Origin of the sequence: Corynebacterium sp. MSK073 (genome assembly GCF_030232085.1) — a bacterium.
Classification (GTDB): Bacteria; Actinomycetota; Actinomycetes; order Mycobacteriales; family Mycobacteriaceae; genus Corynebacterium.
In genome coordinates, this window is the sequence record NZ_JASPIY010000011.1 from 1 (window position 1) to 57,671 (window position 57,671).

A 57,671-nucleotide genomic window follows, 5' to 3' on the forward strand; every position below is an offset into this window, starting at 1 on the left:
TGCATCCTGGTCAAATTTTCTTGGCATGTTCCAGATTTTCCCATCTACTCAAACGGAACAAAACCTGGGACACTTCATATCTCCTTTAAGTTACGTAGCCCTTAGCACTGTGGTTGTTGCTTCATGACTAGCCCTATATGTGCATTTTGAGACATATCCATGCTCATTGCCTTGATAATCAGTCTGCTCAACTGGGCCCTCCGGTCTTGTCATCAAGCAGCTACCCTGCAAAAGCGCAGGGATAAATTGGGTGCGATCTACTGTCTAAATGACCACTAAGAGTGCTCTTCCGCGATATCGCGCATGCAATTATTATTATTGAAATTATAACCGTTTCATGTCCTTCACAAGTACTCGCCTCGGACATGGCGGGATCCTCATCTCAAGGAGCACACCATGACCAGTCGTTCACCCGCACCGCCGCGGCACCGGTCCCAGTACGTTCTCTTGGCCGGCTTAGCCGTCTCGGTGGCCTATGCCGTCGTCCATATCGCGTTTTCTGATCCGGCCCTGATCGAAGGCACCGCACCCGCGCGCCTTTCCTTACGCAATTACCTTGGCCCAGTGCTGGGCTCTGGCATGGTGTGGGCATTATTTGCCTACCTCATGGGCAAGGCGTGCGCCCACCGGTGGAGATCGGCCTTTTTCGCAGGAGCCGGCATACTCTTGTTCATGTTGGCAGTGCACTACGCGCTGCTTTTCACCTTTGGTATCTACGACTGGCAGACGGCTTTTTCCTCTAATGCCACGTGGTTCCTCTTCGCCCTTATCGCCGGGCCACTTTTCGGCGTGGCGGGGGCTTTGTCCCACAGGTTCGGCTGGCTAGATTACGTTGCCGTGCTCGGCTTCGTGCTGGAGCCACTGATTACTGGGCTTATCCCAGGCAATAGTATCGAACCGCAGACCACGACCACCCCCGGATATCTTGCCGCGGTAACGCTGTGGATGATCGGTGCGGTTTTCCTCTACTGCGAACGCCGGGCTCCTATTAAGGGGTAGCCACATCCCCAGCGGCCCACCATCCGGGCATGCCATGGACCCCGGCCCCGGGCGCAGTGGAACTCGATGCCATGAATATTCCCGGCGCGAGCCGGTGCGGGTGCGCGGAGAGGCGCGGGCGCAGCACGGTCTGCAGCCCGGTCATGGCGCCACCGGCAATATCGCCACCCAACAGGTTGGGATTCCAGCGCTCCAGGTCAGCTGGGCTCGTCGCGCGGGTGGCCAGGATGGTATCGCGAAAACCGGGTGCGAAACGCTCGATCTGCCGCGCAATGAGGCCGGTCACCTCCCCCGGATAACGCTCCTCATAGCCATGCGGCACGTGCGCATAGGTCCACAGCACCAGCCCGCGCGAGGGGTCGGCCACGTACTGTTGGCACACCATGACCAGGGGATTTTCGGGCATGCGGCGCTTGCCGATATCCCTTTCTGCCCCACCAATCTCCTCCACGCTGCCGCCCACGTGGACGGTGCCCGCTTGGCCCACGCGGGGATCGGCCCACGGCACGGGTTCGCTTAAGTGAAAGTCGACCTTGTACACCGCGCTGCCATAGCGCCACCGCCGCAGGGATCGCTGGGTCCGGGCAGGAAGATCGAGCCCGCCCAGCCTAAGGATCTGGCGCGGGGTGAGGTTGAGGATCAGGGCATCGGCGCGGGGCAGGCTACGCACATCGGTGATGTCGGCGCCGGTGTGGATGCGGGCTTTGTGAGAGCGGAGGAGGGAGACGAGGGCATCGGCAAGCGCCTGCGTACCACCTTCCACCACTGGCCAGCCGCGGGTCATGCCGAGCGCGCCAAAGAGCAGGCCGAATGCGGAGGTAAAAGCCCTGGTAGGCGAGGTAATGGCGTGCACCGCGCTACCGGCGAATAAGGCACGCGCCTGCGGGGAAGTAAATGCCGCCCGCGCGAGCGCGCTCGCCGGGAGCACGCCCGGCGCGCCAAATTGCACCAAGCGGACCGCGTGCTCGGGCCAGCGCACCAGCGGGGTGAGCGCGTTGTTCACGTGTGCGTCGATATTGCGCACCACGTGGCCGTGCAGGCGGGTCCACGCCCGGGCATCGGTGCCGAGCCCCGCGGCGGTCTCCTCGAGGGAGGTGTGAAGAATGCCCGCCGGCGCGCCCTCTAGTGGATGGGCCATGGGATAGCGCGCATGGCGCCAGCGCAGGCCGTGCGATTCCAGATCCAGCGCGCGGAAGGCCGGGCTCGCGATGCCGAAGGGGTGGCCGGCCGCGCCGAGATCGACGATGGTGCCCGGGAAGATCTCCGTCGACGATGCCGCCGCCCCACCGGGCTTGCTGGCGCGCTCATACACATCCACACGCCAGCCGGCCGTGGCGAGGCGGGCCGCAGCGGTAAGCCCATTGGGCCCTGCGCCGACGATCACAGCGTGCGGTTGTTTATCCACAATCCTCCTTGTGCAGGTCAGTGGCCCCAATCTACCTATTCGCCCACACGATGGGTACAAAGTTATCCACAGGCTGTGGAAGAAACCTGTGGAATATTAATTTCACAGACTTATCCCCACCCTGTGGATAAGTGTTTTCACGGGCTTCCACAGGTGATTTTGCGGCCGTCGATACCGCTATAACCTGTGTGATCAGGGAAAACTCCGGAAAAGCGTTCGGTAAATTACAAGAATGTGGTTATCCACAATGTGGATAACTATTGTGGATTTCTTTCGCACACCCATTCCGGTGATCAAATTCCACAGTTATCCCCAAACCCCAGCTCGCAGGGCTAATAACACAATGATGACCGCAGCGGTGAGAGCGACACCCGCCCAGCGCACAGAATTGTTTCGATGGAAGAGGAACAAGCTCAAGATGATGCCGGTGCACAAGCCACCAAGATGCCCCCACAGGGAGACCCCCTCTGCGACGAAGGTATAGCCCACATTGACCAATACGAGGACGATGGGCGCGCGCAGATCCATCCCGCGTTGCCGGAAGACGCCCACCAGCATGCCCATCAGCGCAAAGATCGCCCCGGAGGCACCTACCGTGGGCGTGCCAAAATCGAACCACAGCACCATGGCGGAAGCGCCCAGACAAGAAACCAGATACGCGGCAATGTATAACCCGGTATCGAGGGCGCGCTCTACTTCCCTACCAATGAGCAGGAGCATCACCATATTGACCGCGAGGTGCCCGCCGTCCAAGTGCATGAATTCCGAAGACAGCACCGTAAGTGGCGCATCGGCGTACTGCGGTCCCCACAGGGCCCAGTCTTGGCTCAGCGTGGAGAGAAAGAAGGTCTCGCCCAAAGTTCGAGCTTGTACCGCGGTAATTGACCACGCGATGATGCAGATCGCGGCGATGGCCGAGGTAACGGGGGCGGTTCGCAAATAATTTTTCACCATGGCGTAGAAGCTGACCCTTTGTTGGCATTCGGATAAAACTAAACGAACCCGGCACCACAGCAAGGTGTGTGGTGCCGGGCGCGGAGCGAGGAAAACGCTTAGGCGATATCGATGGACTCGATGACAACGTCCTCGTGCGGACGGTCCATGCGGTCGGTGTCGACCTTGCCAATCTTGGAAACGACTTCCTGCGAAGCCGGGTCCGTAACCTCACCGAAGATGGTGTGGTGGTTGTTCAGGTGCGGGGTCGGCGCCACGGTGATGAAGAACTGGGAGCCGTTGGTGCCTGGGCCGGCATTCGCCATGGCCAGCAGGAATGGGCGGTCGAACTGCAGCTCTGGGTGGAACTCGTCCTGGAACTGGTAGCCCGGGCCACCGCGGCCGGTGCCGGTGGGGTCGCCGCCCTGAATCATGAAGTTATCGATGATGCGGTGGAAGATGGCGCCATCGTAGAACGGGCCGGACTGCTCGCCCTTTGCGTTCTGGGTGGAGTAGTCCTTTTCGCCCTTGGCCAAACCGATGAAGTTTTCAACGGTTACCGGTGCGTGGTTACCGAAGAGATCGATAACAATATCGCCGTAGTTGGTATGCATCGTTGCAGTTGCGGTCTTCTGAGTCATGCCAGCCATTGTAAAGAATTTACTTCCTCTCCGCTGTGCAAGACATAACGCTCTCAGCGATCGCGCCACCGTTTTCCCCTAGTCGGCCGACAGGGCTTGTCCCCCAAATAGCCAGCTAACCACGAGGGCACCGGGATCGATGACTCCCTTGCTGCGATCGCCCAGATAGGACGCGCGCCCCTTCTTGGCGGCAATCTTTCCGGTTTCTTCCACGCCCTCGCGCGCGGCCTCGTACAGGGCCTGGAGCGTTTGCTCGTCTGGGCGTTCTGCGCCGATTTCTTGCGCCTTCTCCGCGGCCGGAATGAGCGCATCGAGCATGGTGCAATCACCGCGCTGCGCGCCGCCCAGTTCTTGAATAAACTCCGCCGCGCTGCTCAAACCTTCTGCTAAAGTCTCCGCGCGGGCCATGTCGTTGAAGAAGCTGCCGAAGACCGCGCCCGAGGTTCCGCCCGCCAGGACGAGGAAGCGCTTGGCCAGGCCGGTGAAAATCTCATCATCCGCGCCGCGCAGCGGCAGTTTAATGCTTTCAAGCGCCGCCTCCATATTGGTACCGAAGTCCCCATCGCCGGCCTTGCGGTCAAGCTCGGTCAGCTCCTCGATAGAAGATTGCACGCGGTCAACGAAGTCACTCAACCACTGGTTCTCTTCGCCCTCGGTAGGCAGTTCATCCTCGAAGGTAATCCGCGCCGATTCCACCTGCTTGGCACCGCCCAAGGTATGGGGCCAGGCGGGGGCTTGGGTTGGGGCATCGATAAGCTCAAGCAGCTCATCGTCGGCCTTGAGCAACGTGATGGATACGCCGTGCATATTGACCGCGGTAACGAAGTTGCCCACCATGGAGCGCACTACCGTAATTCCTTTCTCCGCCAGCTGTGCAGACGCCTCGCCGAATACCAGGCTCAGTTCCAAAGGCGTGGTGCCGCCCAAACCGTTGACCAGGCACACCACCTCGTCGCCGCTGCTGATGTCGAGGGCAGCACTCAGCTTTTCCAGCACGGTGGCGACGATGGCATGGGCATTATCGACCTTTTCCGTGTGCGTGCCGGGCTCGCCGTGGATGCCCACGCCGACTTCCATGTGCCCGTCGTCCAAATCAAAGGTCTCGCGCCCCGTGGTGGGCAAAAAGCCGGATCCCAGTGCCACGGACATGCTGCGGGATTGATCGGAGGTACGTTCCGCAAGCTCGGTGACCTTATCCAGGTCATCGCCGCGATACGCCGCGGCACCGGCCACCTTTTCCACCAGGATCGTGGCACCGGTACCGCGCCGGCCGGGGCCCTCGCCGGTGCCTTCGGTAGCAATATCATCGGCAACCAAGACGGAACGCGTATCCACGGCCTCTGCTGCGTTGCGCGCCACGGTGAAGTTCATGACATCGCCGGTGTAGTTCTTCACAATGTGCAGCACTCCCCTGCCCTGGTCGGCCCACTGCGTGGCTTCGCTGACCTGGACCGCATTCGGGGAGGTAAAAAGCAGGCCCGGGCAGGCTGCGGCGAGCATGCCTTGCCCAATGAAGCCGGCGTGCATGGGCTCGTGGCCGGATCCGCCACCGGAGATGACCGCGACCGCCGGTTTATCATCTGCCGTACGCAGCGGGGTGCTGCGCCCGATGAAGCCCGCATCGTGCCAGGTGGCATCGGGATGCTGGGCGATGAACCCGGCCAGGGAATCAGACAGGAAGGATTCTTGGCTATTGCGAAATGCTGAGTGCTTCATAGCGCCCACGGTAATCCGGATCCGGCCATAGCGTCGCGGGTGGGTACAAGATCACGAAAACGCTATGCAGACCGGCTGCATAGCGTTTCCTTTAAGAACCTAGAATTTCGCAGATTCTATTTAGAGGGCGTTGCGCACCACATCGCGGGCTTCCACCATGTTGCGCAGGGAGGTTTCGGTCTCCTCGTAACCGCGGGTCTTCAGGCCGCAGTCCGGGTTAACCCACAGGCGGTCCAGCGGCACGTTCTTGAGTGCGGCGCGGATAAGCTCTGCCATTTCCTCCACGGAAGGCACGCGCGGGGAGTGGATATCGTAGATGCCAGGTCCAATCTCAGAGTGGAAGGTCTCATCGATATCCTCCAGCAGCTCCATGCGGGAACGTGCAGCCTCAATGGAGGTGACGTCTGCGTCCAGGCCGGCGACGGCGTCGATGATCTGGCCGAACTCCGAGTAGCACAGGTGGGTGTGGATCTGGGTGGTGGGCTTGGCCTCGAGGGCTACCAGGCGGAAGGAGCGCACTGCCCAGTCCAGGTAGGCCTTGCGGTCCTGCTCGCGCAGCGGCAGCAGCTCGCGCAGGGCTGGCTCATCGATCTGGATGATGTCGATGCCGGCTTCCTCCAGGTCGCGAACCTCATCTGCCAAGGCCACGCCCAGCTGGTCCGCGGATACGGACTGGTGCACGTCATCGCGGACGAAGGACCACGCCAGGATGGTGACCGGGCCGGTCAGCATGCCCTTGACGTGCTTTTCCGAAAGCGACTGTGCAAACTTCGACCACTCGGTGGTCATAGCAGCCGGGCGGGAGATGTCACCCACAACGATCGGCGGACGGGTACAGCGGGAACCGTAGGACTGTACCCAGCCGTTTTCGGTGGTGACGAAGCCATCGAGCAGCTCCGCGAAGTACTGCACCATGTCATTGCGCTCTGGCTCGCCGTGGACCAAGACGTCCAGGCCGAGGCGCTCCTGCAGCTCGATGACGGACTTAACCTCGTCCTTGAGGGCGGAGTTGTAGTCGGCATCAGAAAGCTCGCCCTTGCGGTGCGCCGCACGCGCCTGGCGGATTTCCTTGGTCTGCGGGAAGGAACCGATGGTGGTAGTCGGCAGCTCAGACAGGCCGAGCTCCTTCTGTGCTTCCTTGCGCTCATCGAAGGCCGGCTCGCGCTTGACCTCGCCTTCCGGCAGCTGGGAGATGCGCTCTTGCACGGCGGCGTTGTTGATGCGCTCGGACTCGGCGCGGGTACGAACAGCGCGGTCGCTGACGCTGTAAGCCTCTTCGGCTGCCTCTGGGCCTTGTACCAGGGCGACGACTTCCTTGACCTTTTCATTGGCGAAGGAGAACCATGGGGCGACATCGGCAGGCAGCTTGGATTCTGCCTCGACGGAGTGCGGCACGTGCTGCAAGGACACGGAGGTGGATACGGACAGCTCATCGATGCTGCCGGCCAGGTCCTCGTACTTGGAGCGCAGGTCGCGCAGGTTGGCGGCCCAGACATTGCGGCCATCGACAAGGCCGGCAACAACGTGGGTGTTCAGGTTCTTCACGCGCTCGAGGTAGCCCTCATCCAGGGCCAGGGTGCCAACAGAAAGGTCAACCTGGACGGCCTCTGGCTTGAGCTCTGCGATGACATCGAGGCCCTTGCGTGCAGAGCCGTACGGAGTGGTCAGGTAGACCTTTGGGCGCTCTTCTGCACCCAGGATGGCGGAGTATGCCTGCTTGGTATATGCAGCCAAGTCCTCATCGCTGGCGTTGGTCAGATCCGCCACGAGGGCAGGCTCTGCCAACTGGATCCACTCCACGCCAGCCTTGTGCAGCTCCGCCAGGACCTCCTGGTAGGCGGCAACGGCATCATCTAGGCGCTCGAGCGGGGCCTTGGCTGCACCCTCGGCCTGCTTGGACAGGGCCAACAGGGTAACCGGGCCAACGAGGTACGGGCGCACGGTGTGGCCTGCTTCGCGGGCTTCTTCTACCAGCTTGATAATGCGCTGTGGGTGCGCCTTAAAGGCGTGGTCATCGGCAATTTCCGGAACGATGTAGTGGTAGTTGGTGTCGAACCACTTGGTCATCTCCAGCGGCGCGGTGTCCTTATTACCGCGGGCCAGGGTGAACTCATCATCTAGGGTTTCACCGGCAACGGCACCGACGGTCAGTGCGGTTTCGAGCACCTGGTCGTAGTAAGCGACGTCCGCCGGGATGGCGTAATCCTCGGTCAGGCCGAGGTCGCGCAGGCGGTTGTAGGTATCGAGGCGCAGCGAGTGTGCGGCGGACTCGAAGGTCTCCGCATCGATGCGGCCGGCCCAGTAGGACTCGAGCGCGCGCTTCAACTCGCGGTTGGCGCCAATGCGGGGATAGCCCTCAATTGTCGCCTTGGGGAAATTAGCGTTGGTCATTGTCTACTCCGATTCGGGTTAGTAGGTCGTGAGTATTGTCGGGGTTGTTGTGGGTATATATATGGAGCCCGCTCGCCCCGCCAGCCACGATGTCGCGGGCTAGTTCGGCGGTCAGTTCCATGCCGGTTTCGTATTCTTCTTCTGGGGTTGTCGCTGCCGCGAGCGCCGACCGCACCCTTTCGGGCACGGCGAGCCCGGACAGCTCTCCCATTCGCTCCACCCGGCGCAGGCTGGTCATGGGCATGATTCCCGGAATAAGGGGAATATGCACCCCGGCCAGTTGGGCCTTTTTGGTAAAGCGCAGGTAATCCTGGGAGTCGAAGAATAGCTGGGTAATGGCGAAGTCCGCGCCGAGGCGCTGCTTTTTGAGCAAGACGTCAAAATCTTCATCTTCGTTTTTAGATTCAACGTGCCCGCTGGGATAGCACGCGACTCCGACGGCCAGGCGGCCAGCGGCGAATCGCGCGGCTTGCTGCCTTTCTAGTTGCCGGATGAGGCTTATCAATTCATCGGCATGCTGCGGATAGTGCTCCGGCAAGCCTTCCTCTGGCAGGTCCCCGCGCAGGGCCAGCAGGCCGCGGACACCGGCATCGACCAAGCGGTTAATCCAGCCGATAAGTTCCGTGCGCGAACCAGCCGTGCAGGCCAGGTGCGCAAGCGGACGCATCGAGGTGGTGCGCGAAATCCGCTCGATAAAGGCCGTCGTCCCTTCGAGCCAACCGGACCGTTTGGAACTTGTCACCGCAATATAATCCGGGTGGTAGCTTTCCAAGGTTTCCAGCAAACGGTCGATTTTGGCTTCATCGGCGTCATGGCGCGGCGGAATTACCTCGAAAGATAGCGCCAAACGCTCCGGTACCATTAGCTCTTCTTCACTCATGGAATCCAATGGTGCTGACGCCGAAAATCGCGGGCTCATAGTCACCTCCTTTTCCCGATCTCAATTGCTGTCTGGAGGAAAACGTACCAAGCTGTTCAGTTTGCGGGGTAGCGCGCCGCTAATGGTATTACCTTTGCAGGCCCATAAACAGCGCGGTTAGCCAAAATCGGCGTGAATATTAATCCACCAATCTGAACCAAGCGGTCTATTTTATGGGTGATTCCACTCCCTGAATCACCCGCCAAAACAGTGGTGGGGTGTCAAGCTGGCCACTATGCTGGATGGGAAAGGACAGATAAATCTCATCTAAGGAGCACCTGCACTCATGAACCCCACCGCAGTGAATATGGCGTTGAAGACCGGTTCCAATCTGTGGAAGCAATTACGCGATTACCGGCAAGAAAAGTCCCGCGAAACGTATACCGCGCTCGAAGAGGCTGCCCAGCAGATGCAAAAGGAAGACAATAGCGCCTTCGATGAGGCCCGCAAGCAGGCAGGCGCAGTTACCCAGGCCGCGCATTCCCGCCTCGAGCGCGCCCTAGAGGAATTCAATAACTACCGCGAGGATGCCGTCGAGCGTTTCGATGAGGCCAAGAAGGAAGCCACCAAGAAGGACAAGAAGTCTTCCAGGTTCTGGACCGTTGCCGGAATCGTTGCCCTGCTCGCCGCGGCAACCGGTGCGATTTACTACTGGCTGCGCTCCAATGACAAGCCTTCCCAGACCCCACCGCGCGTGGATGACTACCGCGGTGGCACCCAAAACACCGCCCCAGAATCCACCTTGGTCTACACCTCCACCAGCGAAGCTAAGCACGAAGCCGATTCGGACCTCGCCGAAGAGGGCGCTGTGCGCGATGAGGAACTCTTGGGTTCCATCGATGAGCAGCTGGCCAAGCACCGCGAGGAAGAAGAGGCCGCCGCGGAGGAAGCGGATACCACCCGCATCACCGATGATCACCAGAGTGAGGGCAAGCACCGCCTGCAATCTGACGAGCAGTAGTTCCTTTCGCACCCCCGCGGTGGGGGTGCAGTAGGCGTTGCCTAGATCTCATTGCTTTGCCTAATCAAAAATCTCCTGCTTGAATTCACCCATTAAGGCTTTCTACAAGGAGATAAACAATGAGCTTTGAGTCTCTCACCGTCAAGCTCAAAGACGGTTCAACGTACTATTTCCCCGCAGGCCCAGTAACCGATGATCCCTCCCCGCGCGTGGATAACCTCCGCTTTGCCATCGATAACGGCGCTACCTTCCGCTCCGTTGACGAATCCGGTGAAATGCGCGAATTCAACGGCGCGGACGTGCATAACTACCACTTGGCTTAACTAGCCCGGCGGATTCTTCATATATCCTGGGGATTATGGAAATTCGCGCGACACAAGAATCTGATCGCACTTATATAGCTCGCCTCAACTTCCTGACCGATACCTTCGGCGATGAACGAGGCGAGCTTTCTTCCGGTTTTGCCGACGATTTTTCCTTCTACGTGGAAAATTGGGAGCCCAACCAGGGAGGTTTCATCGCTTGGGAGGACCTCGTGCCCGCCGGCGGTGTGTGGCTCAATTGGGGCACCGAGGACAATCACGGTTACGGGTTCGTGGAACCGGCCATCCCAGAATTTGCCATCGCGGTAGAAAGCCGCTTTGCGGGCCAGGGCATTGCCACCGCGCTTATCGATGCCGCCATTTCCCTCGCCCAGACCCTCAAAGCGCCCGGCATTTCCTTAGCCGTCCACCCCGATAATCCGCGTGCGCAGGGACTTTATGAACGCTTGGGATTCGAGCATGTAGGTGTGTACGCCGAGCATTACATCATGGTCAAGCGCTTTTTATAGCCCTATGCATGACTAAAGTCCGGATTCTTTAACCAGAATCCGGACTTTTCCTGTGGAGCATAGGAGAATCGAACTCCTGACCTTCTGCTTGCAAAGCAGATGCTCTACCAATTGAGCTAATGCCCCAGTGGCTTGTACTCTACTACTGCAGCCGCTCATTCCAAAAATGCCGAAGACACCGCGGCACAGTGATGTACTTCTATCACATTTATCACACGCGTTTAATCCATAATTCCCTTCGCAGTGGAGTAGGCTGGCTAATCGTGCCCATCTGTCCTCGTTCCTAGGAAAAGTATGCGTCGTCTTCTTACCTCCGCGCTCACCGTGCTTGCCACCGCTGCCCTTCCCGCCTGCGCCAATGCGCAATTCCTCGAAGGCACCCCAAAAGTAGCCGGGTCCTCAGAACCAAATATCCAGTCCGCGGTTTCTGAGATTCAGACCGATATTCAAAGCCGCATCGACAGCACCCGCGCGCAGGCACAAGATCTTGTTTCCTCGGTAGCACCACAAGACGAGCCGCAGAATGAGGCTGCACCCGCACCGGATCCCCAGGCTGGGGCCGCACCGCAACCAGCCCCGCAGCCACAGGCTAACGGCGTCGATTGCCCGAATTGCGTGGCCCTGACCTTTGACGATGGCCCAAGCCCTTATACCAACCAGCTCTTGGATACCTTTAAGGCGAAAAACGCCCACGCCAGCTTCATGGTGCTAGCGGATCACGCCTACCAGTACCCCCAAGCGCTCCAGCGCATGCAGGCAGAAGGTCATACCATTGGCAATCACACCAAGACCCATCGCCAGCTCAACCAGTTAGCTTACGGCGATATTGCCCAAGAAATCGACGCCGGCAATGCGGCGATCCGCAATGCCACCGGGCAGAATCCAAAGTGGCTGCGCCCGCCCTACGGTGCCACCAATGAAACGGTTGACCAGGTAGCCAGGGATAAGGGCTTGTCGCAGGCCCTATGGAACGTGGATACCTTGGACTGGAAGATCCGCGACTCGCAGCACGTCTGCAATGCCGCCGTCCAGGATGCTAACCCAGGCTCCATCGTCTTGATGCACGATATTCACCCGACCACCGTCAATGCGGCCGAGTGCATTATCGATGGCCTGCGCGCCAAGGGCTTGGAGCCGGTCAGCCTCGATGAGTTGCTGCGCACCCCGGTAGACGGAAAGCGCTACTACTCCCGTTAATGATTGATTTCTCCCACACTGCTGATGTCGTAGCCCCGCAGCTCCTTGGCTGCGTCATTACGCACGCCGGGGTGAGCATTCGCCTTACGGAAGTCGAGGCCTATTTGGGCACGGACGATGCCGCCGCCCATACCTTTCGTGGGAAAACCCCGCGCAATGCCGCCATGTTCGGCCCACCGGGCCGACTGTACGTGTATGCCTCTTACGGCATCCACCGCAATGTCAATATCGTGTGCGCGCCCGAAGGCGTGGGCCAAGGGTGCCTACTGCGCGGCGGTGAGGTGCTATCCGGGATCGATACCGCCTTTGCACGCCGCGGCACCAGCGATTTTCATAATCTAGCCCGCGGCCCTGGGAACCTCGGTAAAGCTCTTGGAGCAACGCTGGAGGATAACCACCTACCAGTGCAGCTTTCTGAGCGCGAGTCTGCACCGGAATGGGTGCGCGGCCCGCGCATTGGTATTTCCAAAAACCAGGAAGCGGCCCTGCGGTTTTGGATTCCCTTTGATAAGACCGTCTCCGGCCGCCGCGGCTATCCCAAAAATAATTAATAGCGCCCGCCGTAGCGCTCATCGGCTTCGATGGCTTTGATGATGCGCTCATTAATTTGGGTCATTTGATGGATCTGCGCGCGGGTCAGGTTATCGATAACGGATCGGCGGGCCTGCTTAGCGTGGCCCGGGGCGGTTTCTACTACCTTGTCCCAGCCGCTATCGGTAAGGTGCGCCATCGTCGTCCGCCCATCATTGGGACAAGGACGCCGCACGACCCAGCCCTGGCGCTCCAAACGGGTAACAACCTGGCTCAGACGGGACAAGGAGCCGTTTGCGGTGATGGCGAGGTCTCGCATGCGCATCTCATGGTTCTCGGCCTCTGATAGCCGTGAGAGCACCGTATATTCAAAGAAGCTTAGCTTGGCATCATCGCGCAGCTGCGCGTCTAGAATATTGGTGAGCCGGACATTCACGCTCATCAGGGACATGAATGCTGCTAGTTCATCCTCTTCCAGCCAAAAGTCGTCCCGCTCGGTCATGAGGATTATTTTAGCAACTGGACTTCAATTCTAAAATAATCCCAAGTAGCCGGAGCCCGTCCCACTTATTCGAACTTGGTCTCCTCCACCTAGTGGCTGGTGGGTGCCAAGCGAGCTGGGTCCAATTCAATCCGGCGCAGCAACTGCGCGTTGAATGCCACCACGATGGTCGATAGCGACATCAATACCGCGCCGGCCGCCGGGGAGAGCACGACACCGATGGGTGCGAGTACGCCTGCCGCCAAGGGCACGGCAATGATGTTGTAGCCAGATGCCCAAATAAGGTTCTGGATCATCTTGCGGTAGCTAGCGCGCGACAAGGTGATCATCGAAAGCACCGACCGCGGGTCGTCGCTGGCGAGCACCACCTCGGCGGATTCCATGGCGACATCGGTGCCGGCGCCAATGGCGATGCCGACTTCCGCGCGGGCCAAGGCTGGGGCGTCGTTGACGCCATCGCCAACCATGGCCACGGCTAGACCGCGCTCCTGTAATTCGGTGACCTTGGAGTCCTTGTCCTGCGGCAGGACTTCGGCAAAGACCTCGTCAATACCCAATTCTTCGCCAACGGCCTCGGCGACCTGCGTGGCATCGCCAGTGATCATCGCAACCTTGACGCCCTGCTCTTGGAGGGCCTGTACGGCCGCGCGGGATTCGGGACGAACCTTGTCTTCAACCGCGAGAGCGCCGATTATCTGACCATCGCGCACGACGTGCAGGACACCCGCGCCGCGTTGGGACCACTCTTCAACCTGCGCATCAAACACCCCAGGGGTGGCAAGCTCTAGCTCGCGCAGCATATTCGGTCCACCGACGAGGACCTCTGCCCCATCGACGGTGGCCTTGATTCCCCGGCCGGCGGCCGCACTGAAATCGGTGCTGTGCAGCTGCTCCTGAGATGCTTCCGCGTGGTCTTCGGCTGCCTTGACGATGGCGCGGGCCAATGGGTGTTCACTATCGGCCTCGGCCGCGGCGGCCACTGCTAGCAGCTGCCCCTCGCTGATGTCCTCAACGGTTGCAACACCGGTAACGGCATGAGCGCCTTCGGTCAGGGTACCGGTCTTATCGAAGAGGACGGCGTCGATGGTGCGCATGCGCTCCAACGCCAAACGTTCCTTGATGAGTACCCCAGACTGTGCGGCCTGCTCGGTAGAGATCGCAATGACCAGTGGGATAGCCAAACCGAGGGCGTGGGGGCAAGCGATGACGAGCACGGTAACGGTGCGCACCACGGCGTCGCTTGGGCTCCCGATAATGGCCCAGACCACCGCAGTAATGAGGGCTGCGATTAGCGCAAACCAGAAGAGCAACGCTGCGGCGCGATCGGCAAGGGCTTGGGCGCGGGAGGAGGATTCCTGCGCCTCGGCGACCATGCTTTGGATACCGCCCAGGGCCGTATCTCCTCCGATGGCTTCTACCTGGACGCGGACGGTGTTGTCGGTGGCCACCGTACCGGCGACCACGCGCTCACCTTTATCGCGGAAGACTGGGCGGGATTCACCGGTGATCATGGATTCATCGAATTCGGCTGAGCCTTTAACAATGGTGCCATCGGCAGGCGCCCGCGCTCCAGCGCGGACCAGTACTATGTCATCCACCGCCAGCTCAGAGACTGGCACGGTGTGGGCCTGCCCATCGATGATCTTCTCGGCTTCGTCAGGCAAAAGTTCTGCTAAGGCGTCCAAAGCGGAGGAGGCCGCGCCGAGTGCACGCATCTCCAACCAGTGGCCCAGCAGCATAATGACGACCAGGAGGGCCAGCTCCCACCAGAAATCTAGGTCGAATCCTCCAATCCCCAAGGTGGTGACCCATGAGGCGACGAACGCCACGGTAATAGCCATGGCGATAAGCAGCATCATCCCGGGCTGGCGGGATTTCAGTTCCGACCAGCCGCCTTGCAGGAACGGCGTGCTGCCATAAATGAAGATGATGGTGCCAAGCACCGGGGGAATCCAGGATGAACCATTGAATTCGGGTACGCCGTAGCCGAGCAATTCTGCGACCATAGGGCTGAAGATGACGACCGGTACCGATAGCAGCAGCGACCACCAGAAGCGGCTGCGGAACATCGCCGCGTGATCGCCGTGTCCGTGCCCATGGCCGTGGCCATGCCCGTGCTCGTGGCCATGACCTTGATGGTCACCGTGAGAGTGCCCTTCGTGGCCGCCATGATCTGTGTGTTGCGTATGATCCGCTCCCGCGGCCTGGTGAGCACCGGAATGCTCACTGTGTTGGTGGGAAGTACTCATGAAGTTCCTTTCTTCTCCTCCCTGCACCAAGAGGAGTTCTAGCGTCGGTGGAACACAGTGATGGTTACTCTCCCCACCATATACCCCGGGGAGGTATATTTACAGAACGGAAGGAGCCATTCTCGTATAAGAGGCGAAGTGGAGCTGCCGAGATGGCCACCCAGCTTAAACGGGCCTAGCCCCCGGAAAGTGGACACGGCGCGGTCAGCCCGACCCCATCAGCTCGGTTATTCTTCAACGTCATTGCAGATGAACTCGACAGAGAAACGGTCCCGGCATTTAGCGATGAACCGGATCATAACGGAGGCTTTGGGCCCAGTTCTGGGAAGTTTCCTGCACGATGGGCCTCCTGCGCCCATTGCCAGGCTGTGTGCCATGAAACGCCGAGCTTCGGGGCTTACTGCCTAACATGCTCTTCCAGCAAGATGCGATCTTCCACAAGTGGGACACTTCAGGTTTCACCTACCGTTTTCGCCTACTCAAAGTGGAAGAAAGAGGCAAAGAAACGACATATGGGGCACTCCATTTTAGTTGGAGTGCCCCATGTTGGCTTTAAAGAGGAACTTTAGTCCTCATCACCCGAAAACTTCTTTCTCATTGTCCAATCTATCCAGAACCAAATGCAGAACAAGATGAGACCGATCACCGTTCTAGGGACGACATCTAAGTCAAAAACGATTCCGAGAAATAGTCCCAGAAGGACCAATGAAGCAAAAAATACAGCCCACGATACTCGTGAATTATATTTTTTGGATTTTAGCTTCTGCATTCATGCCCTCCAACTGGATGCGGACGATCTCCCATGTATGGTGCAATCTTAAGCTGATAGCAGGTGTTGTGGTCGTATTCAGCGAATGCGGGTTAAGGGACAGAATGTGTGTCCGGATGTGCGTCGGTAGCTAGGTTGACCAGTCGCAACGAGGATTCCGCTCTAGGCGGTGAGGCGCAGCGCGGGGTCTGGGCGCGAAATCCACGTATCTGGCTGAGAATGTGGTACCCGACGGGGTAGGCAGCAAACTAACCCGCGTGGTTAATCAACACATCACGTGCCCCGTGTGCCTGGGGCCAGTAAAGAAAAATGGCACAACGTCCGCAGGCAAGACTCGTTGGCGCTGCAAAGACCGTTCATGCGGCCACAGCTTCACCAATACCAACGATGACCCCATCCAGACTGCCAGGTTCCGGATGTTCTACGAGTGGTTCTTGTCTTCATCAACCCTGTCGTCAATCGCCGCAGAGCACGGCTATAGCCGTCGGCAACTCACCCGGTGGTTCGAAAACTTCTGGCTCGTCCACGTTCCCGACAACACCGACTCCAATCGCATCTATGACCAGCTATTTGTCGACGGAACCTACTTCGGCCACCAGAACTGCCTACTGGTGGCATCAACGAAAGCCCACGTCGTGGCCTGGCATTGGTGCCGCCAAGAAGACACGTTCAACTACAACCGTCTCTTCGACAAGGTCGGGCATGCCCCACTGGTGGTCACCACCGATGGACACCAAGGCTCGCTAGAAGCCATCAAAACAACCTGGTCACAAGCACACATCCAACGCTGCCTCGTCCACGTCAAACGCAACATTCAACGCTACGTCGGCTTGTACCCCGTGCTGCCATCTGGCAAAGCACTGCGCGGCCTATCGTTGTCACTGCTGCGGGTAAGCAACCTGGATGAGGCCGCGGAATGGACCGCGAAGCTGCAGCAATTCCACGACGTGTACGGCAAGTGGCTCAGTGAGAAGACCTACATCAAAGACCTCAAACCGGAAGAGATTCCAAAGAAATTCCGTCGAAACAAGAAGTTCTTTTACATGCATTCCCGACACCGCAGTGCCTACGAACTGCTCGCCAAACTGGAACGGAACAAGCACCTATTTACGTTCCTGACCAGTCAGGAAGACGCAGTCGAAGGACAACTCGCTCGCGATACCAACAGCCTGGAAGGCGGCATAAACGCCGGAGTAAAAGCCCTTGCCAGGTACCACCGAGGAATGCCAGAGGAGCACCAGCGCACTGCCGTGGACTGGTGGCTGCATCTGCACACGCAATATCCCGGTGACCCTATTGAGATTGCCCGAAGTCAAAAATGGGGACGCAGCGCACTCGCCAAAGTACAAGCTGCGTCCACCAACAACACGGCTAACGACCTCGACGGCGCACCAGCACGGTACGACACCGGAATCGAAAGCACGCACACCAACGATATCGGTATCCGCAAAGGCTCCATGCGCTAACCCCTAAACCCCCAGCCCAAACCCCTAAACCGCGGGGCGGCAGACACACAAAATGTCCCACCCCGCGACACGCCGGCCTAGACACTCATTTTGTCCCTTAACCCGCGAATGCCTTTGCTGTTTTAACAATATCAAGCGCGTTGATGCCTGCTATCGGACAAACACCCCCAAAACCAGTTTGATAGGTGTGGGGAGCTTCGAGAGGGTACAAAAAGCAAAAAGTCCGACTCCCTTAAGGAAGCCGGACTGATGCTGTGGAGCATAGGAGAATCGAACTCCTGACCTTCTGCTTGCAAAGCAGATGCTCTACCAATTGAGCTAATGCCCCATTGTTCCGTGGTGGGCCTAGCTGGAATCGAACCAGCGACCTCATCGTTATCAGCGATGCGCTCTAACCGACTGAGCTATAGGCCCTTTAGCGGAACGAGATGTAACTTTACATACTACCCCGGAAAGAACACAAATCGGCAGCTCAAAGAGGTTTTCAGAGGCGCACTTCGTGGGTCTAATGAGGACGCTACTTCGCGCTTAAAACTAGAAAAATGCCGGCAACCGTAGCTGCCGGCATAGTCTCCCACTCACAGTGGTCTAGATGTCATCCAAGCTGACCTTTAGCCCACCGAAGACATCCACGATGGCGTTATAGATTACGGCCATCAGCGGTGCGAGCAAGGTGAACAGGACGGCGAAAATAACGCCAATCAGCGCGCTGGCTGCGATCACCACTCCAAAGGTGACCTCAAAGCCGCCGCCGACGCCACCAACGAGGCTATTGACTGACTCCCATATGCCCACCTGGTGCAAACCGATGTACAACAGGCACACGGCCAGCAACCACGCGATGAGTCCGACGAGTGACAGGGCCAGACCAACGCGAAACGCCGAGGTGGGCGAGATGTGGTGGATGGTTACGTCTCGTCGTTCCATGTCCTACTCCTCGTCCTTGGAGGCATCGCTTACCTTGTGGTGCTCTTGCTGGACCTCATCGACGGTCTTTTCGCCCTTGGCCACAGCCTGCGCGTCTTCCTCACCATCTTCTTCAACATTGCGGTCGATGGCAAGCAATTCGACGTCATCGGCAAAGTCAACCAGGCGCACGCCCATCGTGGCGCGCGAGGACGGACGAATCTGGTTTACTTCGGTGCGAATAACCCCACCGGCGGAGGTAATGGCGAAGATTTCATCGTCCTTGTCAATGGAAATGGCACCAATGAGCTTGCCGCGTTTCGGAGTGTACTTGAAGGTCATGACACCCAAGCCACCGCGGCCCTGCGGGGTGTATTCCTCAATGGCGGTGCGCTTGCCGTAACCACCCGAGGTAGCAACGAGTAGGAACTCGCCGTCGTGGACGACGGACATCGCCAGCAGCTGGTCATCGCCGCGGAAGCGCATGCCCTTCACGCCGGCGGTAGCGCGGCCCATGGGGCGCAGCTGGTCGTCATCGGCAGTAAAGCGAATGGCTTGGCCCTGCTCAGAGGTCAGCAGGATGTCATCGCCCTCAGAAACGAGCTGGGCGCCAATGAGCGCATCGCCCTCGTTCAGATTGATGGCGATAAGGCCTGCGGAACGAGCGGACTCGTAATCGGTCAGGCGCGATTTCTTCACGCGGCCCTGCTGGGTGGCCAGGACCAGGTATGGCGCATCCTCGTAGGACTGGATCTGAATGACCTGGGCAATCTTTTCCTCCGGCTGGAATTCCAGCAGGTTGGCCACGTGCTGGCCGCGGGCGGCGCGGCCGCTCTCTGGCAGCTCGTAGGCCTTCAGGCGGTAGACGCGGCCAAAGTTGGTAAAGAACAGGATCCAGTCGTGCGTGGAGCAGACGAAGAAGTTCTTCACAATGTCATCTTGCTTGAGCTCCGCACCGCGCACGCCCTTGCCGCCGCGCTTTTGTGACTTATAGGTATCGACCTTGGTGCGCTTGGCATAACCCGTGGCGGTAATGGTGACCACGACGTTTTCGCGGGCAATGAGGTCTTCATCGGTGACCTCGCCGGAGGCAGGCAGGATCTCGGTGCGGCGCTCATCGCCGTACTTTTCGACGATCGCCTCCAGCTCATCGTGGACGATCTGGCGCTGGCGTTCCTCGTGGGCGAGGATGTGCTTGAGGTCGGCGATCTCCTCTTCGATTTCTGCCAATTCATCGACGATCTTTTGGCGCTCCAGGGCAGCCAGGCGGCGCAGCTGCATCGCCAGGATGGCATCGGCCTGGATATCGTCGACATCGAGAAGTTCCTTCAATCCCTCGCGCGCCTCATCAACGGTGGGCGAACGACGGATCAGGGCGATGACCTCATCCAACATATCCAGCGCCTTGACCAAGCCACGCAAGATGTGCGCGCGCTTTTCCGCCTCATCCAGGCGGTACTGGGTACGGCGAACGATGACCTCGATCTGGTGCGCAACATAATTGCTCAGCATCTGATCCAGGCGCAGGGTGCGCGGCACGCCATCGACGATGGAGAGCATATTCGCACCGAAGGAGGTCTGCAGCTGGGAGTGCTTGTACAGGTTATTGAGCACCACGCGGGCGACGGCGTCGCGCTTCAGGGTCACAACAATGCGCATGCCCACGCGGTCAGAGGACTCATCTTCGATCTTGGAAATACCGGCGATCTTGCCGTTGGCTACGGACTCCGCGATATTGGAGATGAGGTTATCGGGGTTGACCTGGAACGGCAGCTCCGTAATCACGATGGTCTGCCGGGAACCGGATTCCTCGATGGAGGTCACACCGCGCATGCGGATGGAGCCGCGGCCGGTGGTATATGCATCCTTGATGCCCTGATCGCCCACGATGAGGCCGGCGGTGGGAAAATCCGGGCCCTTCACGCGTTCCATGCAGGCCGCGAGCGCGGCATCCTCGTCTGCGTCCGGGTTCTCCAGCAGCCAGTAAATGGCCGAGGCCAACTCATTGAGGTTATGCGGCGGGATATTGGTGGCCATGCCCACGGCAATGCCGCCGGAACCATTCATCAAAAGGTTAGGCACGCGGGACGGCAGGACGTCCGGCTCGCTGGTCTTGCCATCATAGTTGGGCGAGAAATCCACGGTATTTTCGCGGATATCGCGGACCATTTCCATGGCCAACGGGGTGAGCTTGCACTCGGTATAACGCATTGCGGCGGGGCCGTCGTTACCGCGGGAACCGAAGTTACCCTGGCCATCGACAAGCGGGTAGCGCATATTCCAAGACTGCGCCAAGCGCACCAAGGTGTCATAGATGGCCAAGTCACCGTGCGGGTGGAATTGACCCATGGTGTCAGAGACCGGGCGCGCGGACTTCACATATCCGCGCTCGGGGCGGTAACCCGAATCGAACATGGCGTAGAGAATGCGGCGGTGCACTGGTTTTAGGCCATCGCGCACCTCAGGCAGCGCGCGGCCCACAATGACGGACATGGCGTAGTCGATATAGCTCGACTCCATCTCCTCATTAATGTCAATGGGAAAAACCCGATCAAAAAGATCGTCGTTACTGTCACTCATAAGGCCAAATTCTACCTTCTCCGGGCTTTATCGGCCTTATTTGCCGCACCGGTGGTATCACTGTGGTATCACTGGGGCATGGCAATGACATTGCGGCTTACCGCAGAACAAGATCACGCCCTTACCCTCTTGGCCTCCGCGCAGGGAACCTCCAAGCACGAGGCGGTGGTGCGTGCCATCGTGGCGGCGGCCTCGCGCACGCTTGCCGATGCCCACGTGCAAGCCACCGCCCGCGAGCTCCTCCCCGGCCGCGCGGATCTAGAGGCCGAAATTCGCAGGGCGCGAAAGACACACGCATGAGCCCCGAACAGCTGTACCTATTGGCCCAAGAATTTTGCGCCCGCTTTAATCTCCGCATCATCAACTATTCCGCCTTAGTGTCTGCCGCCGCTGCCAGCACCGCGCGCCTAGAGGGCATCGCCATCCACGGCGATGAGCGGCAGGCCGCTCGAGCTATGGCGGAGGTTTTGGAAAAGGTGCCAGCGTTAAACGCTGGAAATCAGACCTTCGCGCAGTACTGTGCCCGCGTCTATATGGCCACTAAATTCGCGTAAAGTATGGCACCATGTCTCACCTTTCTACCTTGATGCACGGATCCACCCGCACCGAGTTCATCGCCGAATGCGGGGATCTCGTTGAAAAAGTCGCCTCCGCCAAATCCGGCATTTCCGGCATAGCCATTAAAGGCGGATTGGCGGCCGCCAAAAAAGCCGATGCCAATGTCGTCCCCAAGGCGCTGGAACGGATCCTGCCGGATGTCCTCGATGCCCTGGATCCACGGTGGCAAGACTTTGCGGAAAGCGGGAAGGATGATTTCGGCGCCTTCCTTGAACCGCACCAGGAAGAGGTCAGCGATGAGATTATGAACATCGCAGATAAGCACGTGGAAAAGGTAAACTCCGCCGCACTGCGCAAACCCTATAATTCCCTGCGCGGCAAGGCCACCAAGATCTTAAGCCCGGAAGTTCCTGCATTCGGCCGCGTCGTGCAAAAGCACATGTAAATAATTAATTTCCACCGGTTTTCCTGCGGTTGAAGGTTATCTGGACTGCGGAGTATAAGTGTGGAAGTGACTTTTTCCCCACATCATAAATCGTCGACATCAGAAGCAAACCGTACCGATTACCCCGCCGGCCAAGACCCCGCCCGCTGGCGGGTTCTTATTATTGTGCTGGTCACGGTGTTCATGTCACTGATTAGTGTGTCCATCGTGAACGTGGCACTGCCGTCGATCCAGTCTGGGCTTGGTGCCACGGATTCGGATGTGCAATGGGTGCTGTCTGGTTATGCGCTTACCTTCGGCGTGGTCCTCGTCGCCGCTGGGCGCGCCGGCGATCTCGTGGGGCGCGGGGGCATCTTCCTGCTCGGCATCGCCGTCTACACCATCAGCGCCGCCGTGGCGGGTTTCGCGCCGAATGCGCATTCTCTGAACATCGCGCGCTTTGTCCAGGGTGTTGGTGCCGGATTACTGAACCCCCAAGGCGTGGGAATGATTCAGCAATACTTCCGCGGGGAAGAACGCGGCCGCGCCTTCGGATACTTTGGCGCCACCGTGGGAATCGCCGTGGCCATCGGCCCGGTATTGGGCGGCTTCCTCATTAAGCTCGGTGGTCCTGACCACGGGTGGCGGCTGACCATGCTGGTCAACGCGCCTATCGGCCTGCTAGCCATCATCTTGGGCCTCATGTGGTTCCCACGCCCGCTGTTTTCCCGCGTCCGCGATGCCGCGGGCAATAAGCTGGGCATCTTCAAGGCACTGGCCACCCTGGATCCCATCGGCGCGCTCATCCTCGGCGCCGCGGTATGGTGCATCCTCTTCCCCTTCATGGACTCAACCGGCTCCCCGGCCGTGTGGTGGCTGCTTCTGGCGGGTGCCGTCCTCATTGGCGTGTGGGTGCTGTGGGAGCGCCACCACAAGGCCACCGGCCACCCGCCGATGGTGGATCTCAATATCTTTGCCACCTCGAGCTTCCGCAACGGCACCATCATCGCCACGTTGTGGTTTATGGGTATTACCAGCATCTGGGTGCTCGTTGCGTTGTATTTCCAAAATGGCCTGGGCTACTCCGCCCTAGCAGCCGGCTCGGTGGGCATTCCTTCCGCACTCCTCAACTCCATTACCGCCACCATCGCTGGCCGCAAGATCTCGCGGTATGGGCGCATGGTGGTCATCATCGGCATGCTAACCACCATCTTCGGTCTCATCGCCACGGTGGTCTTTATTTGGGGCACCACGCATTGGGGAATGAACGAATGGTGGCTCATCCTCTCCTTGGCATTTATCGGGCTTGGCCAGGGTGCCGTGGTCTCACCTAACCAAACCCTGACCTTGGCGCAGGTCCCAGATAACTACGCCGGTTCCTCCGGCGCGGTCCTACAAACCGGCCAGCGCATCGGCACCGCCATTGGCTTGGCCGTCATTACCGCCATCGTCTTTGCCATGCTCCAAAGCACCTCCGGAGATTGGCCCGTATCCATCATGACCGGCTTTGGCGTCATCATCGCCGTCTGCCTAGTGTCCTTGAGCTTTGGTTTTGCGGATCAGCGCGCTTCCCGCAGCTAATACCTCGCCCCATAGTTAAAGCCCACCGTGGAATTATCCACGGTGGGCTCTAGCTTTTTGCCTAGCCCCTGCACGCAGAAGGGCTAAGCCAACGGTTTAGATATCCAGGAAGCGGACATCCTTCGCGCGGCGGGTAATAAAGGAGCGGCGGGCGGCCACGTCATCACCCATGAGGATGGAAAACAGCTCATCGGCGCGCTGTGCGTCTTCCAGGTCCACGCGGCGCAACAGGCGCGTGGAGGGATCCAGGGTGGTCTCCCAGAGCTCGGAGGCGTTCATCTCGCCCAAGCCCTTGTAGCGCTGGATGCCGTCATCCTTGTTGATCTTACGGTTGTGCTCCAGGCCTTCCGCCAGCAGCTTATCGCGCTCGTCATCAGAGAAGGCGTAGCCCGGCGTGCCCTTGGACCACTTCAGCTTGTAGAGCGGCGGGTTAGCTAGGTACACGTGGCCATCCTCAACCAACTGCGGCATAAAGCGGAAGAGCAGGGTCAACAGCAGCGTGGCGATGTGCTGGCCGTCCACGTCGGCATCGGCCATCAGCACGATCTTGTCGTACCGCAGCTTCTTGATATCGAATTCCTCGTGGATGCCAGTACCCAACGCGGTGATGATGGCTTGGACCTCGGCATTTTTTAAGACCTTATCCATGCGGGCCTTTTCCACGTTCAGGATCTTGCCGCGCAAGGGCAAGATGGCCTGGAACATAGAGTCACGGCCGGCCTTCGCGGAACCGCCCGCGGAGTCACCCTCCACGATATAAAGCTCCGAACTCCGCGGATCCTTAGAACGGCAATCCGCAAGCTTGCCGGGCAGTCCACCCAGATCGGTGGCGGACTTGCGGCGCACCATCTCGCGCGCCTTACGCGCTGCCATGCGGGCATGCGCCGAGGAGACGGCCTTATTGATAATGGCCTTTGCCTCTGCCGGGTTGGCATCAAACCAGTCATTGACGTACTCGTTGACCGAGCGCTGCACAAAGCCTTTGATCTCGGAGTTGCCCAGCTTGGTCTTGGTCTGACCCTCGAACTGCGGGTCGCCCACCTTGACCGAAATAACGGCGGCCAAGCCTTCGCGGCAGTCATCGCCGGAAAGGTTGCCGTCCTTGTCCTTGATGAGCTTGTGCTCCTTGGCATAGCGGTTCATCAAGGAGGTCAGGGCTGCGCGGAAGCCCTCTTCGTGCGTGCCGCCCTCGTGGGTATTGATGGTATTGGCAAAGGTGTGCACGGACTGCTTATAGCCCTGGTTCCACTGCAAGGCCACCTCAACCTCGTGGTCCTCGCCTTTTGCCTCGAAGGACACGATGGTGGGGTGAATGGCGCTCTTGGACTTATTGAGGAATTTTACGTAGTCCGTCAGGCCCTCCGGATAGTGAAAGGTGATCTTCTTGCGGCGCTTCTTATCGGCCTTGGTGACGTTCTTGGAATCGGCTTCCTCGTTAAAGGTATCGCCGGCATCGGGGACATCATCAAAGGAGGTCTCATCCGCGCTCGCCTCACCGGATTCCGCATCCGCGATTTCCTCGAGCTCGATCTGCTCTTGAGTCACGCGTTCATCAATCAGCTCGATGGTCAGGCCCTTGTTCAGGAAGGCCATCTCCTGCAGGCGGCGCGCAATGGTGTCGTAGTCGAACTCGGTGGTTTCAAAGATCTCCGGGTCCGCCCAGAAGCGAATCTTGGTACCCGTGCCACGGGCGTTGCCGCCTTCTACAAGGTCATCCGGGATGGCGTTCTGGAAGTTTTGGTACCAGTGCTTGCCCTCACGCTTGATCTCCGCCTCCACGCGGGTGGACAGGGCGTTGACCACGGAAATGCCGACGCCGTGCAAGCCGCCGGAAACGGCATAGGAATCGGAGTCGAATTTACCGCCGGCGTGCAGCTGCGTCATGACCACCTGGACGGTCGGCGCACCGGAGGCGTGCATCTCCACCGGGATGCCGCGGCCATTATCGATGACCTCGACGCCGCCGTCTTCCAAGAGCTTGACGGTAACCTTGTCCGCGAAGCCTGCCATGGCCTCATCGACGGAGTTATCGACGATCTCCCAGATAAGGTGGTGCAAACCGCGCGATCCGGTAGAACCGATGTACATACCGGGGCGCTTGCGGACGGCCTCTAGACCTTCCAGGATCGTAATTGATCCAGCATCATATGCGTGTTCTTCAGCCACGGATTCGTGCTCTCCTTTTGGCTATAGCTAATTCTAAGACTTTCACTATTCTACACGCATACCCCCTACTGAATGACACCCCACACCGGCCAGAGGTAGCTATGTGGCGCGCTCTGTGGTTATTTATCTTTTAAAGGGCAGAGCTAACCTGCGCCTATCAGCCACTTATCAGCCGTAGGTATCTTGCGATCCCTGAGGTTTCACCCACTGCCGCCCCTCGTAATTGCGCTGCTGCCGCGGGCCGTGGATCCGCAGCTCAGCGATGACATCGGGGCCGAGCCGGTCCGCAATTTTGCGCAGGATTTCCCGCTGCAGGTAGCGCAGTTCCGTCGCCCAAGTGGAGTTATCGCAGGAAATATAGACGATCTTGTCCTTGATTTTTTGCGGCTGCGTATGGGCGGCAATGCGCTCACCCACCAGGTTTTCCCAATTTCCCATGACCCAGCCGTGCGCTAATTCATGCTCCCAGCCGCGGTGAGAAATCTCCTTTTTAATCTGTGCGCCCAGGCTCGGCACGTCGATCTGTCGCCGCGGCCTCCTGCCATCGGCGCCGGTAGGCCTACCCACCTGGTAGCCGCGATAGTTCTGCTGTTGGGCATCCGCCAAGGAGGGAACCGGCATCTTCGGCACCGGGCGCGTAAGTTTTGGCGGGTTCTTCGAGGTAGAGCGCACCAAGCGGAAGTATTGGGTGACGGGATCCGTGCGCTGCGTGCCGGTTTCCCCTTCTTCCTCACTCATGCTTCTTCCTCGCTATCCTCTCCTGCGGTGGCTTCCGTGTGCAGGGTGGAAATGCGCCCCTGGTCCGTATCTTCCACTCCTACCCGGTAACGCACGATGGGCTCTAGGTTATCCGGTAAGTCCTCATCCACCGCGGCGGTAATTAGCACCTGTTCTGCCGTGGCGGCGAGGTAAACCAGCTGAGTGCGGCGCTTGGCATCGAGCTCGGCAAAGACATCATCCAAGATGAGGACCGGATCGGATCCCCCATCCTCTCGCAGGAGCTCAAACTCCGCCAGGCGCAGGGCGATGGCATAAGACCAGGTTTCGCCGTGGCTGGCAAAACCCTTGGCCGGCTGATCCCCCAGGTGGAGCACGAGATCATCGCGGTGCGGGCCCACCAGAGAGATGCCGCGCTCGATCTCGCGCTGCCGGGCAGTGGCCAGCTCGGTCAGCATGACGGCCTCCAGCACCTCGCGGTCAGAGGTATCAATGGTGGATTTATACTCCACGTGCGCAGGCCGCGACTCCGGTGCGAGGCCGGCATAGGCGGCGGGAATGTGGTCCAAGAGGGCATCGACAAGCGCAAGGCGCGCCGCAATGACCTGTGCGCCTAAGCGCGCGAGCTGGGCATCCCACGTATCCAGCGTGGACAGGGCCGATGCGCCGTCGCTATCGCCGTAGCCGCGCCGCAAGCTTGCCGATGCCGACTTCAACAATGCATTGCGCTGCTTTAATACCTTGTCATAATCCGCCTTAACCCCAGCTAAGCGCGGGGTGCGCGAGGCGATGATGCTATCGAGATACGCGCGGCGCCCCGCGGGCTCACCGCGCACCAAGGCCAAATCTTCAGGGGAAAACAGCACCGTTTTCACCACGCCGAGCAGCTCGCGCGGGCTGCGCAACCTCGTGCGGTTAATCTGCGCCTGGTTGGCGGCATGGGGTTTTATCAGCAGGTGGGTGGTTAATTCGCGCCCCTGGTTCACGGCAGTAAGGGACACCCGCGCGCTCTGCGCGCCCTGGCGCACCAGCGGCGAATCATGGGAGACGCGGTGGGAAGACAGGTGGGCGGTATAGCCCACGGCTTCCACGATATTGGTCTTGCCAAAGCCATTGCGGCCCACAAACAGAGTGATCCCCGGGCCCAGCTCAAGCTTTAGTTCGGGCCATGAGCGAAAATCCCGAACATCGAGATCCCGTATAAACATTAACCTGGCAGGCGAACCGGCATTAAGAGGTAGGTGAAATTGGTCTGCGGCGTAGGGAAATTGCCATCCTCATCGGCTTCCGGCAGCTCTTCTGGCTCCGGGATCATGATGGCGGGGCGGGAAGGCTCCGTGAATCCGAAGACCACGCGGTCGGTGTTGATGACCGCTAGGCCGTCCTTCAGATAGCCCGGGTTGAAGGCGATGAGGAATTCATCGCGGCCGTGGAATGCGCATGGCAGGGTCTCGGTGGCATTACCGGCATCGGCGCCGGCGGACAGGGTGACCTGGCCATCGGCAAATTCCATGCGGATCTGCGCATTGCGGTCCGTCAGCAGGGAAACGCGACGAATGGCTTCTTGCAGCGGTGCCACCTCAACCGAGGCAATATTCGTGTGCGACTTGGGAAGCAAGGGCTGGACGTTTGGGAAGTCCGCATCCAGCATGCGCGTGGTGGTTTCGCGGTTATCCGCGTGCAGGCCAAAGAGGCCATCGGCGCCGATATTATCGCCGGAGCCCACCGCGATCTCGATGGGAATATTCAAATGCGGATCCAGGCTGCGCCCGGTATCTTGCAGGGTCTTTGCCGGGACTAGGAGCTTAGCCTCAACGTCCTCAGCCGCTGGCTCCCACTCCAGGGTGCGCATGGCCAAGCGGAAGCGGTCCGTAGCCGTCATCTCAATATCCTTGCCGTGGATATCCATGTGCACGCCAGTGAGCATGGGCAGGGTGTCATCCTTGCCGGCTGCGGATGCTACCTGCTGGATGGCCTCTGCGAAGAGCTGCGGCTGGATCGTGCCGGTGACCTCAGGCAATACCGGCAATTGCGGGTAATCATCGAGCGGGATAAGCGGTAGCTCGAAGCGGGAGGAACCACAGGCAACCAAAGCCTTGGAATCTACCTGGGAGATCTCCACTTCCTTATTGGGCAAGGTAGCCACGATATCGGAAAGCAACTTACCGGCAACAGCGATCTGGCCGGGCTCATCCACCATGCCGGCGATGCGCACCTTGGTAGAAACCTCGTAATCAAAGCCGGTGAACTCTAAGCCGTTGTCATCAGCGGTGATGAGCATCGCGCGCAGCACCGGCTGGGTGACCTTGGAAGGCAGGCTGCGGGCAACCCACGCTACGGCGTTGGCAAGGTCATCTTTGGCAACGCGAAATGACACGGCTTCATCCATGGTGCGAAGAGCTCCTCTTTGGCGGGGTAGGAATGTGTAACTTTCAAAAGCTGGCTTCCAACTTACCGCATCCGGTGAGCCTTGTAATTTTCCCTCCGCCCGTCCGAGCCAGCGCCGCGTGCTCGGCGCCGGGCACAATTCCACACATCCCCTTTCTACTTACAAGATCAGAGAAATAATTTAGTAGTAGTAATAAGCGTTGTGGGATCTGTGATCAACGGGGTAAATGACAAGTTCAGCGCGGCGATCCGGGGTGTGCCAATTCTTGTGATCTTGCTGTGATCAACCGGCCCGGAGTGTGGATAAATTGGCGGGTCATCGTTTTATCCACAGCCTGTACTAGTTTTCCACGGATCTGCACACAGTGCTGATCACAGGGGCGTCTGTGCTGGATAGGGCCTGTGGAATTTAAAACTGTGAGCAAAATCTACAAATTACATCCGTGAAATTACACAGGTGTGGATAACTCTGTGGATAGCTGTTCATACGGTCTTTACAGGGACATAACCGCAGGTAGGCGGTGGTGGAAGGTGGAGGGCACCGGGAAGCGCGGCGCCTGCTTACAAAAATGGCGCCTTCCTGTTATTTAAGGAAGACGCCACCGAGTGGTTCGTTTGATCTAGGCGCGACCGCGATTCTTGATGCGCTGGGTCAGGGACTGAATCTCGTCGTAGGTATTGCGCTTTTCCGTCATCTCTTTGCGGATCTTGCGATCGGCATAGATCACCGTGGTGTGGTCCTTGCCGCCGAATTGCTCGCCAATCTTGGGCAGCGATAGCTCGGTCAATTCGCGGCAGAGGTACATCGCCAGCTGGCGGGCATGAGCCACCGCGCGCTTCTTACCAGCACCGCGCAGGGTTTCTACATCAATATCGAAGTATTCCGCGGTGACCTCCATGATGGAGGCCGCGGTAATTTGCCTGTCAGCAGAATCCGGCGCGAGATCGCGCAATGCAATTTCTGCCATTTCCACGTTGATCGGCTCATTGACCAGGGAGGAGTAGGCGGAGACGCGAATGAGCGCGCCCTCGAGCTCGCGAATGGAAGACTCGAAGCGCGAGGCGATGAGCTCTAGGACGGAGCGATCCACCTCAGTGCCATCGGCGGCGGCCTTCTTCATCAAAATGGCAATGCGGGTTTCCAGATCAGGCGGTTGAATATCCGTAATCAGCCCGCCCTCAAAGCGCGTGCGCAGGCGGTCTTCCAGCGTGGTGAGCTGTTTTGGCGGGCGGTCCGAGGACAAAATGATCTGTTTATTGGCCTGGTGCAGCGCATTGAAAGTGTGGAAGAACTCCTCCTGCGTGGATTCCTTGCCCTCTAAGAACTGGATGTCATCCACCATCAAAATATCGAGGTTGCGGTAGCGCCGCTTGAAGGATTCCTGGCGGTCATCGCGCAAGGAATTAATATAATCATTCGTAAATTCTTCCGAGGACACGTACTTCACGCGCAGTCCCGGGTGTAGCACCTGTGCGTAGTTGCCGGCGGCATGCAAAAGGTGCGTTTTGCCCAGTCCAGAACCACCCCAAATAAATAGCGGGTTATAGGCGCGGGCGGGATTTTCCGCCACCGCCACCGCCGCACCATTGGCAAAACGATTCGATGAACCGATGACGAAGCTTTCAAAAGTGTGCTTCGGGTTCAGCGAGGTCTCCCGGTTGGGATCGTGCGCCGGGGCCTCGCGCGGAATGCGCGCGGCATTCGCAGATCCGCCAAAATCCGGTTGCTGGCGGTTATAGTCCTGCTGGCTGTAGTGCTCCGCCAATTCATCCAGGCTTGCCGGGGCATGGCTGGACCGCCAATTAGGCGGGGTCTGACCTGCGGTGGGGTTGTTATTTCCGCGGGCTGCCGCCGCATCCGTTTGCTGGGGGCGGGAGACGTAATTGTGCGCGGAGGAAGAATCGGTCTGCGCCGGTGGCATGTGCTGTGCCGGCGGGTTGGGTTGGGAGGAAGGAGCCTGCGTGCTTGCCGATGCCCCTCCTGGTGCCGGCTGCGAATTCGATGGGTCAGCCGGCGGTTGTGGTTCTTGCGGGGTAGCCAAAGTGACGGCGAAGGAACACGGGCGGCCGAGGTGGCGGGTAAGAGCCTTGGAAATATATCCGCCGAGCTCATTTTCTACGACTTCTTTGGCGTTGACATTTTCCGCTGCGACCAGCGTGTAGCCTTCCACCATCATGATCGGGCGAACCAGCTGCAGGTAGAGCCGTTGCGTATGCGAAAAGCTCGGGACCTCAGAGTTGGGCTGCTCGGATTGCGCGAGCAGATCATCGACGATCGCGCGCCAGACAGCTTCTAGGTTCGCTTGTGGTTCAGTCACAACGGGCTACCTTCAATAATTCTCTCGGGGACGGGTGGACAGTAAATAACAAATTCCACGGTGGATTCCACCGCGGTTTTCACAGTGGTTTTTATCGAGTCACCTCGATCTCCACAGAGTTATCCACAGGTGTGGAAGAAATAGTTATTCACAGCTTAGTGCATGGCTGTGGATAACTTGTGATAGGCCACTTTATGGTCTTGTACTGCGGAAACGCTAAAACTCTCAAGTGGTTATTTAGAGTTATCCACAACGGTGCACGTGCTGTGGAATTCGATTCCTTAGTTCTACCGCCGCAAAGGTGGGTGTGTCTAACGGAAGATTTATACTTAAAATGCAGGCGGCTATAGACCATTGCGGCGCGAAGGATTAGCCGCAGCATGAGCGCCAAAACTGGCCTTCTAGCTGCAGGAAAAAACACTTATGTAATTTCGGGTGTACCCGAGTGTCGATTTGTTTCCAGCGGTTTAAATCACGTAATCTGGCATGGTCTATTGCAACAGAGAGTTGCGCGTGAACAGGACAGCGTCACTTCGCATTGGCTGGGCTACCAAAGCTCGCCGAGCATTTGGATAACAGTGACGCGTCAGGTTCATGGAATCCATTCATCAGTGGATATGCTCCCGTTTTGTGGCGGCAGTATGTCCACGTACAACTTCAAGGAGAATTGACGTGGCAAAGGGTAAGCGCACGTTCCAGCCGAACAACCGTCGCCGTGCACGTAAGCACGGTTTCCGCACTCGCATGAGCACCCGCTCCGGTCGTGCAATTGTGGCCGCTCGCCGCAAGAAGGGCCGCGCAAAGCTGTCCGCATAAGTTATGCTGCCAGCCCACCACAAGCTCACATCGCCGCCGCAATTTCGGCGGACGATGAAGGGCAGTCGCCGGCAGGGCACTCGCACCGTCGTCGTGCATGCGCGCGATACCATGAGTGCGAATTCCACTGGCACCATGGGCAATCCGGCCGAGATCGCGGCCACCGGGCCGCGATTCGGCCTCATTGTTTCTAAAGCCGTCGGGAATGCAGTGGTACGCCACCGCACCTCCCGGCGGCTTCGCCATGTGTGCATGACACTTATCCCCAAGCTCCCAGCGGGCGTGGATGTCGTGGTTCGTGCGCTACCTGCAAGCGCGACTGCTACCAGTGAGCAATTAGAAAAAGATATTACTAAGGCGCTGCGCAAGCAATGGGATATTTAAATACCCGTGGGGAAGAAATTCCTGCAGCCTCTGGACTGGCCACACCGTTGGTTAAAGCGGTTCGTTTCTACCAAAAACATGTCTCGGGCCTTAAGATGGTATCAACCTGTCGGTTCGAACCGACATGCAGTGCTTATGCTTTAGAGGCGTTGTCCAGACATGGCGCGCTTAAAGGTACGGCGATGGCAATGGCTAGGGTGTGCAAATGTGGGCCCTGGCATCCGGGCGGATTCGATCCAGTCCCGGTACCGGTCACCAACAACAACTGAGGATTAAACACTCGTGCTTAATTTCATTTACTGGCCAATTTCGGCCGTTTTATGGTTCTGGCACTGGCTGCTATCCCTCGTAATGGATCCCGCATGGGGCATTACGTGGATTTTGGCCATCGTGCTGCTGACCTGGACGCTGAAGGCGCTCATGGTCAAGCCCACCGTGAGCCAGATTCGATCTTCACGCAAGATGCAGGAAATCCAGCCCAAAGTGCAGGAAATCCGCGCGAAGTACGGCAACGATCAGGCTCGCGCCGCGCAGGAAATGCAGAAGGTCTATAAGGAATCTGGCGTTCGCCCGATGGCCGGCTGCCTTCCGGTCTTGGTGCAGATTCCAATGTTCATTGGTCTTTTCCACGTGCTGCGCTCTTTCGACCGCACGGTGTCTGTAGCCGGCGGCTTTGGACACCCCAGCGGCGAGCCGATGTCCATTGAGGACAATGCCAATACTGCGAACTACATCTTTAAACCGGAGCTCGTCCAGCAATTCTTGGATGCCAAGATCTTTGGCGTTCCGCTGGTGACGAACCTGCGCCTGAACTCGCCCTTGGTGGAAGGCGTTACCACCACCACCCAAGCGGCGTTCATTATTGTGCCGATGATTGCCGTCATTGTGGTGCTGATGCACTTCAACGCGCGCATGAGCCTGAACCGCCAAGAAAAGCGCCGCGCCCAGGGTAAGACCTCGGCTCCGCAGGGTCAGAATGCGGAAATGATGCAGCAGCAGATGGCCATGATGTCCAAGATGATGCTGTGGGTCATGCCCGCAATGCTGATCTTCTCCGGCTTCATCTGGCCCATCGGTTTGCTGTTCTACATGCTGTCCAACACCGTGTGGACCTTCTTCCAGACCCGCATCATCTACGGCAAGATGGACCGCGAAGAAGAAGAGGAAGAGGCCGCTAAGATTGAGGCCAAGCGCACCACCGCTCCAAAGCCAGGCGCTCGCAAGAAAGATAACCGCACCAAGAAACAGCGGAAGAACGACAATTAAACAGCTACTGAGGAGATTCTCATAGTGTCCGAGATGGACCCGTCTGCAGTATTTGGCTCTCGCCTGCCGCTCGCGCAGGAATACCACGATTCGCTCGCTACAGACGGGTCCACTCGTGGTTTTATCGGCCCGCGCGAGGTACCGCGGCTGTGGGAGCGCCACATCTTAAACTGCGCCGTCATTGAACAAGTCATTCCGGAAGGCACCACGGTTATCGATGTCGGCTCTGGTGCCGGGCTGCCCGGCATCCCGCTGGCCATCGCCCGCCCCGATCTGCATATCACGCTCATTGAGCCGCTTTTAAAGCGCTATAACTACCTCAACGAGGTGACCGAAAAGCTGGGGCTAGATAATGTCACCGTGTTGCGAGGGCGCGCGGAAGAAGGCCCCATTAAAAAGGCAGTGGTCGGCGCGGATGTGGTGACCTCCCGCGCAGTAGCACCCCTGGGAAGGCTGGCAAAGTGGTCTCTTCCCTTGGTGCGTAAGGGCGGGGAAATGATCGCGCTGAAGGGTTCTTCTGTACACGAAGAACTAGAGCGCGATGCCGCGGATATTCAGAAAGCCGGCGGCGGAAAAGCCGAGGTCACGACCGTTCACGGAACCACGATTATCCGTGTCCCGCGCGTGAACTAAAGTAGACGGCATGACTAATCCGCGCCTTATCACCATTGCCAACCAGAAGGGCGGCGTAGGTAAAACCACCTCCGCCGCTAACTTGGCCGCAGCCCTTGCTACTGAAGGCAAGAAGGTATTGGTCATTGACCTTGACCCCCAGGGAAACGCATCGACCGCCATGGGCGCGGAACATAGCTCAGGGACTGATTCCAGCTATGAATTGCTCTTGGGTGATTGCACTGCGGAAAAGGCCATGCAGGCTTCCCCGCACAATTCCAACCTTTATTGCATCCCCGCGACTATCGATCTCGCCGGCGCGGAAATTGAGATGGTCTCTCTCGTGCGCCGCGAGTTTCGGCTTTACGATGCCCTGCATAAAGGGTTCCTAGAAGATCACGGCTTTGAATACGTCTTTATCGATTGCCCGCCATCTTTGGGCTTGCTGACGATCAATGCCATGACGTGTGCGGAAGAAGTCATCATTCCTATCCAGTGCGAGTACTACGCACTGGAGGGCGTGGGCCAGTTACTGGGCAATATCACGATGATTCGCGAGCACCTCAATGAAGATCTCCATATCTCTGCGGTGCTCCTTACCATGTATGATGCACGTACGCGTTTGGCTGAGGATGTGGCCGATAACGTTCGTGAGCAATTTGGCGCCGTTGTCATGGGCAATGTCATCCCGCGTTCCGTGCGCGTCTCAGAGGCACCTGGTTACGGGACCACGGTGATTGATTACGCCCCTTCATCCACGGGTGCACGGGCGTATCTCGCCGCGGCTCGCGAGCTCAACAGGCGCGGTGATTATCGCCCGCATCCCACTACGGGGGCGATTGGCGTGAGCCCCGAAATTTATGCGGAATTGGAAGGATAGGATTTCATGGCAGAACAAAAGCAAGGTGGCCTAGGCAAAGGCTTGGCCGCTCTCATCCCGTCCGGCCCCGACGCGCCCACCCGCAAGCCACGGCTGGGTGATTCCGCCGCAGATATTATCTTGGGAAATTCCACGGGCAATAGCGAGCGTAAGGCACGCGGTGAGAAGCGCGTGAAGGGCGCTCCCACCATCCAACAAGGCTCTGGGTCCAAGTCCTCCAAGAAGCGGCAAGCTACGCCGGCAGCAATCGGGGCGACCTACCGCGAGATTTCCGTGGGGGAAATCGTCCCGAACCCCAAGCAGCCGCGTACCGTTTTTGATGAGGATGAGCTCAGCGAACTGGTTCATTCCATCCGCGAATTCGGCCTCCTGCAGCCGGTCGTCGTCCGCCCCTCCGAGGAGGGCGGATTTGAGCTCATCATGGGTGAGCGTCGTTGGCGCGCCTCCTCCAAGGCTGGTTTGGCCACCATCCCTGCCATCGTGCGCGATACCAAAGATGACAACCTGCTGCGCGATGCCCTGCTGGAAAACATTCACCGCGTCCAGCTCAACCCTTTGGAAGAGGCACACGCCTATCAGCAGCTTTTGGAAGAGTTCGGCGTTACCCAGAACGAACTAGCGGACCGCATTGGCCGCTCCCGCCCGCAGGTGACCAACATGCTCCGCCTGTTGCGGTTGCCTGTGGAAGTGCAAAAGCGAGTCGCCGCAGGCACCCTCTCGGCTGGTCACGCCCGCGCTATCTTGGGCCTCGATGACAAGGAAGCGATGGACTACATCGCGGACCGGGTTATTTCGGAAGGCCTGTCCGTGCGCGCCACCGAGGAAGCCGTGACGCTGTATAAGCGCGACGGGAAGCCTGCGGAGAATAAGAAGAAGTCTCAGGTACCGCAGCCGCAATTTTTCACCGACTCGGCTGAGCGCCTCTCAGATCGCTTCGATACTAAGGTCACCGTGACCATGGGTAAGCGCAAGGGCAAGATGGTCGTAGAATTTGGCGACCAAGAAGACTTCGAGCGCATCATGGCGCTGATGGAGCGGGATAAATAACTGGCTCCTGCGGCAGGTTCCCCAGGTACCTGCCGAGTTCCCATCGTTAGTGCCCTCCTCTTCAGAGCGAGGGCACTATTTTTTAGAAAAGATGAAGTGGCCCTTGGCTTGTTCTTCCTCGTGTTCGGCGCCAAGCGGGATGCCCTTGCGCTCGCGCAGGAGTAGGGCTGCAATAAATCCGACGATGCTTGCGGAGACAAGATAGACGGATACCGCAAAGGTCGTGCCCGTTGCTTCTACCAACGCTGCGGCGATCATCGGGGCGAAGGCGCCGCCGAGGACGGAACCAATGGCATAAGTAATCGATACGCCCGAGGCACGGATGGATGCGGGGAAAAGCTCGGTATACATGGCAGATTGCGCACCGTAGGTTAACCCGAGTCCTACCGTCAGGAAGATGAGGGCGGCATAAAGCAATCCCAGGGACGCCGTATTTACCAGCGGGAAAAGGGCCGCTGCGCCGATTGCTTGAATGACAAATCCGATGAGATATGTCGCGCGGCGCCCGATGTAGTCCGATAACCAGCCGGCGAAAAGGGTAAAGATGAGCCACGTGAAGGCGGATAGGGTGACGGCATTGAGGACATCGCCACGCGCGAGCGAGACCGGGCCCTCGGGGTTGGTGGCGTAATTTTGGATATAGCCACCGGTGGTCATATAGCCCACGGTGCCATTGCCGGCAAAGACTAGGGCCGCGACGAGGACAAGCGGGAAATACCGCTTGAAAAGGATCCCAATGGGGTTTGCCGCCTCGCGTTTCTTATTATCCGAGATCTCTTGAAAGACCGGTGATTCATCTACGCCGACGCGGACGGCGTAACCGATGATCACGAGGACAAAGGAAAGCAAGAACGGCACGCGCCAACCCCACTCAAGGAAGGCATCCCCTGGCGCGATGATGTTCATGATGGACAGCACGCCAGAGGACATCAGCAGGCCGATGGGGACTCCGATCTGTGGCCCAGCGCCGAAGAGGCCGCGCTTATCGTTGGGAGCGTGCTCAACTGCAAGCAGTACCGCTGACCCCCACTCTCCCCCGGCAGAGATGCCTTGGATGATGCGGAGGAAAATCAACAGGACGGGAGCCCATACTCCCGCCGTATCGTAGGTAGGCAGGAGGCCAATCAGTGTGGTGGCCCCGCCCATGGCAAAAAGGGTGACCATGAGAACGAGGCGGCGGCCAAGGCGGTCACCAAAATGGCCCGCTAGGAACGCGCCAAGCGGGCGAAACAGGAAGGACAGGCCCACGGAGGCGAAGGAGACGATGCTGGCTACCCCGCCTTCTAGGGGGCCGAACATCACCTGGTTGAATACCAGGCCGGCAACTGCGGCATAGAGAAAGTAGTCATACCATTCAATCGCTGTTCCGATTGTGGTGGCAGCTACCACGCGGCGAGTTTCTTTTCTGGAAATTGGGGCGGAGGTTGTGCTGCCCATAATGAGAATCCATTCACTGTGTAGTAGTCAATAACTGGACTGATATTACACGGTGGCTACGCCACAAAAGAATGCCTGCGCCCCAAACCTAGCGTGGAGGGCTAAGCCTGCTCCGCCTGAAGAAGCTCGGAGAATTTGTAGGTGCCGGTAATGGCGGTGTCTTGCTCCATGAGGTACATGCGCTTGACGGCGATGACGATTGCTTCTGCAATATCGTCACGGCGCTTTGGGTTGGTCAGGATTTTGACGTCCTCAGGGTTGGTGAGATAACCTAAAAAGATCTGTACCACCGGCATTTGCGTCAGGCGCAAGAGATCCCAAGTGCGGCCATGGTTGGAACAGTCCTGGAGATCGGTGCGTGCCACTATTTCACGCTGGATGAAGCCGGAAAGGGTTTCACCAATGAGTGAGGAGTTTCCGGATTCGGACCCAAAGTAGAACGTGGCGACGCCATGGGCCTTTTCGTTGGGATAAGAATCGCACGCCAAAGAGATGACCATATCGGCATCAAAGGCATTGGCCAGCTCGGCACGTGATTGCACGTCCGCATCATCGGTGCGGGGGCGCGAAATAATGGTTTCCATGCCGGCGGCGATCATGCGGCCTTCGATGCGTTGGGTGAGATCCCAGAGGATTTCTTGCTCAGAAATATCACCAAAACGGCCCTTGACGGTGAAGCCGGAGTCCCGGCCGCTCAGTGCAGGGTCAATGACCACGCGCTTGCCAGCCAGTTTCGGCCCGGCATTGCGCACGCGCTCGCGTTCTACAATATTGTGCGCTGAACCGCCGGTGATGCGGCGGCCGAGCAAGCTGAGCGCGCGAATGGTCGCGGGCCCACACACGCCGTCTTCCTGTAGCCCGCAGTTGTGCTGGTATTCGGTGAGTGCAGCGTGGGTAGTGCGGCCAAAATGGCCATCGACGCGATCTTGATAAAACCCAAGCTCTTGTAGCTGTTGCTGCAATTGAGAGATGTCATCGCCCACCAACGCATTGGTGGGTTCGTAGCTCAATACGCGGCTGCCCAGGGTATAAGAGGCTTGGCGCAATTCGCGCAGGGTGAGATCGTCGATCTCTCCCGTTGGGAGGATGCCGCGAGACTGCTGGAATGCCTTGAGCACTTCAGCGAGATCGGCATCAAAGGTCTTATCAGTCTCGGAGTACTTCTGCTTTTTCCAGGCAGACAGTTCCCCCGTGAAATCTGATAAGAGGCCAAGGTGAGCCAAGGTGGCGCGAGCTTCAGCTACGCGCACACTTGAATCACCAACCCGAAGAACGCGATTCACGCCTTTCACCCCTTCCACGGCCCTAGGACTTTGGGCCGCATGGCAGATTTCCTACTCGTTAACTTTAGTAACAAGATTAACAGCTATAGCTGTTTTTTCACTTGCGCCACGATGTCATCTTTAGAACGCAGGCCGACGAACTCATCGACCTTCTCGCCATTGTTGAAAATCAATACATTTGGGATGGACATGATTTGGAACATGGCACCGAGGTTTCGTTCTTCATCGACGTTGACCTGGGCGATGGTGACCTCACCGTCGAGCTCATCTGCGACCTCTTCCAAGATCGGAGACAGCTTCTTGCATGGCCCGCACCATTCCGCCCAGAAGTCCACGACGACGGGTTTATCCGACTCGATAACATCAGAACGGAATGTTTCAGTGGTTACCTTTTTGACGTTACTCATACTGGATCTAACGGTTTGCAGCCAAGAATTGTTCCGCATCCATGGCAGCGCGGCAGCCAGATCCCGCGGCCGTGATGGCCTGCTGATAGTGATCATCTACCAAGTCACCGCAAGCGAAAACGCCAGGCAGCGAGGTCTTAGTGGAGGGCTGATCAACCTCAACGTAGCCGTTGTCGTTCAGCTTTACCTGGCCGTTGAGGAAGGACGAGCGCGGATCGTGGCCAATGGCAACGAACATGGCGGTCACATCCAAGGTGGAGGTTTCCCCAGTCTCAACGTCCTTGAGCTCTAGGCCGCCGACCTTGCCGTCATCTTCAAGCACGCGCTCGACAACCTTGTTGGTTTCCCACTTAATCTGCTCGTTCTCCTGGGCGCGGTCCAACATGATCTTGGAGGCGCGGAAGTTTTCGGAGCGGTTCACAATGGTGACAGACTCCGCGAACTTGGTCAGGAAGGTAGCTTCCTCCATGGCGGAATCGCCGCCGCCGATGACGGCGATATTGTGTCCCTTGAAGAAGAAACCATCGCACGTAGCGCAGGTGGAAACACCGCGGCCGGAGAGCTCTTCCTCGCCGGGAATGCCAAGGTGGCGCGGTGCGGCGCCGGTGGCGAGGATTACCGTGCGGGCTTCAAATACCTCATCGCCTACGTGGAGCTTTTTAATATCGCCCTCCAACTCGACGGAGTCGACGACTTCCATGCGCAGATCCGCGCCAAAGCGGATTGACTGTGCGCGCATTTCTTCCATGAGCTCTGGGCCCATGATGCCCTTTTGGAAGCCCGGGTAGTTCTCTACCTCGGTGGTGTTCATTAATTCGCCACCGTATTCAAATCCCTCAAATACAATGGGGCTGAGTTCAGCACGAGCGGCATAAAGCGCGGCGGTATAACCGGCAGGTCCGGAACCTACGATGGCAACATCGTGGACGGTCATTGCTAACTCCCTAAAATCACAGTGTCATTTTGCGTAACGTCAAGAGTCTACCCGCCAGATTGCGAATCGTTCATATTGCAAAGGCTCGCCGCAGCGAAATTGATGCAAGAATGATGCGATATCGAGATGTTAACCGATGGCTTCGCGCAAGACCTCCCGCGCGCGTGCCCGGCGAGATTTAACGGTGCCTGGCTTTACGCCCTGGGCGGTGGCAACTTCGTTGACGCGGAAGCCGGCGACATCGGTAAGCATGAGGGCTTCGCGCTGATCTTGCCTTAATAGCTCCATGGCCTCGCGGACGACGAGCTGCTCGGCAAGATTTTCAGATGGGTTATGCGCCAGCAGTGGATTGCGATCATCGGCAAAATCATCGCTATCGAGCGAGGCGTTTTCCCTATTAGCCCGGTGATTTAAATAGTCGTAGCCGGTGTTTTTCACCAGGCGGTGCAGCCACGTGCTTAAGGCCGATTCCCGCCGGTAATTATGGAGATTGCAGCTAGCGCGCAGAAAGGCTTCTTGCACGACATCCTGCGCGTCATATTCATTCCTTGTATAACGCCGCGCCACGGTGGTCAGCCGCTTGCGGTGGCGTTCCACGATGGCGGAAAAGGCTTTATTATCCCCCTCGATGAAAGCATCAACTAATTCTTCGTCGCTGTGGTCAGGACTTAATGGCATCTGTAGATTCCCCCCGGATCAACAAGTGTTAAAGCAATTGTGACCCGAGGGGAACTCCGGCGCGAGCCGGCGGCGGTACAGTCTATTGACCCGCCTACTGCTGAGCGCGCACGCGCAGGGTGCGGCGCAGGTGATCGCGGCACTCTAGGAGTACGCGGCGCAGCGCACCCGGTAGATCCTTGTGCAGGAGATCCGTGGTGGCGGACTCCGCCATGGAAGATTCCGGGTAGAGGCCGCGGATCAGCCGGTTGGCTATCTCAATGGGGTGGTTATCCCAGATTTCTTCGACGCGGCGGAAGAACTCTTCGGCGAATTCTTCCTGCAGCTCCGCCGAGCGCGGGGCATTAAAGCCGGCCAGCAGGGCATCGACCTCCGCATTGGAGTACTCCCCTGGCGTTAGCGCGCTATTGAAGGCGGCCCGCTTGGTCTGCGGCGTGGGGAAGGCGTGGCTAGCGCCCAAGAATTCGGCGGCGCCGGTCAGCGTATTATCGCGCTGCTTTTCTGCCTCCAACTCATCCAGTTTGACGGCGTCGCGGGCGGCTAGGGCGCGCAGGATGGACCAGCGGATCTGCGGATCGAGGCGCAGGCCCGCCACCGCGCCGGCGAGCAGGTCACGCAGGCGATCGGTGCCGGAGTCCTTAGGCGTTGCGGCCAGTGCGGCAATGGAGGTGCGGGCCAGAATGAGCTGCGCATCGGAGCCCGGATCCGCGGCGTCGAGCTGTTCCCACAGTGCATCGGCGAATTCGGCGCGCACCTGCTCGCGGCGGTCTTCGGCCACATAGTGCTGGATGGCAAAGTGCGCATTGCCGTAAGCGGTGGTCAGCAGCGTGGCATTGGTCTCTGCGGGCGCGTGCTTGGCGACGACCCCCACGTACTCCTCCGCATTCCATTCCCCGTCCCTAGTGAGGTTCCACAACGAGGTCCAGATGACCGCGCGGCTAAGCCCATCCTGGACCTCGGAGAGGTGATCGCTGATGGTGGCAAGCGAAACGTCGTCGAAGCGGACCTTGGTGTAGGTGTGGTCGGCATCGTTAAGCAGCAGCAATGCCGGGGCCTTCTCCCCCGCCGCCTCATCCACGATGGTGCGGTGGCCACCGGCGGGAAGGTCGATGTCGAATTCGCGGTACTTGTGCAAGGAGGCATCAAAAAGCGCCACGCTCAGGCGGTGTGGCCGCGTCGTATCCTCGGCCTCGGCGCTCACCGCGAGCTCGGTGATCTTGTCGCCCTCCGTGTGCAGCTCCGGGGTAAGTGTATCCGGCCCCCAGGTGCGCAGCCACGCCTTTGACCAGGAATCGAGGTCGCGGTCGGTGTGCTTTTTCAGGGCAGTGAGCAGGTCATCGAAGGTGGCCGCGGCGAAGGCATGCTCCTGGAAGTAATTCCTTGCGCCCGCGTAAAAATTATCGCGGCCTACGTAGTGCACGAGCTGCTTGAGCACGGCCGCGCCCTTGGCATAGGTAATGCCATCGAAGTTCTGGCGCGCGGCATCCACGTCTGGGATCTCGGCCTTGATGGGGTGCGTGGTGGGAAGCTGATCCTGCAGGTAGGCCCAGTTCTTGCGCTCGCCAGCGAAGTTGACCCACGCCTCTTCGTAGGCGGTGGCGTGCACGGAGGCATCGGCGCCCATGAACTCGGCAAAGGACTCCTTGAGCCAGAGATCGTCCCACCACTGCGGGGTGACAAGATCGCCGAACCACATGTGGGACATCTCGTGCAGGATGGTATTTGCGCGAGCGGCCTTCTGGCTGTGCGTGGCCTTAGAGCGGAAGATATAGCTTTCCGTAAAGGTCACCAGGCCCGGGTTCTCCATCGCGCCGAGGTTATATTCCGGTACGAAGATGGAATCGTACTTACCCCAAGGGTAAGCAAAGCCGAAATTCTCGTGGAAATAGTCCATGCCCTGTGCGGTAAGCTCCAAGATCTCCTCGTCCAAGTACTCAAACATGGAGGCGCGGGCAAAGGCGCGCAGCTGCGCGGAGTGCTCGCCATCCGGCGAGGTCCAGACGCGTTCTTGATACTGATAAGGCCCCGCGGCAAAAGAGGTGAGGTACGTCGAGAGCGGCGGGGTGGGCGCAAAGCGAACCGTGGCATTGTCCCCCTGCTCCTCGCGCTCGGTCTCCGGCTGGTTGGAGAGGATCTGCCAGTCCTTCGGCGCGGTCATGGCGACGTGGAACGGCGCCTTGAGGTCGGGCTGCTCAAAGCAAGGGAAGATGCGGCGGGCATCGGAAGGCTCGAGGTGCGAGTACAGATAGGTCGCGTCATCGGCCTGGTCGTGCATGCGGTGCAAACCCTGGCCCGTACGCGAGTAGCGCGAGGTGCCGCTGATCTCAATGGTTAGCTCCTCCCCCACCGGTAGCCCGTGGAGGCGGATAAGGCTGCCATCAAAGTCGATGTCCTGCGCCTGACCGTTAACTGTTACCTGCTCTACCGATTCTCCCAGGTAGTCCAGGAAAAGCTCGGGCTCGGTGGTGGTGAGCTCGATGCAGCTCGTCGCGCCAAACGTGGGGCTTTCCTTCACCTGAGATAAGTCCAAATGCAGGTGGTATGCCCGCAGGTCTACTGCTGCGGCGCGCTCTTGGAGTAGCTCGTGCTGGGATTTATAGCATTGTGTCGTCATAGTTAGAAACTATAGTTACCGCAGAAGCTGGGCTCAGGAAGATGTGCTCCTGAATCTGCGAGGAGCATTTCAACCGGCGACAATCCACCGAGTATTACTGCCTCTTTGTGGGCCCGATGGATCGATCGTGGCTTGTCCCATTTTTTTCAAATGGCGCAGGATATCAGTTATCACCTTTCTGTCGACACCTAGTTCCTCGGCCGTCTCCCGTGCGGAGAGTACTTCGCCTGCTTCAAGCTGTGCCAAAATCCAATCTTGCACTGAGGCCGATGAAATTGCTCCTTGTTTATTCAATCCCATGAGTTTCCTCGCGTCACCAGACAGGATCCATTCCCCGGCGTTCCGAAGCCTTTCCAGGTATCCAATAGACGAATACCACTGGAGAATATCTTGGGCTTCTTGCTCGGTGACCTGCATTAGAGCGGCTGTGGATCGGTTGAGCAAAATCTTGTGATCCATGAGTTGGCGTGCGATAAGTAACCCATTGATACTTTCGAACGCCTTGTCCGGGTAATGGTCGTTTAATTTAGCTAACGCATAGACAAAGTCCTTGTCTACCTCACCAGAAGATAGGCTTACTTCGACAAAATTCTCCGCTGTATGCAAAGCCGGGGTATGGCGTCCACTAGCTAACATCGCTGCCCACATGCGGTCGAAACCCCGTGAAGATTCCTCTGCAAGGTCCAGCATTCTTAAGGCAGCCATGAGTCGCGGATTGCGGGGAATCGATTGAGTAGTTAAGATTCGCTTTTCTGTGACTCCCACTGGCAACGGTCCTGGTGACCACACAGTAAGCGCTGTCGGTGATTGGTCAATGACTACTGCACTACTAGCATCCCAATCCCTGTGTGCGAGAGCGTTAGAAATGACCTCGTCCACTGCGGTCTCAGGAAAGGCTGGGATAGAAATCTCTTGCCCGTTTGGGAAGGTCACGCGTGCAACTTCTGTTCGTGCTGCGGTTGCTACGAGCTCTTTTAGCCTCAGGTAGGCGGTGATCAAAGGTGCAGATATTTCCGTGGCCTGGGGATCTCCTCCAGGTACCTCACGGGCCAAGTGCCTGATGGTAGTTCGACTGTTGGCTGGAGTAATGAACAGGATTTCTGCGGCGTAGGTTAACTGACCATCGCGGGTGAGAAGACCGAGCTCGGAAAGTAGTTCATTGGTCGTGTGGGGTACTCGATCTAAGGAACCTGAAGCCGATCGTGCTTTTTTGAGGAGCCGGCGCGCTTGATCGATGGCTGTAGCATCCAAATCTTCGAAAGAATATCGGGACTCAGCTGCAGAAAAGTCCGGATTTGCGCGCTGAAAGGCGATGGAGCGCCGCTCTTCTTCAGAAAGTGGCACGCACGAGGTGCCTCTGCGAATGCTGGCCTGCCCTTTCGGGCGTTGGTAAAGTGTCAACCCCTTGGGAATTCGCAGACAAATAAGCCGCTGACCGCAATAGTTAAGTTCAGTTCCTTCTACTCTGATTCCAGGTTGAGTACCATTAAATATTTTCTGCTCAATCCATTCGATGCTGCGTGAGGTTCCGGTAAAAGCTGCGGCACCTGCCCTTTTATCTGAAACGCCCAAGACGATATGGCAAACCCCGGCGTTCGCGTTGGAAAAGCATATGGTTTCATCAATGAGGAATTCAGTAAGTGAAGCATCTGGGTTTCGATTCTGTGGATGTGTTGTGGGATCTTCTTTGAAGTCCAAAACCTGACTCTCTTGGCTATCGGCGGTAGCACCTTCCTCGATAGCTTTGAGAGCTGCGTAAACGGCCTGCAATTCTGCCTCAGACATAAATGAATGCTAGCACAAGTTGTTTCAAACAACTTGTGCACAACTCCTCGAAGCTTAATTACTCGATTACAACAGATGTGCTGGTCAGAAGAGTAGCAAGTTGTTTGAAGTTGTTTACCTTAAAATCGCGCGGCGATTCCAGGGTTTTAAACGAGGGACCTAGGAATTTCTTTAAAAACCCAGCCTAACTTCGATATTTTGGGCAAACTGCTACTTCCGGCGGGGGTGCTAACTCGCGAATACTTGGGGCTTCACGGAACCCAGAAGTTGTTTGAAATAACTATACACAACTCTCAACTAATATAATTCGGTCGCTTCTTCATACCTGCAGCTCAAGGTATAAATTCAAGTTGTTTGAAGTTGTTGTGGAGTTGTTTTGTGCTGGCCGAGTAATTGCCCAGACAAGGCACCAAACCTGAAAGATTTGCCTGGGGAATACGACTAAAGCCCGCGGCCGGGCGGATACGCGGCGCGGGCTTTAGTTATTGGTAACCAGGAGGCTGTGAGAGCCCAAGGTTTTCAAAGAAGTGCGATTACTGCTTGATGGCAGAAACCTCGAGCTCGATCTTGATGTCTTCAGAAACGAGGACGCCGCCGGTCTTGAGCGGAGCGTTGAAGTCGATGCCGAAGTCCTTGCGGTTGATCTTGGTCTGCGCCTCGAAGCCCAGGCGGAAGTTGCCGAATGGGTCTTCAGCGGTAGCGACCTCTTCAACCTTGAGGTCGACGGACTTGGTGGTGCCCTTGATGGTCAGGTCACCGGTGACGGTGCCGTTGCCGTCCTCATCAACGTTGACGTTGGTGGTGGTGAAGGAAAGCTCTGGGTACTCCTCCACGTTGAAGAAGTCTTCGTTCTTTACGTGGCCATCGCGGTCCTCGTTGCCGGTGGAGATGGAAGCAGCCTTGATGGTGGCCTCTGCGGTGGAGTCAGCGATGTTCTCGGCGACGTTGATGGTGCCGTCGAACTCACCGAAGTTGCCGCGCACCTTGGTAACCATGGCGTGCTTGGTAACGAATCCGATGACGGTGTGCTCTTTGTCGATGGTGTAGGTACCTGCTGCGAGGGACATGGTTGTTTCTCCTAACGTTGTTGTTGATGTAACACCAACTACGATACCCGATTGGGCGTTTTAGTCAAGCCTTGAAGTAAAAATTCTTTTTCCAACCCGCTGACCTCGGCATTAAGGATGGCCTACAAGCTGGACCTCCCCCAGTGTAACCTCTTTTGCCTTAGGCAGTTCCGTGATGACTATGAGCGCGGCATCGAATTGTTGGGGCGCTTCTTTTAGCTCCAGCTCCTCGTTTAAGTGCTTGAACTTTCCTTCCGCCAATTTGGGAAGAGAGCTCAGCTGCGGGTGCTTCGGATCGAAATCGTCTTTATTAACGCCATAGATTTCGTAGTGCGCGCCATTGGACCTGGTGTGGGTCACGGTCATGACAGAAAGGTGGGCCGGGTTATCCAGGGTGACCAAGGCGCCGGAACCGGATTCCTTCGTGGACCAGGTGGTGATCGTCTTGCCATCGATAAGCTGCTCATTATCCTCGCCATCTGGCACCGTGATGGCGGATGATTCCTTGAGGTGCACTGGCGGGGTATCCGGGATCATCGTGGAGCCCTGCACGGTTTCGGTAACCGAACTGGTCTTTTCTACATCGCTGAGCAGGGACATCACCCACGTCGTCAGCGCCGCCATGCCCACGACGAAGATGGTGGCGAAAATGCCGATGACCACGACGCCAGAGCCCGAGTAACCGCGGCCGCCAAAGCCGGGTTCTTGCTTCGGATCCTCTTCCTGCGTGGGCTCATCTTCAACGACCACGGGGAGGGCCTCCGTCTTTTCTTCCTGCTCTTCCGGGGCAAATTCGCGCAGGCGCTTGGCGATGCCCGCCGAGGTCAGCCCCTCCGCCTCCTGCAGCTCTTCCAGCTTCTCTTCGCGGGTCTCTGCATCCGCAGCATCAAAGGCCAGCCGTGCCTCTTCGAGGCGCTCTGCGGCCTCATCGGCGGTGAGATTGGCGTCATCGGAAATATCGCGCAGCTTCTTCGGCGATGGTTCGGTCGATTCAACCAGCATGCTTAGCGCGGAGCTGAGGGCCTCGCGGTCGCTTTCTGCAGACGTCCCATCCAGCACCGCGGGGAAGGCAACCTTGACGATGCCGGAGGTGGATACGCGGAAGCGGTCGCGGTGCTCCACGCCGAGGATGAGGCCGGCGTCGTGGGCCGTGGCGGCATCGGCAAACAGCGGCGCGGTAGCGCGGGCAACGGAATTGGGATCGAGGTTATCTGCCTCTGCCACCTGCTTGAGGGAGGTGCCCTCAAACCAATCCGCCACCACCAGGCAGCCGGTGCGGTAGGACAAAATCTCGATATTATCCGCCATGGTCTCTAGGTTGAGCTCGGCCAAACGCCGCGTATTGCGGGAGATTTCGGCGGAGCGGCGGGCAGAGACCGTGGGCGTCGACGGCGCGATGGGTGCCTGGGTATTGGTATCGACGAACGTCAGCGCCACGAGGCGGCCGGTGGCTTGTTCGCGGGCTTGCCAGAACCGGGCGCCGGATACAGCGCCGTGATCCTGCAGGAGGCGGAAGCGACCGTCCGATACGGGGGCGCCGGGGACCAAGCGCGGGCCGCGGACGATACCGGCGGACATTGGTGGCGGGACCAAGGTGGCATTGAAGGAATCCTGTGTATAGACCGGCTGGATTTCCTGCAGGTCTGGTTCCTCGACCTCGATGGCCTTGGAATTGTCCACCGTGATGAACCGGGACATTCCCGGGATGCGCTGGAGGGCGCGCGCCAGGTTCTGCACCTCGGGCAGGGAGGACTTGGACAGAACCAACCCAGTGATAATCACAAAGACGATGCCCAGCACGACGACATTGACCAGCGAGACGATCGAAGGCAGCTGCTCCGGCAAGAACAATTGCACGAGCCAGTACAGCGCCCACGAGACAACCAGGCCTACCGCGCCGGCACCGGAGGACCACAGGACCGTCTGGGTCACGGCCTTGCCGCCCAGGCTGCCCAGCTTGCGCTTGAGCAGGAAGCCGCCGATGACCGCACCGGAGACAAAGCCAAAGCCGTTGGCGGTACCGAGGAGGATGACCACCCGGTCTGGGTTGCTGGTCATCAGCGGTGCCAGCAAGGTCAGCACGATCTTGGTCAGCGTGATGCCGGCAATGATGAAGGTGGGCGTCCACGCCTCTTCCCTGGCGTAGAAAACGCGCAGGTGCAGCAGCACCAACGCATATGGGATCAAGGTAAAGGCGGAAAAACTGATGGTGAGGCCGAGCTGCTCTGCGCTATCCGCGCCGTAGGCGCCGTACTGGAATAGCGCGCGGGCGATGGGCACGCCGAAGCCCGTCATGAAAATGACGATGGGGATTAGCGCGATGAAGGTCAGCTTGGTACCCAAGGTGAGGTCGCGCACCACGGCATCGACATCGCCATCGGCGGCATTGCGCGAAAGCCGCGGCATGATGGCGGTCAACAAGGTCACGCCGATAACGCCGTACGGCACCTGCAGCATCAGCCATGCGTTCTGGTACACCAGCGGCGCACCGGCATCGGCATACGCCGCCACACGGGAGGTGATGACGTAACCCAGCTGGGAGATGGCCACGTAGGTAATAATGGCCAGCGCCATGCCGCCGAATTGCTTGATGCGGGCATCGAGGCCCCACTTCGGGCGCAGGTTGATGCCGGCCTTTTTCAGGTACGGCACAAGGATAAAGCACTGCACGATCACCGCCGTGGTGGTGCCCAGGCCCAGCAGCATGATGTGTGGATCCGCCACCGGCGTAGGTTCGTGCGGGTCGAGGCGGCCTGGCAAAAAGCGATACGCCAGCAGGACGCTGATGGAGATGATGTTATTGACCACCGGCGCCCAGGCGCCAGGGCCAAAGATATTCTTGGTATTTAAGACCGCTTGGAAGAGGGCGAAAAGGCCGTAAAACAGGATCTGCGGCAAGAGCAAGAAGGCCAATGATGCTGCCTGCACGGCATTGGCCTTGGAATCTTCAGGCAGCATCATCCTTGTTAAGAATGGTGCGAAGATAACGGAGAGGATGGTAACGATGCCCAGGATCGAAAACGCCAGGGTAAAAAGTCTTCGGACGAAGGTTTCGCCGCGGTCCGAGTCCTCCTTCTCCGCGCGCACCAAGACCGGAACCACCAGTGAGGTCAGCACCGCGCCCAGCACGATTTCGGTGACCAGGTTGGGGATCTGGTTGGCGCTGCTAAAGGCCGTACCCACAGTGGCACCAAGGGTGGCGCCGATCAGCATCTGCCGCAGGAAGCCGGTGATGCGCGAGAGCAGCGTGGCGATGGCCATCGTTCCCGTCGCGCGGATGACGTCCTGATTGGAGGCCTCGATCTCCGCATTGCGGCCAGTCAGCGCGGACTTATCTTCCTCAGGGGGAACGGTCGTGTTCTGCACTGAGGGGGTGGGCCGCTTTTCTGGTACCGGTGCGGGCGGAGAGGCGCGCACGATGCGGCCGCGCGCGCCGGCGGTAACCGGGACACGGTTTTCTTCCGCATTGGGGGCGGTATCCGTGGGGTCTACCGCGCCTGCAGGTGCCTTCTCCGCGTGGTGGGCCTGGCGGCCATCTTTTTCGGTCATAGAGGATACAACTTCAACTTTTACTTTTCAGCCTTGTGATTTTTGCGTCGGTGACGGCCAAGCCGAAAGAGCGTAGCCAAAACCAGCGCGAGAGCGCCGGCTATGCCGGCAGCGTATAAGGTTACGATACCGGCACGTGTCTGCACCGAGATAGTGATGGGCTGCGAAATGGTCTGATCTTTAGGAGTGGCCAGCCACAGCCCAATGTCCGTGCGATCCGCATCCTTCGGCATATCAGCGGTCATGGATACAGTAATAGAGCCCTTAGCGGGAATACGGACGCTTTTGGGCGTGTTGAGCCGCGCGCCATCGGGGGCATCGTATTGCAGCTTCGCCTCCACCGGCAATGGCAGGCCATTTTCGGCCACGATGAGCAGCGGCGATGACTCAGATACGCGGGTATAAACATTGCCCGGCGGGATGAGGGAGACGGAATCGCGCAGATCCCGCAGCGTATTGGAGTGCATCTCCATGGTGCGGGAAAAGGACTGGCGCGCTGCGGCGTGGGTGCTCAAGCTATCGCGATTATTCAGCGATAAGGAATTGAGGAGATCGCGGCGCAGTGGCAGCACGAATTCAGAGCGCGTCATGGTGATATCAGGGTCATCCACCACGATATTCATTAGCTCATCGGTATAGCGCGCCTGTTGCTCAACGCGGGCCAATTCGGGCTCCGAAAAGACCGCCGGATCGATAAAGGGGCTGCCGGTGGGAGCGTTCGGATCGCCCTGCTGCAATTCCACCGCGCTGATCCCGCGGGGACGGGAGTGGCCGGAGTCGAGCAAGTCTTCCGCGGCGGCGAGTGCATGCTCGGCCGCGCTAGGGTCTAAGTAGTTGGGAAGCTTGGCCACGGTATCTTCCCCGCCCGCGAGGCTGAGGGCCGCCCCGCCCGTGATGGCGCGGGACAGAGCAGAATCTTTGGCGTAGTCATAGCGCAGCTCCGGGTTGGAATAGCCAACCGTCTGCGGCTTGGAGCCGGTTTGGGATAGCAGGGCGCCGAGGGAGGCATCGAAAGTCGCGGCCTCGCCGGACCAGTTCGAGTTATCCGCAACAAGGGATGGCACCGGCAATTTTTGGTCAATATAGCCGGAACCTACCGCCAAGATATTGCTGGCCGGGGCCTTGCCCAGGACGCGTTCGATGGTCTGGTTGCCGCGCTGCAAACCCTCAAAGACAAGGGCGGGATTATTAGCCCTTGCTACCGCAGAGGCATTCGCATTGGCCCAGGGCATGGCGATGAAGCAATCCAACTCGCGCAGGCGTTCCAGCCACCGCTCGGCATCATTTTTCGCATCGCCTGGCTCCCCCTTGTCATCGTCACTGCCCCGCGACCAGGAATCGCGCAGGCGCTTGGGGCGATCGCCTTGGGCGGGGCGGGTGGAATTGACCGTATAGCCTTGCGACATGCGGTTGACGGTATCGAGCAGCGCGGGGTCGATGGCCACACAGCCCGCCCCCTGCAGGTCATGATCCTCGTAGGTAGAAACCAACCTATCGAGGCGGCCGCCTTCGCGCAGTTCGTGCCCTAACTCATCGGAGGACAAGATGAGCTCTTCTCCCCCAAGCCCGCCGGGGACGATGTCTAGGTTGGCGCTGATGGGATAGACCACCGTGAGATCGTGGGGTTGGGAATCCTCGACTTCGTCGTGTCCTTCTTCTAGTGCCGTTTCTTCCGGTGCCTCGGTATCTTTGGCATCCGTGGGGCCCTCGTCAGAGAATTGGGCCACAAAGCGCTCCTCCGCCAGGCTCACCGCATCGCCCTCGAGAGTGCCGGTCAGGGTAAAGAGCAGCGGATAAGCGCCCGGTTCATTGATGGCCAAGGTGCGCTCGGCATCTAAGCCACTGGGCACGGTGAAGCTTATTTCCCGGGTTTCACCTGGTTGCAGCGGTGCGGTGGTCATGCCCGAGCCATAATAAGGAAAATTACCGGTGGCCATTTCCGTCCGCGCTTCTGCCGCATCAGCAACGCTATCGCCGCGGCGGCTAGTTACCTGCAGATCTTCCAAGGGCTGATCGGTGGGGTTATGCACGCGGAACCGCAGCCGCATGTCAGTGCCTACGGTAAAGGGCTGGGCATCGATAAGATCCAGATCGGCGCGCTCCGGCCCGCGCGCTCCCAACCAGGCTTGGATATCCATCTGCTCGTCCGGAACAGAGTCCATTTGGGCCGCCGCGTTTGGTAGGAACAATCCCCAACCGGTAAGTACCGCGCAACCGCCGGCCGCAGCGAGTGATTTCAGGCGCTGGTGCATTAGCGTGGGGTCGCTTTCCCTGCGTCGGCTTCCTTTCGTGCAAGATCGGGGAGGAGATCGTGCGCGATGCGCGCGAGCTTGCGTTCGTCCGCGTACGCCAAGTGCTCGATGAGTTCAGAAACGGGGATCCAGGACACCTCGGTAACCTCTGGATCCTCATCGTTCATGATGCCGTCCACAAAGCGCAGTAGGTGGTGGTGCACCGTCTTGTGGATGCGGACGCCATCAGAAACGAACCAATAATCGATCACGCCGAGGTCAGCGAAAACCTCGCCGGAAATACCGGTTTCTTCCCATACCTCGCGCTCCGCGGTGACCTCCTTGGCCTCGCCATTTTCCACGTGCCCCTTGGGCATGGACCACAATAAACGCCCGCGACGGTCTAGGCGCCCGATAAGAGCCACGTAGACGCGGGACAGGTCCGCTTTACCGTTGCCGTCGACGCACTCGGCCAGCCCAGAGATTACGAGCCCGCCCGCAGAGGTCTCATCGCGGGTCTCCATGACGGTGGAGGCGCCGTGATTATTGCCGCCGCGTTGCTGCCTGCGCTGCTGGGTGTTGCGGCGCGTGCGGTTATCCGGCCGCCGCCGGCGCCGGCGCCGGTTACGGCTACGGCCGCCTCCTTTGGAGGGGCCTTGCGCGGAGCCTTGTTCTTGGTTAGTCATCCCTGCCAATCGTAGTAGACTCTCACCCGTGAATTTTCAGGACACTCAGTTAATCGGCGTTCTTGCGCGCGCGGAGTCTACCGTGAACTCGCTCAGTGGCTTATTGAGCGGGCTGGTAGACAAATTCAGCGCGCGCGGGCATGCCCTCTACCTCGTGGGCGGCTCGGTGCGCGATGCCCTCCTCGGCCGCTTGGGCAATGATCTGGACTTCACCACCCCAGCGCGCCCGGAGGTGGTCAAGGAAATCCTGGATGAGTGGGCCGAAACGGTGTGGGATACCGGCATCGCCTATGGCACTGTGTCCGCCGTGTACAAGGGCCAGCAGATTGAAATCACCACCTTCCGCTCCGATTCCTATGATGGGCAGTCCCGCAACCCCGAGGTCATCTACGGCGATAGCCTGGAGGGCGATCTGGTGCGGCGCGATTTCAAGGTCAACGCGATGGCCATTGAGTTGCTTGCCGATGCCACCTTTGAGTTCCACGATCCCCTTGGCGGCCTCCACGATGTGGCCAATAAGGTGCTCGATACCCCGGATAAACCGGAAATCTCCTTCCACGATGATCCGCTGCGGATGCTGCGCGCTGCGCGCTTTGCGTCCCAATTGGAGTTTCACGTGGCAGACCGCGTGGTAGCCGCCATGCGCGATATGGCGGCAGAGATTCAGCGCATCACGGTAGAGCGCGTCCAAGTGGAGCTGGATAAGCTCATGTGCGGCAAAGCCCCGTGGGATGGCATCGATCTGCTGGTCAATACCGGGATTGCGGATTACATCTTCCCGGAGATCCCCGCCCTGCGCATGACCACGGACGAGCACGCCCAGCACAAGGATGTTTACGCGCACTCGCTGAAGGTGCTGCGCCAAGCCATGGATCAAGAAGAGGACGGTCCCGACTTGGTATTGCGGTGGGCCGCATTGCTGCATGACATCGGCAAGCCCGATACCTTCGATAACACCGACGGCAAGGTTTCTTTCCACCACCACGAGGTGGTGGGCGCCAAGTTGACGCGCAAGCGCCTGCGGAAGCTGAAATACCCCAAGGCCACGACGGAAGATATTGGCCAGTTGGTCTACTTGCACATGCGTTTCCACGGTTTTGGGGAAAATCAATGGACCGATTCTGCCGTGCGGCGCTACGTCAACGATGCCGGTGACCTCCTCCCCCGCCTGCACAAGCTGGTGCGCGCCGATTGCACTACCCGCAATGCCAAGAAGGCGCGGCGTTTGCAGCGCACCTATGACCAATTGGAGGAGCGAATCGAGGAGATTGGCCGTAAGGAAGACCTCGCGCGGGTGCGTCCGGATCTCGATGGCAACGAGATCATGGAGATCCTAGGCCTCTCCCCTGGCCCCGAAGTGGGACAGGCGTGGTCCTATTTGAAGGAAATGCGCCTGGAGTACGGCCCCCTCGAGCGGGAAGAAGCTATTGCGAAGTTGCGCCAGTGGTGGGAGTCTAAACAGTGATGTTTGCCGATAGATTATTTAATGCCCTCGAGCGCAACGATCCCGCCCCTGGGCAATTACTCGTGTCCGCACCAGGGATGTTGTCCCCGGAATTCGCCCGCTCCGTCATCTTATTGGTCGAGCACAATGACATGATGACCTTTGGCGTGGACCTTACCAAGCGCTCAGAGGTGGCCATTTTTAATGTGCTCCCAGAATGGATGCCCGTCGTTGCTAAACCGCAGGCGCTGTATATCGGTGGTCCGCTCAACCAGCAATCCGTCGTGGGCCTGGCGCAGACCAAGCAAGGCGTGGACCCAGATAAAGAAGAACAGCTCAACCGCCTCGCACCGCGCCTAGCGCACGTGGATCTGCGCTCCAACCCAGAAGATATCGAGCCGCTGGTGACCGGCATGCGAATGTTTGCCGGTTACGCCGAGTGGGGTCCCGGGCAGCTGGAGGAAGAAATCGAGGCCGGCGAATGGTTCGTGGCGCCCGCCCTAGCGCAGGACGTGGTGGCCCCAGGCCCGGCCGATTTGTGGGCCGATGTCATGAAACGCCAGCCTATGCCCCTGCCGCTGTATTCCACCTATCCCGTGAATGTGGATGATAATTAATTCCTAGCGGCCGGTATGTGATCGGTTACACTGACCCGTATGCGCGAGGAAATCCACAAGGGCATTAAAGACACGTGGGCGGTGGCTCTCGGGCTAATTCCATTGGGCTTGGCTTTTGGCCTCCTGATGGTGCAATCCGGCTTTAGCTGGTGGTGGACGCCCATATTTTCCATCGTTATCTACGCCGGCTCTATGGAGTTTCTCGCCATCTCCATGGTTACCGGCGGTGTTTCCGCGCTGTCCTCGCTCCTTACCGGGTTTATGGTGAATTTCCGCCATATCTTCTATGGGCTAACATTCCCCCGCAAACGGATTAATTCCCCCGTGGGCAAGGCCTATTCCACCTATGCCCTCACGGATGAAACGTATGCCATCGTCTCGGCGCTCCCGCGCGAGGAGCGGCCTACCGGCACCCGCATTTTGAGCATACAAATCTTTTGCCAAATTCTGTGGGTAGGCGGCGGCATCGTTGGCGCGCTCGCCGGCCAGGTAATCCCCTCTTCCGTCGAGGGAATGGAATTCGCCCTCGTCGCCCTATTCGTTGTCTTGGCGATGGACTCCTTCCGCAACAATCAGGATCTGTCCCTACCGCTATCGGCCGCGGCCTTGGGCATCCTCGCCGCTTTCATCACCCCGGGGCAGCTGCTGATGGTCTCCCTGAGCGCCTATTTCTTGTTGCTCATCATTCGCTACCTGTCACCGCGCGCGGATAACGCGCTTACCTGGCGGCTGCAGCCCCTTCCCTCCACGACCGTGAAGGAGGATAACTAAATGCCGGACGGAGTCAGTTTAGGGGCGATTGCTGCAGTGCTCATCCCTGTAGGCATCGTGACCGTCTTATTGCGGGAGCTTCCCTTCTCCGCGAAGAAGTGGATGAAGGATAGCGAGTTCTTTTCGCTGCTGGGCTTGATGATGCCCGTAGGCGTCATGACCATCTTGGTGGTCTATGCCGTTGCCGGACAGGCGGATGGCACCGGCGGGCTGTGGCCGGTGCTCTTGGGCGTGCTAGTTACCGTCGGACTACACAAGTGGAAGCGCGATTCCGGATTATCCATATTCGGCGGTACCGCGTTCTACATGATCCTGGTGAACCTGGTGCTGTAGGCCGCGGCTAGCTAAGCCCAAACTTTGTGGTGGCTTCCGTCCACAGCGCTTCAAATTGTTCTTGGTCCATGTACTGGGCGCTAATATCCGGGAACTCATCGTAGGTATCGGGGTGCGGAACTACTTCTTGCGGCGTGTCCACGTTTCCCGTGGAACTATCCGGGGTCGCTACCCCGACCACGGAATCCGCGGGATCCAAAGCGATCATGCGGTGCATGCGGCAGCGTTGGGCGTCGTGTTCTTCTAATTCTGCGAGGTGGACCGCTGAGCCCACTCCTGGGACGGAAAGCTCGGTGCGCACATAAAGGTAATTAGCCATGGGCACTTAGTGTAGTTGCTCCTCGTCCTCCTGTGCGTACCGGGAGGCCAACACAGAACAGATCATCAGCTGCACCTGGTGGTAAATCATGAGCGGGAGGATCAATAGCCCGAGCGATGTCGACCCTGAGGCAAAGATGACCGAGGCCATGGGAAGGCCGGTAGCCAAAGACTTCTTAGAGCCACAGAACTGGATCGCGATGATATCGGCACGAGAAAATCCTAGCTTCCCGGAGATAAACCGCGTCAGCCACAACATGAAAATGACGAAGGCTGCGGCGAAAACCACGAGGAACACGATCTCCCAGATAGAGATGGAGGACCAGATTCCATCGACCACGCCCTTAGAAAATGCGGAATAGACCACCATGGCAATGGAGCCGCGGTCGACCACCTTTGTGGCCTTGCTCTGAGCGAAGTCCGCAATCCAGCGCCGGGTTAATTGGCCCAATATGAATGGCGCGAGAAGCAAGAGGGAGATTTCCCCAAAGACGGAGGTATCGATATGTAGGCCGGAACCGGTACCCATGAGCACCATGACCAGGACAGGCGTGATGAAGACGCCGGCCAAGTTAGAGGTTGAGGCGGAGACAATTGCTCCAGATACGTTGCCCTTGGCAATGGAAGTAAAAGCCACGGAAGACTGCACGGTGGACGGGACCAGCGTAAGGAATAGGATCCCCATGTACATATCGTCAGTGATGAACTCGGTAAGGGGCCGCAGGGCCAGACCGATGAGGGGATAAATCACGAACGTGAAAGCAAGAATCGTGATGTGGAGCCGCCAGTGCTTAAGCCCGTTTAGAGCTTCTTGGGTGGATAGCCGCGCGCCGTAGAGAAAAAACAACAGCGCGATCGCCACATTCGTCAGGCTGCCAAAGACGTCAGCGAAGGTGCCGCGGGCCGGTGCAATGATCGCGATTGCGACGGCCGTAAGGATGAGGACGATGAGCGGATCCGGCTTTTTAAGTCTGTGCAGCATGACCCAAAGTGTAAACCGTCTCGCTTGGTTCCACGAAAGGTAGTGCGGATAATTTTCTTCTGCGTACTCCCATTGAGTCTCATGGTTTCACGTGAAACGATGGGCGTAGAGGGTGAAGCGTCCGCGGGGATTTACGCTGTAGTGACCTTTGTACCCTCTTGGCTTACCCCAAATTCTTTGAGTGGGTCTCGGCCAGGTCCTTCAATGACCGAACCATCTTTCAGGTTATAGGACGTATGATGCGCCGTGCAGGTAGCAGTCATACCGTCGATTTCTGTAATGGGGTTTTGTTGGTGCGGGCAGGTTTGGGAGTAGGCCTTAAACTCCCCTTCTTTCGGCTGCGTGAAGATAACCCTGTCGACGATGATCCCGGAGCCTACT

51 protein-coding genes, 3 tRNA genes and 1 pseudogene (1 of these 55 running past the window's edge) are annotated in these 57,671 nt (G+C 58.6%); 23 read left to right on the forward strand and 32 right to left on the reverse strand.

The window, feature by feature from the left end; translation table 11 throughout:
* Positions 1-396: 396 nt before the first annotated feature.
* Positions 397-999 (forward strand): hypothetical protein, encoded by a 603-nt coding sequence (locus QP970_RS08260; RefSeq protein ID WP_239270127.1) that lies wholly within the window; start codon positions 397-399, stop codon positions 997-999.
* Here the strand turns inward: QP970_RS08260 and QP970_RS08265 are convergent.
* The 6 genes from QP970_RS08265 to QP970_RS08290 all read right to left on the reverse strand — a co-directional run bounded on the left by QP970_RS08265 (position 989) and on the right by QP970_RS08290 (position 9,004).
* Positions 989-2,404, reverse strand: a complete 1,416-nt coding sequence (locus tag QP970_RS08265) for a phytoene desaturase family protein (RefSeq protein ID WP_239270126.1) — start codon at positions 2,402-2,404, stop codon at positions 989-991. The two genes, QP970_RS08260 and QP970_RS08265, sit on opposite strands and share 11 nt — an antisense overlap.
* A gap of 306 nt (positions 2,405-2,710) precedes the next feature.
* Entirely contained in the window at positions 2,711-3,358 is a 648-nt protein-coding gene (locus QP970_RS08270; RefSeq protein WP_239270125.1) for a rhomboid family intramembrane serine protease, read from the reverse strand.
* 98 nt (positions 3,359-3,456) lie between these two features.
* The gene (locus QP970_RS08275) at positions 3,457-3,987 is read right to left on the reverse strand and encodes a peptidylprolyl isomerase (RefSeq protein ID WP_005280498.1); all 531 of its coding nucleotides are present in this window, start codon (positions 3,985-3,987) and stop codon (positions 3,457-3,459) included.
* 69 nt (positions 3,988-4,056) lie between these two features.
* Complete coding sequence (locus QP970_RS08280; RefSeq protein WP_239270124.1) at positions 4,057-5,694, reverse strand: dihydroxyacetone kinase family protein; 1,638 nt, start codon at positions 5,692-5,694, stop codon at positions 4,057-4,059.
* A gap of 120 nt (positions 5,695-5,814) precedes the next feature.
* A complete protein-coding gene (gene metE / locus QP970_RS08285) occupies positions 5,815-8,085 on the reverse strand; it encodes a 5-methyltetrahydropteroyltriglutamate--homocysteine S-methyltransferase (protein ID WP_239270123.1) in 2,271 nt (756 codons plus the stop codon).
* Positions 8,072-9,004: a methylenetetrahydrofolate reductase gene (locus tag QP970_RS08290; RefSeq protein ID WP_239270122.1), complete on the reverse strand. Its 933-nt coding sequence runs from the start codon at positions 9,002-9,004 to the stop codon at positions 8,072-8,074. Before QP970_RS08290 ends, metE begins: the two co-directional genes overlap by 14 nt.
* Before the next feature lie 286 nt (positions 9,005-9,290).
* Here QP970_RS08290 and QP970_RS08295 point away from each other — a divergent pair, with 286 nt between their 5' ends.
* The 3 genes from QP970_RS08295 to QP970_RS08305 all read left to right on the forward strand — a co-directional run bounded on the left by QP970_RS08295 (position 9,291) and on the right by QP970_RS08305 (position 10,797).
* Positions 9,291-9,965, forward strand: coding sequence for a hypothetical protein (locus QP970_RS08295; RefSeq protein ID WP_239269550.1), 675 nt, complete (start codon positions 9,291-9,293; stop codon positions 9,963-9,965).
* 119 nt (positions 9,966-10,084) lie between these two features.
* Complete coding sequence (locus QP970_RS08300; RefSeq protein ID WP_005276046.1) at positions 10,085-10,288, forward strand: hypothetical protein; 204 nt, start codon at positions 10,085-10,087, stop codon at positions 10,286-10,288.
* A 35-nt stretch (positions 10,289-10,323) separates the two neighbouring features.
* Complete coding sequence (locus QP970_RS08305) at positions 10,324-10,797, forward strand: GNAT family N-acetyltransferase (protein ID WP_005276043.1); 474 nt, start codon at positions 10,324-10,326, stop codon at positions 10,795-10,797.
* 53 nt (positions 10,798-10,850) lie between these two features.
* On the opposite strand, the gene QP970_RS08310 is transcribed toward QP970_RS08305, so the two are convergent.
* Positions 10,851-10,923 (reverse strand) — tRNA-Ala (locus QP970_RS08310).
* A 168-nt stretch (positions 10,924-11,091) separates the two neighbouring features.
* On the opposite strand from QP970_RS08310, the gene QP970_RS08315 reads away from it, so the two are divergent.
* Positions 11,092-11,994 carry a polysaccharide deacetylase family protein gene (locus QP970_RS08315; protein WP_239269551.1) on the forward strand — a complete coding sequence of 301 codons (903 nt, stop codon included), beginning with the start codon at positions 11,092-11,094 and terminating at the stop codon, positions 11,992-11,994.
* Positions 11,994-12,545: a DNA-3-methyladenine glycosylase gene (locus QP970_RS08320; protein WP_239269552.1), complete on the forward strand. Its 552-nt coding sequence runs from the start codon at positions 11,994-11,996 to the stop codon at positions 12,543-12,545. The genes QP970_RS08315 and QP970_RS08320 overlap by 1 nt, the downstream gene beginning before the upstream one ends.
* On the opposite strand, the gene QP970_RS08325 is transcribed toward QP970_RS08320, so the two are convergent.
* Both QP970_RS08325 and QP970_RS08330 read right to left on the reverse strand, forming a co-directional pair.
* Positions 12,542-13,027, reverse strand: coding sequence for a MarR family winged helix-turn-helix transcriptional regulator (locus QP970_RS08325; RefSeq protein WP_005276035.1), 486 nt, complete (start codon positions 13,025-13,027; stop codon positions 12,542-12,544). The genes QP970_RS08320 and QP970_RS08325 overlap by 4 nt on opposite strands.
* An 89-nt stretch (positions 13,028-13,116) precedes the next feature.
* Positions 13,117-15,096, reverse strand: coding sequence for a heavy metal translocating P-type ATPase (locus QP970_RS08330; protein ID WP_350309410.1), 1,980 nt, complete (start codon positions 15,094-15,096; stop codon positions 13,117-13,119).
* 6 nt (positions 15,097-15,102) lie between these two features.
* Between QP970_RS08330 and QP970_RS11700 the strand changes: the two genes are divergently transcribed.
* Together QP970_RS11700 and QP970_RS08335 are read left to right on the forward strand one after the other, a co-directional pair.
* A complete protein-coding gene (locus QP970_RS11700) occupies positions 15,103-15,318 on the forward strand; it encodes a hypothetical protein (RefSeq protein WP_349819933.1) in 216 nt (71 codons plus the stop codon).
* A 984-nt stretch (positions 15,319-16,302) separates the two neighbouring features.
* Positions 16,303-17,511, forward strand: coding sequence for an IS1249 family transposase (locus QP970_RS08335; RefSeq protein WP_239269554.1), 1,209 nt, complete (start codon positions 16,303-16,305; stop codon positions 17,509-17,511).
* 255 nt (positions 17,512-17,766) lie between these two features.
* Here the strand turns inward: QP970_RS08335 and QP970_RS08340 are convergent.
* From QP970_RS08340 to gyrA, 4 genes are all read right to left on the reverse strand, one after another.
* Positions 17,767-17,839 (reverse strand) — tRNA-Ala (locus tag QP970_RS08340).
* A gap of 9 nt (positions 17,840-17,848) precedes the next feature.
* A tRNA-Ile gene (locus tag QP970_RS08345) sits at positions 17,849-17,925 on the reverse strand.
* Between the two features lie 174 nt (positions 17,926-18,099).
* A complete protein-coding gene (locus QP970_RS08350) occupies positions 18,100-18,438 on the reverse strand; it encodes a DUF3566 domain-containing protein (protein WP_005280482.1) in 339 nt (112 codons plus the stop codon).
* A gap of 3 nt (positions 18,439-18,441) precedes the next feature.
* Entirely contained in the window at positions 18,442-20,997 is a 2,556-nt protein-coding gene (gene gyrA, locus QP970_RS08355; RefSeq protein ID WP_284869851.1) for a DNA gyrase subunit A, read from the reverse strand.
* Between the two features lie 78 nt (positions 20,998-21,075).
* On the opposite strand from gyrA, the gene QP970_RS08360 reads away from it, so the two are divergent.
* From QP970_RS08360 to QP970_RS08375, 4 genes are read left to right on the forward strand one after another with little or no spacing between them, the layout of a single operon-like run.
* Positions 21,076-21,297 (forward strand): hypothetical protein, encoded by a 222-nt coding sequence (locus QP970_RS08360; protein ID WP_005280480.1) that lies wholly within the window; start codon positions 21,076-21,078, stop codon positions 21,295-21,297.
* Positions 21,294-21,551: a cell filamentation protein Fic gene (locus QP970_RS08365; protein ID WP_239269556.1), complete on the forward strand. Its 258-nt coding sequence runs from the start codon at positions 21,294-21,296 to the stop codon at positions 21,549-21,551. The genes QP970_RS08360 and QP970_RS08365 overlap by 4 nt, the downstream gene beginning before the upstream one ends.
* A gap of 11 nt (positions 21,552-21,562) precedes the next feature.
* The gene (locus tag QP970_RS08370; protein ID WP_239269557.1) at positions 21,563-22,000 is read left to right on the forward strand and encodes a DUF6918 family protein; all 438 of its coding nucleotides are present in this window, start codon (positions 21,563-21,565) and stop codon (positions 21,998-22,000) included.
* 60 nt (positions 22,001-22,060) lie between these two features.
* Complete coding sequence (locus QP970_RS08375) at positions 22,061-23,560, forward strand: MFS transporter (protein WP_239275420.1); 1,500 nt, start codon at positions 22,061-22,063, stop codon at positions 23,558-23,560.
* Positions 23,561-23,656: 96 nt separating this feature from the next.
* On the opposite strand, the gene gyrB is transcribed toward QP970_RS08375, so the two are convergent.
* The 5 genes from gyrB to dnaA form a co-directional block, all read right to left on the reverse strand.
* On the reverse strand, positions 23,657-25,726 hold the full coding sequence (gene gyrB, locus QP970_RS08380) for a DNA topoisomerase (ATP-hydrolyzing) subunit B (protein ID WP_239269559.1): 2,070 nt from the start codon (positions 25,724-25,726) through the stop codon (positions 23,657-23,659).
* A gap of 168 nt (positions 25,727-25,894) precedes the next feature.
* On the reverse strand, positions 25,895-26,464 hold the full coding sequence (locus QP970_RS08385; protein WP_239269560.1) for a DciA family protein: 570 nt from the start codon (positions 26,462-26,464) through the stop codon (positions 25,895-25,897).
* The gene (gene recF, locus QP970_RS08390; protein WP_239269561.1) at positions 26,461-27,651 is read right to left on the reverse strand and encodes a DNA replication/repair protein RecF; all 1,191 of its coding nucleotides are present in this window, start codon (positions 27,649-27,651) and stop codon (positions 26,461-26,463) included. The genes QP970_RS08385 and recF overlap by 4 nt, the downstream gene beginning before the upstream one ends.
* The gene (dnaN, locus tag QP970_RS08395; RefSeq protein WP_239275422.1) at positions 27,651-28,832 is read right to left on the reverse strand and encodes a DNA polymerase III subunit beta; all 1,182 of its coding nucleotides are present in this window, start codon (positions 28,830-28,832) and stop codon (positions 27,651-27,653) included. Before dnaN ends, recF begins: the two co-directional genes overlap by 1 nt.
* A 619-nt stretch (positions 28,833-29,451) precedes the next feature.
* Positions 29,452-31,149, reverse strand: coding sequence for a chromosomal replication initiator protein DnaA (gene dnaA / locus QP970_RS08400; protein ID WP_284772014.1), 1,698 nt, complete (start codon positions 31,147-31,149; stop codon positions 29,452-29,454).
* A gap of 672 nt (positions 31,150-31,821) precedes the next feature.
* On the opposite strand from dnaA, the gene rpmH reads away from it, so the two are divergent.
* Genes rpmH through QP970_RS08435 form a run of 7 tightly spaced genes read left to right on the forward strand, consistent with a single transcriptional unit; the run spans position 31,822 to position 36,154 of the window.
* Complete coding sequence (gene rpmH, locus QP970_RS08405) at positions 31,822-31,965, forward strand: 50S ribosomal protein L34 (protein ID WP_005275994.1); 144 nt, start codon at positions 31,822-31,824, stop codon at positions 31,963-31,965.
* A gap of 3 nt (positions 31,966-31,968) precedes the next feature.
* On the forward strand, positions 31,969-32,349 hold the full coding sequence (gene rnpA / locus QP970_RS08410; protein WP_284772015.1) for a ribonuclease P protein component: 381 nt from the start codon (positions 31,969-31,971) through the stop codon (positions 32,347-32,349).
* Positions 32,337-32,618, forward strand: a complete 282-nt coding sequence (gene yidD, locus QP970_RS08415) for a membrane protein insertion efficiency factor YidD (RefSeq protein ID WP_284772016.1) — start codon at positions 32,337-32,339, stop codon at positions 32,616-32,618. The genes rnpA and yidD overlap by 13 nt, the downstream gene beginning before the upstream one ends.
* A gap of 13 nt (positions 32,619-32,631) precedes the next feature.
* Positions 32,632-33,615, forward strand: a complete 984-nt coding sequence (gene yidC, locus QP970_RS08420; RefSeq protein WP_284772017.1) for a membrane protein insertase YidC — start codon at positions 32,632-32,634, stop codon at positions 33,613-33,615.
* Between the two features lie 33 nt (positions 33,616-33,648).
* Positions 33,649-34,248 (forward strand): 16S rRNA (guanine(527)-N(7))-methyltransferase RsmG, encoded by a 600-nt coding sequence (rsmG, locus tag QP970_RS08425; protein ID WP_239269625.1) that lies wholly within the window; start codon positions 33,649-33,651, stop codon positions 34,246-34,248.
* 10 nt (positions 34,249-34,258) lie between these two features.
* Complete coding sequence (locus QP970_RS08430; RefSeq protein WP_239269566.1) at positions 34,259-35,107, forward strand: ParA family protein; 849 nt, start codon at positions 34,259-34,261, stop codon at positions 35,105-35,107.
* 6 nt (positions 35,108-35,113) lie between these two features.
* A complete protein-coding gene (locus QP970_RS08435; protein WP_239269567.1) occupies positions 35,114-36,154 on the forward strand; it encodes a ParB/RepB/Spo0J family partition protein in 1,041 nt (346 codons plus the stop codon).
* Positions 36,155-36,229: 75 nt separating this feature from the next.
* On the opposite strand, the gene QP970_RS08440 is transcribed toward QP970_RS08435, so the two are convergent.
* The 11 genes and pseudogenes from QP970_RS08440 to QP970_RS08490 form a co-directional block, all read right to left on the reverse strand.
* A complete protein-coding gene (locus tag QP970_RS08440) occupies positions 36,230-37,591 on the reverse strand; it encodes an MFS transporter (protein WP_239269568.1) in 1,362 nt (453 codons plus the stop codon).
* A gap of 101 nt (positions 37,592-37,692) precedes the next feature.
* Positions 37,693-38,874 (reverse strand): N-acetylmuramoyl-L-alanine amidase, encoded by a 1,182-nt coding sequence (locus QP970_RS08445; RefSeq protein WP_284869852.1) that lies wholly within the window; start codon positions 38,872-38,874, stop codon positions 37,693-37,695.
* An 83-nt stretch (positions 38,875-38,957) separates the two neighbouring features.
* Positions 38,958-39,281: a thioredoxin gene (gene trxA, locus QP970_RS08450; protein ID WP_023029766.1), complete on the reverse strand. Its 324-nt coding sequence runs from the start codon at positions 39,279-39,281 to the stop codon at positions 38,958-38,960.
* Positions 39,282-39,288: 7 nt separating this feature from the next.
* Entirely contained in the window at positions 39,289-40,215 is a 927-nt protein-coding gene (gene trxB, locus QP970_RS08455) for a thioredoxin-disulfide reductase (protein WP_005275966.1), read from the reverse strand.
* Between the two features lie 129 nt (positions 40,216-40,344).
* Positions 40,345-40,893: an RNA polymerase sigma factor gene (locus tag QP970_RS08460; RefSeq protein WP_005275963.1), complete on the reverse strand. Its 549-nt coding sequence runs from the start codon at positions 40,891-40,893 to the stop codon at positions 40,345-40,347.
* A gap of 94 nt (positions 40,894-40,987) precedes the next feature.
* Positions 40,988-43,507, reverse strand: coding sequence for an aminopeptidase N (gene pepN, locus QP970_RS08465; protein ID WP_239269569.1), 2,520 nt, complete (start codon positions 43,505-43,507; stop codon positions 40,988-40,990).
* A 69-nt stretch (positions 43,508-43,576) separates the two neighbouring features.
* On the reverse strand, positions 43,577-45,292 hold the full coding sequence (locus tag QP970_RS08470; RefSeq protein ID WP_239269570.1) for an RNA/DNA-binding domain-containing protein: 1,716 nt from the start codon (positions 45,290-45,292) through the stop codon (positions 43,577-43,579).
* A gap of 533 nt (positions 45,293-45,825) precedes the next feature.
* Positions 45,826-46,359 (reverse strand): YceI family protein, encoded by a 534-nt coding sequence (locus tag QP970_RS08475; RefSeq protein ID WP_239269571.1) that lies wholly within the window; start codon positions 46,357-46,359, stop codon positions 45,826-45,828.
* Between the two features lie 111 nt (positions 46,360-46,470).
* Positions 46,471-49,908, reverse strand: a complete 3,438-nt coding sequence (gene murJ / locus QP970_RS08480; RefSeq protein WP_284869853.1) for a murein biosynthesis integral membrane protein MurJ — start codon at positions 49,906-49,908, stop codon at positions 46,471-46,473.
* A gap of 20 nt (positions 49,909-49,928) precedes the next feature.
* Positions 49,929-52,070, reverse strand: a complete 2,142-nt coding sequence (locus tag QP970_RS08485; protein WP_284869854.1) for a DUF6049 family protein — start codon at positions 52,068-52,070, stop codon at positions 49,929-49,931.
* A gap of 89 nt (positions 52,071-52,159) precedes the next feature.
* Positions 52,160-52,660 (reverse strand): annotated as a pseudogene (locus tag QP970_RS08490) (NUDIX hydrolase); the annotation flags it as partial.
* 193 nt (positions 52,661-52,853) lie between these two features.
* On the opposite strand from QP970_RS08490, the gene QP970_RS08495 reads away from it, so the two are divergent.
* From QP970_RS08495 to QP970_RS08510, 4 genes are read left to right on the forward strand one after another with little or no spacing between them, the layout of a single operon-like run.
* Positions 52,854-54,290: a CCA tRNA nucleotidyltransferase gene (locus QP970_RS08495; protein ID WP_023029759.1), complete on the forward strand. Its 1,437-nt coding sequence runs from the start codon at positions 52,854-52,856 to the stop codon at positions 54,288-54,290.
* Positions 54,290-54,886 carry a YqgE/AlgH family protein gene (locus tag QP970_RS08500; protein ID WP_005275922.1) on the forward strand — a complete coding sequence of 199 codons (597 nt, stop codon included), beginning with the start codon at positions 54,290-54,292 and terminating at the stop codon, positions 54,884-54,886. The genes QP970_RS08495 and QP970_RS08500 overlap by 1 nt, the downstream gene beginning before the upstream one ends.
* A 39-nt stretch (positions 54,887-54,925) precedes the next feature.
* A complete protein-coding gene (locus QP970_RS08505; RefSeq protein WP_284772021.1) occupies positions 54,926-55,657 on the forward strand; it encodes an AzlC family ABC transporter permease in 732 nt (243 codons plus the stop codon).
* Entirely contained in the window at positions 55,658-55,990 is a 333-nt protein-coding gene (locus QP970_RS08510; protein ID WP_239269576.1) for a branched-chain amino acid transporter permease, read from the forward strand.
* A gap of 7 nt (positions 55,991-55,997) precedes the next feature.
* Here the strand turns inward: QP970_RS08510 and QP970_RS08515 are convergent, their stop codons facing one another.
* The 3 genes from QP970_RS08515 to QP970_RS08525 all read right to left on the reverse strand — a co-directional run.
* Positions 55,998-56,309 carry a hypothetical protein gene (locus QP970_RS08515; RefSeq protein WP_239269577.1) on the reverse strand — a complete coding sequence of 104 codons (312 nt, stop codon included), beginning with the start codon at positions 56,307-56,309 and terminating at the stop codon, positions 55,998-56,000.
* Positions 56,310-56,315: 6 nt separating this feature from the next.
* Positions 56,316-57,290: a bile acid:sodium symporter family protein gene (locus QP970_RS08520; RefSeq protein WP_239269578.1), complete on the reverse strand. Its 975-nt coding sequence runs from the start codon at positions 57,288-57,290 to the stop codon at positions 56,316-56,318.
* A gap of 131 nt (positions 57,291-57,421) precedes the next feature.
* Positions 57,422-57,671, reverse strand: partial view of a Rieske (2Fe-2S) protein gene (locus QP970_RS08525; protein WP_239269579.1) — the 3' portion only. Its footprint extends 116 nt past the window's final position; only the last 250 of its 366 coding nucleotides appear in the window; its start codon lies beyond the right edge, outside the window; its stop codon occupies positions 57,422-57,424.

Bases quoted from the DNA above. Each gene is read 5' to 3' on its own strand.
- QP970_RS08260 (WP_239270127.1), top strand. From the start codon at position 397: ATGACCAGTCGTTCACCCGCACCGCCGCGGCACCGGTCCCAGTACGTT.
- QP970_RS08270 (WP_239270125.1), bottom strand. From the start codon at position 3,358: ATGGTGAAAAATTATTTGCGAACCGCCCCCGTTACCTCGGCCATCGCC.
- QP970_RS08275 (WP_005280498.1), bottom strand. From the start codon at position 3,987: ATGGCTGGCATGACTCAGAAGACCGCAACTGCAACGATGCATACCAAC.
- QP970_RS08280 (WP_239270124.1), bottom strand. From the start codon at position 5,694: ATGAAGCACTCAGCATTTCGCAATAGCCAAGAATCCTTCCTGTCTGAT.
- metE (WP_239270123.1), bottom strand. From the start codon at position 8,085: ATGACCAACGCTAATTTCCCCAAGGCGACAATTGAGGGCTATCCCCGC.
- QP970_RS08290 (WP_239270122.1), bottom strand. From the start codon at position 9,004: ATGAGCCCGCGATTTTCGGCGTCAGCACCATTGGATTCCATGAGTGAA.
- QP970_RS08295 (WP_239269550.1), top strand. From the start codon at position 9,291: ATGAACCCCACCGCAGTGAATATGGCGTTGAAGACCGGTTCCAATCTG.
- QP970_RS08300 (WP_005276046.1), top strand. From the start codon at position 10,085: ATGAGCTTTGAGTCTCTCACCGTCAAGCTCAAAGACGGTTCAACGTAC.
- QP970_RS08305 (WP_005276043.1), top strand. From the start codon at position 10,324: ATGGAAATTCGCGCGACACAAGAATCTGATCGCACTTATATAGCTCGC.
- QP970_RS08315 (WP_239269551.1), top strand. From the start codon at position 11,092: ATGCGTCGTCTTCTTACCTCCGCGCTCACCGTGCTTGCCACCGCTGCC.
- QP970_RS08320 (WP_239269552.1), top strand. From the start codon at position 11,994: ATGATTGATTTCTCCCACACTGCTGATGTCGTAGCCCCGCAGCTCCTT.
- QP970_RS08325 (WP_005276035.1), bottom strand. From the start codon at position 13,027: ATGACCGAGCGGGACGACTTTTGGCTGGAAGAGGATGAACTAGCAGCA.
- QP970_RS08330 (WP_350309410.1), bottom strand. From the start codon at position 15,096: ATGTTCCGCAGCCGCTTCTGGTGGTCGCTGCTGCTATCGGTACCGGTC.
- QP970_RS08350 (WP_005280482.1), bottom strand. From the start codon at position 18,438: ATGGAACGACGAGACGTAACCATCCACCACATCTCGCCCACCTCGGCG.
- gyrA (WP_284869851.1), bottom strand. From the start codon at position 20,997: ATGAGTGACAGTAACGACGATCTTTTTGATCGGGTTTTTCCCATTGAC.
- QP970_RS08360 (WP_005280480.1), top strand. From the start codon at position 21,076: ATGGCAATGACATTGCGGCTTACCGCAGAACAAGATCACGCCCTTACC.
- QP970_RS08365 (WP_239269556.1), top strand. From the start codon at position 21,294: ATGAGCCCCGAACAGCTGTACCTATTGGCCCAAGAATTTTGCGCCCGC.
- QP970_RS08370 (WP_239269557.1), top strand. From the start codon at position 21,563: ATGTCTCACCTTTCTACCTTGATGCACGGATCCACCCGCACCGAGTTC.
- QP970_RS08385 (WP_239269560.1), bottom strand. From the start codon at position 26,464: ATGAGTGAGGAAGAAGGGGAAACCGGCACGCAGCGCACGGATCCCGTC.
- recF (WP_239269561.1), bottom strand. From the start codon at position 27,651: ATGTTTATACGGGATCTCGATGTTCGGGATTTTCGCTCATGGCCCGAA.
- dnaN (WP_239275422.1), bottom strand. From the start codon at position 28,832: ATGGATGAAGCCGTGTCATTTCGCGTTGCCAAAGATGACCTTGCCAAC.
- rnpA (WP_284772015.1), top strand. From the start codon at position 31,969: ATGCTGCCAGCCCACCACAAGCTCACATCGCCGCCGCAATTTCGGCGG.
- yidD (WP_284772016.1), top strand. From the start codon at position 32,337: ATGGGATATTTAAATACCCGTGGGGAAGAAATTCCTGCAGCCTCTGGA.
- rsmG (WP_239269625.1), top strand. From the start codon at position 33,649: ATGGACCCGTCTGCAGTATTTGGCTCTCGCCTGCCGCTCGCGCAGGAA.
- QP970_RS08430 (WP_239269566.1), top strand. From the start codon at position 34,259: ATGACTAATCCGCGCCTTATCACCATTGCCAACCAGAAGGGCGGCGTA.
- QP970_RS08435 (WP_239269567.1), top strand. From the start codon at position 35,114: ATGGCAGAACAAAAGCAAGGTGGCCTAGGCAAAGGCTTGGCCGCTCTC.
- QP970_RS08440 (WP_239269568.1), bottom strand. From the start codon at position 37,591: ATGGGCAGCACAACCTCCGCCCCAATTTCCAGAAAAGAAACTCGCCGC.
- trxA (WP_023029766.1), bottom strand. From the start codon at position 39,281: ATGAGTAACGTCAAAAAGGTAACCACTGAAACATTCCGTTCTGATGTT.
- trxB (WP_005275966.1), bottom strand. From the start codon at position 40,215: ATGACCGTCCACGATGTTGCCATCGTAGGTTCCGGACCTGCCGGTTAT.
- QP970_RS08460 (WP_005275963.1), bottom strand. From the start codon at position 40,893: ATGCCATTAAGTCCTGACCACAGCGACGAAGAATTAGTTGATGCTTTC.
- pepN (WP_239269569.1), bottom strand. From the start codon at position 43,507: ATGACGACACAATGCTATAAATCCCAGCACGAGCTACTCCAAGAGCGC.
- QP970_RS08470 (WP_239269570.1), bottom strand. From the start codon at position 45,292: ATGTCTGAGGCAGAATTGCAGGCCGTTTACGCAGCTCTCAAAGCTATC.
- QP970_RS08475 (WP_239269571.1), bottom strand. From the start codon at position 46,359: ATGTCCCTCGCAGCAGGTACCTACACCATCGACAAAGAGCACACCGTC.
- murJ (WP_284869853.1), bottom strand. From the start codon at position 49,908: ATGACCGAAAAAGATGGCCGCCAGGCCCACCACGCGGAGAAGGCACCT.
- QP970_RS08485 (WP_284869854.1), bottom strand. From the start codon at position 52,070: ATGGACTCTGTTCCGGACGAGCAGATGGATATCCAAGCCTGGTTGGGA.
- QP970_RS08500 (WP_005275922.1), top strand. From the start codon at position 54,290: ATGTTTGCCGATAGATTATTTAATGCCCTCGAGCGCAACGATCCCGCC.
- QP970_RS08505 (WP_284772021.1), top strand. From the start codon at position 54,926: ATGCGCGAGGAAATCCACAAGGGCATTAAAGACACGTGGGCGGTGGCT.
- QP970_RS08510 (WP_239269576.1), top strand. From the start codon at position 55,658: ATGCCGGACGGAGTCAGTTTAGGGGCGATTGCTGCAGTGCTCATCCCT.
- QP970_RS08515 (WP_239269577.1), bottom strand. From the start codon at position 56,309: ATGGCTAATTACCTTTATGTGCGCACCGAGCTTTCCGTCCCAGGAGTG.
- QP970_RS08520 (WP_239269578.1), bottom strand. From the start codon at position 57,290: ATGCTGCACAGACTTAAAAAGCCGGATCCGCTCATCGTCCTCATCCTT.